This is a genomic window from Caballeronia sp. GAFFF2, assembly GCF_023631485.1.
Lineage (GTDB): Bacteria > Pseudomonadota > Gammaproteobacteria > Burkholderiales > Burkholderiaceae > Caballeronia.
Window position 1 is genome coordinate 169670 of the sequence record NZ_JALQDA010000030.1, and the last position, 57671, is coordinate 227340.

The window sequence follows — 57671 nt, forward strand, 5'->3', positions numbered from 1 at the left end:
GTATGGCGTGTAATCGACGGCGTGATGCAGCATGGCGTTGGTCAGGCGCACGGGGTCGTCGGGATGCTCGTCCCAGATCACGAGATCGGCATCCGAACCGATCGCGATGGTGCCTTTGCGCGGATGCAGCCCGTAGGTCTTCGCGGGGTTGGTCGCGGTGAGTTCGACGAAGCGGTTGATCGAGATGCGCCCGGTCATCACGCCTTCGGAATAGAGCAGCGGCAGTCTCGTTTCAATGCCCGGAATGCCATTCGGAATATACGGAAACGCGACTTCTTCGCCGCCCGGCTTCTTGCCCGTGGGACTTTCGAAGGAGAAGGGTGCGTGGTCGGACGAGAACACGGTGAACGTGCCGTCCGCGAGCGCACTCCAGATCGCTTCCTGACTATCGCTGTCGCGCGGCGGCGGACTGCACACACAGCGCGCGCCTTCGTAGCCGTCGTCCATGCCGAGGTCCTCGGCCGTGAGAAACAGATATTGCGGGCAGGTCTCGGACAGCACCTTGAGGCCGCGGCTTCGCGCCCATTGAATCTGCTCGACCGCGTCGCGCGCGGAGACATGCACGAGCAGCATTGGCACGTTGACGAGTTCGGCCAGGCTGATGGCGCGATGCGTGGCTTCGCGCTCCACGAGCATGGGACGCGAGGCGGCGTGATAGCGCGGCGCGGTGAGACCCGCGTCGAGCAGGCTTTCGGTGAGCCACGCAATGCACTCGCTGTTTTCCGCGTGGATCATCGCCATGGCGCCGTGTGCGCGGGCCAGCGCGAGCAGCCGCAGAATCTGGCCGTCGTCGAGCTTCATGTCGTCGTAGGTCATGTAGATCTTGAACGACGTGTAGCCCTCCGCGATGAGCTGCGGCAACTCATTCGCCATGACGTCCGGCGTCGGGTCCGAGACGATCAGGTGAAAGCCGTAGTCGATGCTCGCCCGTCCTTCCGCGCGCCGGTGATAGTCGTCTACGGCCGCGCGCAGCGTTTGCCCTTTTTGCTGCGCCGCGAACGGGATGATCGTCGTGGTGCCGCCGCAGGCCGCCGAGCGCGTGCCGGACTCGAAGTCGTCGGTCATGCGGGCGGGCGGCGCGATGGGCTGATCCAGATGGCAATGCGCGTCGATGCCGCCGGGCGTGGTGATGCGGCCTTGCGCGTCCACTTCACGCTTGCCCGCGCCGAGCGACAAACCCATCTGCACGATGCGGCCGTCCTTCACACCTATGTCGGAGAGGAACGTATCGCTTGCGGTGGCAACTTGGGCGTTGCGAATCACGAGGTCGAATTCTGCGTCCATGCATGCTCCGGTGTAGCGGGCGTTGTTGACATGTTCAAGTAAACTACACCGAAAAATATCGTGTCAAAAATACTTTTGTTGTTAACAACGTTGTTGACTAGATTCCTAGCCGATCAGCGGCAACGCGCGCCGGGACGTTCAACGGTCCGGGCGCGCGTGGTTTTGTGAGGAAGGAAGGGTTTGAAGCGGAGGGCGTTGAGTCTTACCGATCAAAGCGGACTAAATGCCGCGAGTTCCCCGACGTAACGCTTGGCCAGCGGCCGTGCGAATTCCCCGCGCTTGGCGGTATTGAGCTTCAACGTGACGAGCGCCTCGCACCACTTGAGCGCGGCCGTCACACCGTCGATGACGGGCACGCCCAGCGTGTCCTGCAACTCCGCGCACAGATCGGCCATGCCCGCGCAGCCCAGCACGATCGCCTCGCTGCCGTCTTCGTCGAGTGCGCGCCGGCATTCTTCGAGGATCGTGGCGCGCGCGGCCGAACCGGGCGTTTCGAGTTCGAGCACGGCGAGTTCGGTCGCGCGCACGTTGCGGCAAAAGCGCTCCATGCCGTAGCGCTGCGCGAGATGCCAGGCAAGTCCGCGCGTGCGTCCGAGCGTCGTCACCACGGAAAAGCCCGGCGCAAGCACGCTCGCGGCATGCATCGCCGCTTCCGCGATGCCTATTACCGGTCCGCGCGCGAGTTCGCGTGCGGCGTAGAGGCCGGGGTCGCCGAAGCAGGCGATCACGTACGCGTCGCAGCCTTCTTGCTCGCCGCGCGCCACTTCCATGAGGAGGCCGGGCGTGGCGAGCGCATCGTCGTAATGGCCTTCGATCGAAGGCGGGCCCATTGTCGGACTGACCGCCACGACTTCCGTGCCGGGCGAAGCGACCGCGCGCGCGCAGCGGGCCATCGCGTCGGTCATGCCTTGCGTCGTGTTGGGATTGATGAGCTTGATGCGCATGACTTCCTTTCGTTCGATTCGTGGTCTGAACTCAAGCGCCGCCCAAAAGCCGGGTCAGCGCGAGCGCGACGGTCTTCGTCGCAATACGCATGTCTTCGAGCTTGACGTGCTCGTCCGCGCGATGTCCGTTCGCTTCCAGCAGCGTGCGCGGCCCCGCGCCATAGATCACGGTCGGCACGCCCGCTTCGCAATAAAGGCGCGCGTCGGTATAGAGCGGCACGCCTTCGGCCGGTATGTCGATGCCCATGATCGTGAGCGCCGCGTCCTGCAACGCGTGCGTGAGACGTTCCGCGCCCGGCAGCGTGCGCATGGGCGTCGCGGCCAGCACTTCGCGCGTGGTGATGGTGATGCCCGGCAGTTCGCGCGCCGCATCGCGCACGACGCTTTCCAGGCGTTCACGCGCGCGCGCCGGATTTTCCTCGGGCACGATGCGCCGGTCGAGCCGCAGTTTCACGCGGTCGGGCACGACATTGGTGTTGATGCCGCCTTCGATCAGCCCGACGACGAGCGTCGGATGCTCGATACCGGGCGTGGCCGAGCGAATCTCCTGCAACTCGCGCCGATGCGCATACAGCGCGTTCAGCACGACGGTCGCGGCTTCGAGCGCGTCGTGTCCGGTATCGGGCCGCGCCGCATGCGCCGACTTGCCGCTCACCGTGACTTCCAGATGCAGGCAGCCGTTGTGCGCAACCGTGATGGCGTAGCTGAAGCCCGCGCAGATGGCGTAATCCGGCTTGACGATGCCTTCGGCAAGCAACCATCCCGGCCCGAGCAGACCGCCGGTTTCCTCGTCGTAGGTGAGATGCAGCTCGATCGTGCCTTTGAGGTCAACGCCGCTTTCGACCAGCGCCTTCAACGCGAACGCATACGTGGCGAAATCCGACTTCGATACCGCCGCGCCGCGCCCGTACAACGCGCCCTCGCGAATCTGCGCGCCGTACGGGTCGCTCGACCATCCCTCGCCGGGCGGTACCACATCGCCATGCGCGTTGAGCGCGATGACAGGTCCAACGCCAAAGCGTTGCCGCACGACGAGATTCGTGACGCTCTGCATGCCCGCCGCCTCGACGAGCGTTTGCGGCACCGCGTGACGTTCGACTTCGAAGCCGAGCGCTTCGAGCAGCCCGGCAGTCATGTGCGCGTGCTGCGCGCAGTCGCCGGGCGGATTGTCGGAAGGCTTGCGCACGAGCGCCGCGAGAAATTCCACTTGCGCTTCGAAGCGCGTATCGATCGATTGTAAAAGCGCCTGCACGTTTGGTCTCCGCATCAGATGCGCGACGACGGCGCGTAAAACGGCTCGCGCGGCGTCTCGCTTTCGCCGGTCAGATAGCCATCATAGAACGCCTTGACGTGCGGGAACACGGCGCGCCCCAATTCGCGGCGCGCGGTCTCTTCCAGGCTGCGCGGCTGCGAGAGCGTACGCGCGATGTCTTCGAGCACCGCATCGCGATCCATACGCGTGAAGCGGCCTTCGCGATACACCACTTCGCCACCGATCATCACGGCATCGACGGCATTGGTCTTGGCGCGCATCATCAACGCGTCGAGCATGGGAATGTCGTCGTCCTGATACGGCCACGTCGCGGTCTTGTAGTTCATCAGCACGAGATCGGCGAGACGCCCCTCTTCGAGCCTGCCGATACGCGCGCCGAACGGCGTCGTACGCGCGCCGTCCTCGCTTGCCATCTTGAGAATCTGCGGGCATGTCGGCACGTCGTCGTCCATGCCCGGCGTGCGGTGAACGTTGAGCGCAAGACGCATCTCCTGAAGCATGTCGCGATCTTCGTTGATGCCCGCTTCGTCGAGCCCCATGCCGACCGTCACGCCATGCCGCGCAAACGCGTTAAGCGGCGCGACGCCGCTGCGCAGCCGGAAGTTCGAACTGCAGTTATGGCAGATGCAGGTGCCCGTATGCGCGATGGTCTCGATGTCCGCCTCGGTGAGCCAGACACCGTGGCCGAGCGTGAGCGAAGGACCGAGCAGGCCCAGATCGTTCAGATGGCCGACTGCCGTCTTGCCCGAGCGACGCCGCGCATATTCCTTTTGATACGCGGTTTCGACCAGATGCATGTGCATGGGCACGCCGTGCCGTGCCGACTTCTCCTTGAGCGCGAGCAGCGTGTCGTCGCTGCACCAGTGAAGGTTGGCCGGCGCGAGCTGAATGGCCGTTAGCGCATGGCCTTCGTTCTCGCGCGTGAGGGTATCGAAGAGTTGCAGGTAATCCGCGAGCGGAATGCGAAAACGCCGCAGATGCGCCCGCAGCTTATCGCCGGTTTCGGACGGCAGGCGGTTGCAAAAGTCGTCGTCGGCTTCGTAGACGAGCAGGTTCTGATCGCGCACCGCGAAGCTGTACGACGCGCGCATGCCGAGATCGCGATAAGCATCGAGCACGCGCGACGCGGCCTGATGGATGGCATCGAGCGGACCGGGACGCCAGCCGTGAATATGCTGCACGGTCGTGATGCCCGAGGCGATCATCTCGAAGGCGGAGTAGAGCGTGTCCAGATACAAGTCGATATCGCGTGCCCCCATGCGGCTCGCGAACCAAAGTTCGAGCGCATGGTCCGGCGAGCCGAGTTGCACCGGCGTGAGCCCGACATGATGGTGGCTGTTGACGAAGCCCGGCATCAGCACCGTGTCGGGCGAACCAAGGCGCAGCGCGTGCGGATACTTCTGCACCATCGCATCGCGCGGGCCGATCTCGACGATCACGCCATCGCGTTGATACAGCGCCGCGTCGCGCACCACCTCGGCCGCATGCCGGTCGGCCGCGCCTTTCACAATCCATCCTGCCACGATCAATGATTCGGACATCGCGTTCTCTGCTCTCTCGAAGTGAATGGGGAAAATTAGAACGACGGCGTGCCGTATAGATCGGTCCGCCGATGCGCGTAATAATTGAGCCGACGCCGCGTGCGCGCGATATCCGCGTGCACGAGCGTCGCGCTCACGATGCCTGCGCCGAGCGCGCCGGACCGTCGCGCGAGCACCGCTCCATCGGCCGCGATCACACACGATTCGCCGAAGTTGTCGATACGCGCGTCATCGAGAAACTCGTCGCCGGCCTTGTTCGCGCACAGCACGGCGAGGCCGTTTTCGCGGGCATGCGTGCGCATTTCGCCGACGAAGAAGTCCATGTCGTCGCCGCCGCTGCCCGCCACCGGCACGATCACGAGGTCCGCGCCTTGCGCCCGCAGCGCGCGCCAGCACTCGGGAAAACGCCGGTCGTAGCAAACCAGCACGCCCACGCGCCAGACACCGACGTTCACCACATGCAGACCCGAGCCGGGCGTGAAATGCGCGGGCTCGTCAAAGCCGGGCGGGGGATCGTCGCCGACGGGCAAGTGCAGCTTGCGGGCAACCGGGCTTGCATTCGCACGCAACGGTAAGCCTTTGGCATCGAAGCCAAGCACAGCGTTGTGATAGCAACCGCTCGCGGGATCGTGCTCGTAGAACGGCACGATGAGCGCGGCATCGCATTCCTTTGCGAGCGCGGCCCACTTATCGGCGAAAGCGCCTTGCGCGGGATTCGCCCATTCGCGATAACGTCCCGCAGGCGAGCCCGCGAAATACGGCACCGTCGCGAGTTCCGGCAGCGCGATGAGACGCGCGCCTTCGTTTGCGGCGCGGCGCACCGCATCGAAAGCGATGGCCGCGTTGTGCGCGAGATCGGTGGTGCAGGGCGGCGATTGAATCGCGGCTACGCGAAGCACGTCGTCGGTCACTTGATGCGCTCCTGCTCCGCGAACGCGCGGTCAACTTCGTCGCGCAACAGGTCGGTCAATCGATCGGCGAGCGCGTGAAAGGCCGGGCTGCGCGAATCGCGTGGACGCGGCATGTCGACGGGAATGATCGTCTTGATCCGCCCGGGCCGCGCCGTGAACACGACGATACGATCCGCGAGTGCGATGGCTTCGTCGATATGATGCGTGACGAAGACCATCGATACGCCCGCTTGCCGCCACACCTGAATCAGAAAGTCCTGCATGCGGGCGCGCGTTTGCACATCGAGTGCGGCGAAGGGTTCATCGAGCAGCAGGATTTCCGGCTTGAGCGCAAGCGCGCGCGCCACGGCCGCGCGCTGCCGCATGCCGCCCGACAACTGATCCGGCCGCTTGTCGATGGCTTCGGAAAGTCCCACGCGTTCTAGAATCTCCTGCGCGACCTGGCGGCGGCGATCCTTCGGCACATGCTGCATCTTCAAGCCGAACGTGACGTTCTCCCCAACCGTGAGCCATGGATAAAGCGACGCCTCCTGAAACACGAGCCCGCGATCCGTGCCCGGCGCATGCACTTCCGCGCCGCCGCACACAATGCGGCCTTCGGTCGCCTGTTCGAGTCCCGCCATGAGAAAGAGCAGCGTGCTCTTGCCGCATCCGCTCGGACCCAGAAAGACGACGAACTCGCCGCGCGCTACTTCGAGGTCGATGTCGCGTAAAGCCACGAACGGTTCGCCGTCCGTCTCCCACGTCTTGCCGACGCCCGTGCAGGTCACGAGCGGCGGCTGGCCGCGGCGCTTCGGTGCAACGTCGGCAAAGGCTTGTTCGGTCATGTCATTTCCTCAGGCCGCTTTCCGGCACCCAAAACAGCACTTTGCGCTGCACGATGCGCAACAGGTAATCGAACGCGAAACCGAGCACGCCGATCAGCGTCATCGTGAAGAACGAAAGGCTCGCGTTGAAGGTATTGCGCGAGAGCATCACCACTTGTCCGAGCCCGCTGCCCACGCCGGTCGCCTCCGCAATCAGCACGACCATCCACGCGCCGAACAGGTTCATGCGCAGCACCATGAAAAGCGACGGCAGAATCGCGGGCAGGATCACATGGCGAAACGTCTGCGCGCGCGTGGCGCCCATTACGGCGGCCACGTTCAGCTGCGTACGGCTCACGCTGTCTATTTGTCCGATGGTCGATACCGTCATCACGAAAAAGAGCGAGATGAAGACCATGAACACCGCTGGCCCATTGCCGATGCCGAACAGAAAGATCGCGACAGGCAGCCACGCAATGGGCGAGATCGGCGCAAGCAGCGTGATGGTGGGCAGCGTGAGATTGCCGAAGAGACGAAAGTAACGGATTGCCACGCCCATCGCCACCGCGCAAACGAAGCCGAGCGTGAGACCGGCGAGCACGCGCAAGGTAGTCGCGACGATGGTCATCGCCAGCGCGCCGAACGCCGTGCCGCTCGACTGCTCGCCGATCACATCGCTCGACAAAAAGTACTGCGCCTGCGAGCCGAAGTTGCGCAAAAAGATATGCGGCGGCGGCAGCAGGAGTGGATCGGCCCAGTGCAGCGCCCAGGCCGCTTCCCACACGGCGATGAAGCACGCAAGCGAAGCGATGCCCCACAGAAGCGGCACGATGCGCGCAAGGAGCGGCGCGCGCCGCGCCCGCGCGCGTCCATCGGCGGTCTTGTCGCTCGCGCGCTTCAGGCGGGAAGTGGCGTATCCCATGAGGCTGCTCATGCGGTCTTTCGCTGCAATTGCGCGTACAGGTCGCCGTTTTCCTTGATGACTTCGGTGAGCGGCCCCCAGTCGAACATGTCCTTGCCTGGCAGCTTCTTGATGTAGCGAAGCTCCTTCAGATTTTCCGCGCGGCCGAGGATGAACGCTTCGTTGCCACGCTGATCGATCATCGGCGGCTGCTTGGTGGCGGCGTCGAGCGTGGCGTCGTAGCTCGTCTTGAAGTATTTGCCGACGGTGTCCTTCACGGCGGTCGCGCGATCCTGTTCTTCCTGATGCTGCGCGACCATCATGGCCTTGATGAGCGACTTCACGGCATCGCGATTCTCGTGCAGCAACTTCTCGCGCACCGCGAGCACGCAGTCGGAATAGTTCGCGCCGTACACATCGACGCCATTGGAAAGCATGACCGAACCCGCGCGCGACTTCAGCGCCTGCGTGGCGTACGGCTCGATATGGCACATCGCATCGATATTGCCCGCGATGAACGCCTGCGCCAGTTCCGGCGACGTGCCGAAGTAGCGCACCTTGACGTCCTTGAAGCTCATGCCCGCTTTCTTCAGATAGTCGTAGGGCAGCATTTCGAGCGTATCGGCCTGGAACGTGCCGATGGTCTTGCCGCGCAACTGCTCCGCCGACGTGATGCCCGGCTGCGCGACGATCACGCAGCCCTGCACGCCCGATCCCGCGACGACCTTGATGGGCGCGCCCGCATCGTAGAGCGTCATGAAGTTGGTGTACGGCACGACGCTCACATCCACCACGCCCGCGCCGAAGAGCGCCGCGATGTCGGCGTTGGTCGGCGTGGTCACGAAATCGAGCGTCACGCCTTGCGCCAGATTGCGCTCCTTCACGAGAAAGAACGGGCAATTACAGAGGCCCGTGCCGTGCGTCGCCTTGAGCGTGAGACCGCCGGCCGCGCTGGCGTTGGTGAGCCATGCGCCGCCGAGCATCGCGCCGCCCGCCATGCAGGCACTGCGCGCAAGAAAGTCGCGCCGCTCGTGGCTGATTGCGCTAAGACGCAGCGATGCCGCGTTTTTATCGATGAATTTCCTGAACATCGTGATATCCCCGTCAAATTGAACAAAGGCGTTTCATTGGAAAATCGGTCCGGACTTGAGCAAGCCGTCGAGCAGATCGAGGGCGAAGATGTCGCTCAAGCGCGGCGTGATACGCATGCGTCCAAGCGCTTCGAGTGCCGATGCCCGCGCGAGCACGCTGGCGCGTAACGGCCGAATGTCGACATCGGATGGCTGACGCGCCATGCCCGCGAGCAACTCGTCATGCGAAAACTCGGGCCATCGATGCGCACTCGCGCGCAACGCGGCGTGCGGATCGCGCTCGATGAGCGCTTGCGCTTCGAGCATGCCGGCGAGCACTTCGCGCACGATGTCCGGCTGTGCCACGAGAAAACTTTCACGCGCGACAAGCAGTGTGTCGGGATAGTCGCCGCCCCATGCTTCTATGCCGTCGCAGAGCACATCGAAGCCTTGCGCCACGAAGCGCGAGATATACGGTTCCACCAGCGTCAACGCGGCAATGCGGCCGGCGAGCAGATCGCCGGCGGCGGCGGTCAGCGAGCCGAAGTGCACACATTCGACCTCGCTCATGCCGACGCCGTAAATGCGCAAGGCGTCGTAGAGCAGGGCCTCCATGGGGTCGTCGGCGAAGGTGCCCACGCGCTGGCCGCGCAGTGCCTCGACGGTCAAACCGCCTTGCCCGACCAGCGCCATGCCGAGCTTGCCGCTGCCGCCGACGATGCGCAGCGGATCGGGCAACGCGTGATCGACTAACGCTTGCGTGAAGCCCGTGGTGCCCAGTTGCGCCGCACCGGTACGCAACAGCGCGGCCGTCGATTTGAATTCGGCCAGCTCTGGTGCTTCGGCATGAAGTCCGCGCGCTTCGAGCAAGCCCGCGTCGATGGCGACGAAGAGCGGCAGATTGGAAAGCGCACCGCCGTGCGCCAGCAACAACTTTCGCATCGTGTTCCCAGTGGTCGGGTTCGTTCCGTGAGACGTCGTGCAGCGCTTAGAGGCATCGCCCGAGAGCTTTAGCGAAGACCGTGCCACTTTTGCATACGTAAGTTGACGTTATCCGCGACGGCCTTTGTTTACTAGCGATGCAGATTATTGACTACAAAATCAGCTGAGTTTGTATACGAGACTTACTGCGGTTTACTAGGACCATTTCGCACCATCGACGTGTAGCGCTGCACCTTCGCGATGCTTTTCGGCACCAACAATGCTGCTTTTTGCTTGGTTTGTTCTGCGCTTCACAGTGCTGATACATACAATCCCGATTTGAATCGTATGCAATCTAAGCGGATAATCGCGCCAGGAATACCGCAGGACTCAGGAAGACCTCATGCCCACAGACAAGAAACGAAGCGCATCGATTGAACTCGACGTCAAAGGGTCATTCGACGGCGTTCAACGCAACCCCATTTACGAACGGTTGATGAACGCCATCGCCGAACATCGCCTGCATCCGGGGACGAAGCTCGCGGAAGACCGGCTCGCCGCCATCTTCGGCGTGAGCCGCACGGTGGTGCGCGCGGTGCTGCAACAGCTTTCGCATGAACTGGTGGTGACTATCGTGCCGAACCGGGGCGCGTTTATCGCGAGCCCGACGGTGGAAGAAGCGCGCGAACTTTTCGAGGCGCGGCGGCAGATAGAACTGCCCGTAATCGAGAAGGTTTGCCGGTCCGCGACGAAGAAGGACATCGCGTCATTGAGGGCGCATGTCGCGCGCGAGGAAGATGCACGCAAGCGCAATGACCGGCGCACCGCTGTACGGCTCTCGGGGGAGTTTCATGTGTTGCTGGCGCAGCTTGGCGGCAACCGCTTCATCGAGCGCACCATGCGCGGCCTGCAGATGCTCACGTGTCTGACCATCCTGCTCTACAACGCGCCGACCTCGGAGGCGTGTCCGCACGACGAGCACGCGCGCCTGATCGATGCGCTCGAAGCCGGCAACGTCAAGCTGGCGCAAAAGCTCATGGTCGAGCATCTCGCGCACATCGAAGCTACCCTGCGCCTGCATACGGCGGAAGAAGAGGAGGACGATCTCGAAGCTATCCTGCTGCGTGGCGCGTAGCGTGCGATGTGCGATGCGTGAGGGGCGCGCGCTTTTGAACCGCGCGATACCGCACGCTCCACATTAATTTTCCGGCTTTAATGACTTCAGGGCGGCGCAGTATAGTGTGGCTGCAAGTGCCTCGCTTGCGGCGTCCTTCGAGACGCCCCACACGAATCATCACAGCAAAGGATGTCCGATGAGACTCCGCGTTGGCTACGATCTTGCCTATGAGTGTCCGCAGCCGACACCCATGATGCTGATGCTCAACACGCATTACTCGCATGCCAACGATGTGATCGTGGCGGACGTGCTTGCCACCAATCCGCCGGTGCCGATTACTCAGTATCGCGATGGTTTCGGTAATTTGTGCAGCCGGATCGTGGCGCCGCCGGGGCGTTTCGAACTGTCGACTTCCGCATTGCTCAATGTATCGGGCGAGTTCGAAACGCGTCCCATGGATGGCCGGCAACACGCGGTGGAAGAACTGCCCGACGAGTGCCTCGTCTTTCTCCTCGGCAGCCGGTACTGCGAAACCGATCTGCTATCGGAAGCCGCCTGGCAACTCTTCGGCAACTCCGCGCCGGGCGCGGCCCGCGTGCAGGCAATCTGCGACTTCGCGCATCATCACATCACGTTCGGCTATCACCATGCGCGCCCGACCAAGACGGCCTGGGAGGCTTACCAGGAGCGCGTGGGCGTGTGCCGCGACTTCGCGCATCTCGCGGTGACGCTGTGCCGCGCGCTGAATATTCCGGCACGTTACTGCACCGGCTATATCAGCGATGTCGGCTTGCCGCCGCCTTATGCGCCGATGGATTTCGCGGCGTGGTTCGAGGCCTATGTCGGCGGCACGTGGCAGGTCTTCGACCCGCGCAATAACGCGCCGCGCGTTGGCCGCGTGCTGATGGCGTACGGCCGCGACGCCGCCGATGTCGCGCTCAGCAACACGTTCGGGCTGACCACGCTCGTCAATTTTCATGTGGTTTGCGAGCCCGAGCAGGGCTATTAGAGGCGCGCCGCACGAATAGTCTGCATGGTCGGGAATGCTCAATGCTCGAATAGATGTATTAGCCATTAAAAAAGCGAGCACCATCATGCGCAAGCACCTGCCCCGTCTCCTTGTTGCGGACGACGATGCCGCCATTCGTGCGGCCTGCGCTTCAGCACTATCGCTCGAAGGCTACGATGTCCATACGGCCCAAAACGGTTGCGCCGCGCTGGCCGAGATTCGCCGCTGGCGCCCCGAGATTGCCCTGATCGATGTCGAAATGCCGCTCATGGACGGGCGCGAGGTTGCGCGTCAGTTGCGCCAGGCCGACGAGCACAAACTGACGCTCCTGATCGCCGTGACCGCGTTGTCTTCGATGGCGGAACGCGCGGCATCGATACGCGCCGGTTTCAATTACCACTTCACGAAGCCGCTCAGGTTGAGCGCGCTACTCGAAACGCTGGCGCTTCACGCCAGTTCGCTAAAAAGCGCCCGCTGATTCGAGCGCCGTCGTCAAACCGAATGGCGCGCCAGGTTGATGGTGAAGATACACCCGACGCCCGGTAGGTTCGCCACGCTCAACACGCCGCCATACGTCTCGACGATCTTTTTGGAAATCGACAAGCCCAGGCCCAAGCCGCTCTTGTCGGCGGACTGCTGCGTGAATGGTTCGAACATGGTGAGCGTGGAGTCGGGCGGAAGTCCCCCGCAATGGTCTTTCACGTCCATTAGAATGCGGCCGGCCACGGCATAAGCGTTGAGCGACACTTCGCTTTGCGGGCGCGTGAACTTGAACGCGTTTTGCAGCAGATTGCCAAGTGCCGAATAAAGCGCATCGCGGTCGGCGCTGACGGCAAGCGTGCTGTCGACGGGAGACACCGTGAATTTCACGCCTCGCACTTGCGCTGCCAGTTCAGCCGCGTGCGCTACCTCGGTAATGAAGTCGGCCAACGAAAACGTCGCCGCCGACGTCCCGCCGTCCGCCAATTCCTTGACGTCCGCAATGGAGCCGTCGATTAGCGTGCGCAGCGAAGCCAGGCCACGCTGAAGTACCGTTCCCGTGGCGCCCGTCAGGCTCAGACTTCCGGTTCTTGCGGCTTCGAAGGCCGTTGTCGCGATGGACAGTGCGTTTCTCAGTTCGTGTGCAAGTTCACCCGCCCGTTCCTGAGAGGCGCGCTGTTGTTCCTGATTTGTGCTTTGCGCGCGTTGATAACTGAATTCGGTGACAGCCTTCGCAATGGCGTTATCGAGACAGCGGTTTAACGTCCGATATTCATTGATCTGGAATGGCACATCGCGCTCGTGCGCCAAATCGGTAATGGCCTGACAAAGATCGCCGTAATCGTGCACGACCTGAGCGATCGTATAACCGAGCAAATGCAGCGCGTGACCATGCTGTCCGGCCGTTGCGCCCATCTCCGATTCCGTCATGATGCCGCCGGCCGCACCCGATACCGCGCGACTCGCGAGCGGATCGCTGCCTTGCTCGATGCGCAGCGTCTTGATCAATTGGTCGAGAAACATCGGCACGCCGTTTTCGAGCTGCGCATCGGAGGCTGCGCGCGTCGGGCGGCTCGCGACCTTGGCTCGACACCGCTCCACCAGCTCTGAGCGATTATTGGAGAGGAAGTTGTGCATCATGGCCTATGTCCTTGGCGCCACGCGCGTGACCGGCCGGCCATGTGGAGGAAGCAGCTATGCCAGTGAGAGTGAGAGTCAAAAGGCGCGATTGCTCGAACAAGACCGAGCGATCCGAGCCGAACCAAAGAGCGCCTTGCGCGCTCGCGCTGCAATGCTACGCAGCCGGTTCCCGAGAAAAAGTTATTTGATTCCGCGCGTCCAATGTTGCAAATCCGTGAGTGGATTTGCAGTGCGCTTTGCGAGATCGATAACCGCAGCCGGCATTTCGTCGGCCCCAGATCGTTTTAGTTCTATGCATGAAGATTCATTATCATGCAACTCGCACGCGAGCCGCGCACCACGTCCCTCGCATCCTTTAAATAAGCGGGAATCACCTGTTATCGGGCTCACAGCGTATTTATTAACGGCTTGCACGTTCAAACCCGCTGAATAACGTTTAACGCGCGATGCGCAAACCTTTGCGGTGCATGGCAGCGCAGATCGATCGGCTATTTGCCGCACGGTTATCCGTAAAACTTTGGTACCGCATGAGCGTGCTCTGTCACAATGTCGCGGATGAGGAGGGAAGCCGTGAATAGACCACTTTTACCGGCGGATTCGCGAGAGGCATTGGCGCGCGACATGGGCGCCGTGGCTGGAATCGGCGCGGTGCCGTCGATACTCAAGATGATCTGCGACGAAACCGGAATGGGTTTCGCGGCCGTCGCGCGCGTCACCGACTCGACCTGGACGGCGTGCGCCGTTCAGGACAACATCAATTTCGGACTGGTGCCGGGCGGACAACTCGAACTGCGCACTACGCTCTGCTCGGAATCGCGGGCCTCGCGTGCGCCGATCATCGTCGATCGGTTCAGCAGCGACACCACGTATCGCGATCATCACACACCCGCCATTTACGGTCTCGAAAGCTATATTTCCGTGCCTATCGTTTTGCCGGACGGCGAGTATTTCGGCAACCTCTGCGCAGTCGATCCGCGTCCGGCGAAGGTATCCGAGCCGCGCGTCGTGCGCATGTTCGAGGTGTTCGCGAATCTCATCGGCATGCAGCTCGCCAGCGAAAAGCGGCAATGGTCCACTGAAGCGCAACTGTTCGACGAGCGTGAGACGGCGCATCTTCGGGAGCAGTTCATCGCGGTATTGGGTCACGATTTGCGCAATCCGTTGAGCGCCGTGAGCGCGAATGGCGAATTGTTGAGCCGGCGCAAGAGCGAGCCGGATCTCGTCGGTATCGGCAATCGGCTCAAGGCCACGGCGGCGCGCATGGCGCGGCTGATCGACGACGTGCTCGATCTCGCGCGCGGCCGTCTCGGCTCGGGCATGTCGGTTAGCATCGTCGCGGTGGATGACATCGCGCCTTACCTGCGCGCGGTCGTCGACGAGCTTTGCGTGGCAAACCCGTCGCGCGCGGTGAATCGCGCCATACAGGTTGATTCCGCGGTCAGTTGCGATCTCGTTCGCATTCAGCAGTTGCTTTCCAACCTGCTCGGCAACGCGATGACTCACGGCGGCGCCGATACGCCCGTCACGGTGGAGATTGCGGTAGAGCGCGATCACCTCACGCTGTCGGTGACCAATGGCGGCGAGCCTATCGCGCCGGAGACGCTCTCAAAAGTGTTCGAGCCTTATTGGCGTCCCGCGACGAGCGCGCCGGGCGGCGGGCTCGGACTCGGGCTCTATATCTGCAAGCAGATCGTCTCGGCGCACGGCGGAACGCTCGGAGTGGAATCGAGCGCCGAGATCGGCACGAGGTTCACCGCGCGCATTCCGGTTTGCGCACGAGACGCTGGCTTCTAAACGGCTCAATGCGCCGCCGCAAGCTGGTTCGCGTCATCGCCCTGTTGCCAGCCGAGGCCAAGACTCTTTTGTAGCGACACGAAGTCTTTGAGCAATTCGCCCTGCGCCGCAACCACGTCCTGCTGCGCGGCGAACTGCGTGCGCTGGGCATCGAGCAGATCGATCAACGTCGACGCGCCGGCCTTGTAACGCTGACGCACGAGGATGGCGGCGCGCTCCGACGACGCATTGACCTCTTCGAGCCGCACTAGATGCTCGCGCTGATAGCCGTAGCGCGCGAGCGCCGAATTGGCGTCCTTGAGCGCGGCCAGCACGGTCTTTTCATAACGCGCCTCGGCTTCGTCGCGCGAAGCCTTCGCGGTATCCACGCTCGCCGCCGTGCGACCGAAGTCCAGCACGTTCCATTGCAGATACGGCACGCCGAGCCACGAGAAATTCTGCTTGCGCAGTAAATGTCCCGGGTCCGACGCCGTGAAGCCGATATCGCCGAGCAACGTCACCTTCGGAAAATAGTCCGCGACATGCTCGCCGATCTGCGCATTGCTCGATGCGAGGCGCCGTTCCGCCGCGCGGATGTCCGGACGCTGTTGCAGCATCGCCGATGGCTCGCCGATAGCCACCGAAGCTGGCAGGTCGGGCAAGGGCGCGGCCTCACCGAGTTGCGCGTCCAGCGCGCCGGGCGCGCGGCCCGTGAGCACGGCGAGTTGATCCAGTGAATCGGTGATCTGCACCTGCAACGGCACGAGCGTCGCGCGCGTGGTATCCACTTGCGTCGTGAGGCGCTCGACATCCACGTCGGCCGCCGTGCCGCGCGCGCGGCGCTGCTCGGTGAGCGTGAGCATTTGCTGCTGATATTCGGCGGTGCTGCGGCCGAGCGCGAGACGTCGTTGCTGGTCGCGCAAGCCGACGTAGGTGGACGCGACTTCCGCCGCGAGCGACACCTGCGTGTCGGCGAGATCCGCTTTGACAGCGTCGGCTTCGTCGGATGCCGCTTCGACCGCGCGACGCGTGCCGCCGAAGAGATCGAGTTCCCACGAGGCGTCGAAGCCGGCGGTGTAGAAGTCGAGCGGACCACGCCCGCTGGATGTCGCCGTGCCCTGATCCGAACCTCCCGCATTGGATGCCGCGAAGCTGCCGAGATCGGGCGAGCGCATACGCAACGCCGCCGCCGATGCCGACGCCTTCGGCATGCCGTTGGCCTCTTGCCCGCGCAATTGCGAGCGCGCTTGCCGCAGTTTCGCCTGCGCGATTTTCACATCGGGATTGCTGGAAAGCGCTGCATCGACAAGATCGTTCAGTTTCGGGTCGTTCAGCGCGAGCCACCACTTGGCGGGTGCATGCGAGACGTCGACGCCCTGCTGCGGCGTACGCACGAACGTCCCGCTTTTGAGCGATTCCGTTGCGATATCCGGCGCGCCACGGTAATCCGGGCCCACCGTGCACGCGGAGCAAATGAGCGCAAGCACGAACGGCACGGCGCGCCGGCTGCGGAAGGAAATGAGAGACATCGTTGAATCAGTCATGACATTAGTGGCCGGCGGATGGCGTTTCGCCAGTCTGATGACGCGGCGTTTTGAGCAGAAGGGCGAGCGGCACGCAGGCCAGCAACGCGATCGCGAGGATGAAGAAGGTTTCGGAGTAGGTCATGACGATGGCTTGCTGGCCGATCTGCACGGACAATTGCCCGAGCGCCTGCATCTTGGCGTGCGCCATGTCGCCGCCTTGCGCGAAGAATCCCGCCGCGTTGGCCGCGAGCCGGTCCTGGCCGAGCACCGAATTGGCCGTGAGCGTCTCGCGGATGGCCTCGCCGTGAAAGTCGTTGCGCCGGTCGATGACCGTCCCGATGATCGCGAGCCCGACCGATCCGCCGAGGTTGCGCGCCATGTTGTAGAGGCCCGCGGCATCGCCGGATTCCTCGCGCGAGACCGCGGCCATGGAGGCTTGATTGAGCGGCATCATTGCGAGCATCTGGCCGAAGCCGCGCAAAATTTGCGAGGCGTAGAAGTCGTGTCCGACGCTTTGCGCCGTCAGCGATATGTCGAGCAGACAGCTCGCCGCGAAGAACAACAAGCCGGTGATGACGAGCACGCGGAAGTCGAACTTGCCGAGCAGACGCGGCAACACGGGCATGATGAGAAACGCCGGCACGCCTGACACCAGCATGATCGAGCCGGATTGCAACGCGTTGTATCCCGCGACGATGCTCAGGAACTGCGGCAGCAGAAACGACACGCAGTAAAGCCCCGCGCCGACCGCGAAGACAATGAGAATCACGCTTGCATAGCGCGGATTGCGCAACAGAGACAGCCGCACGATAGGCCGCTTTGCGAAGACTTGCGACAGCGCGATCAGCAAAAAGCCGAATGCGGTGACGCACGTGAGCAAGACGATCTCAGTCGACTCGAACCACTGATTGCGCTGACCTTCTTCGAGCACGACGGTAAGCGAACTCAGCCCGATGGCGAGTCCCGCGATGCCGAGCCAGTCCGCCTTGAAAAAGGCGTCCCACTGCGGCTTTTCCTGCGGCAGACCGGTGATCAGCAACGCTATCAGCGCGACGCCCACGGGGATGTTGAGAAAGAAGCACCACGACCATGAAATGTTCTCCGCGAGCCAGCCGCCGAGCACGGGACCGAGCAGCGGCCCGAGCAGCACGATCAGCCCGAAGATGGTCATGCCCACGGGCATCTGCTCGCGCGGCAGCCGCGTGCGGATGATGGTCTGCGCCGTGGGGATCATCGCGCCGCCGGTGAAGCCTTGGCCGATGCGGCCGGCGATCATCATGGGCAACGAGTGCGAGAAGCCGCACATCACCGAGAACAAGGTGAAGAGCGTTGCGTTGCTCAGGAGGAAGTTGCGCAGGCCGAAGACGCGCGTGAGCCACGCCGCGAGCGGAATCATCACGATTTCGGACATCAGATAGCCCGTCGAGATCCACGTGCCTTCGGTGCCTGTCGCGCCGATTTCCCCCTGAATTTGCGGCAACGCCGAGTTGGTGATGGAGATGTCGAGCGTGGCCATCAGCGCGCCGAGCGCGCCTGCCGTGACGGCGATCCAGTCGCCGGCGCTCGCGCGCGCGGCACGGGCCTCAGTCATGACTGTTCTCTTCGGCGATATGGCGGCTGTCTTCGGTGGCGGAGCGCGTGTCGACATCGACGGTGACGGACAGACCCGGCAACAGCACCTTGCGCGTTTGCGGACCCGTATCCACGCGAATACGCACCGGCACGCGCTGCACGATCTTCGTGAAGTTGCCGGTGGCATTTTCCGGCGGCAAGAGCGCGAACTGCGCGCCAGTGCCCGGCGAGAAACTCTCGACCACGCCATGCAGATCGGCGCCCTTGATGGCGTCGACATGCAGCGTGGCCGGCTGGCCTACGCGCATGCGGCCCACTTGAGTTTCCTTGAAGTTCGCTTCGAGATAGAGCGCTTCGACCGGGACGATGGTCATGAGCCGCGTGCCCGGCTGCACATACTGACCGACGCGCACGCTGCGGTCGCCTACGCGCCCCGCGAGCGGGCTATAAAGCGTGGTGTCGTGCACGTCGAGGCTGGACTGATCCAGTTGCGCCTGTGCGGCTTCCATCTGTGCCTTCGCCTGCACGATTTGCGCTTCGGTCGCACCGATCTGCGTGCTGGCCGAACGCGCCGCCGCGAGATTCGCGGCGAGCGTGGCGCGCGCCTGATCGCGCGTGCTGACGAGATTGGCAAGACGTTCGGCGGTTTCCGCGCCGCTCGCGGCAAGTGGCTCGTAGCGGCGCACGTCGGCTTCGGCTTGCCGCAAACTCACGCGCGATACCTCCGCTTGCGCCTTCGCCTGTTCTGCGTTGGCCTGCTGCTGTTTGACTTCGGCCTCGGCACGGAGGATGTCGGCGGCGCGGGCGTCGAGCGTAGCCTTGGCCTGATCGAGTTGCGCCTGATACTGCCGCGTGTCCAACCGCGCGACCGGCGCGCCGGCGGCGACCGTCTGATTGTCCGCGACGAGCACTTCGGTGACGTAGCCGCTCACCTTCGGCGCGACGGTCACGCTGTCGGCCTTGAGATAGGCGTCGTCCGTGGTTTCGATAAAGCGGCCGACCGTCCACCAGCGCACGCCCCATGCGATGCCGACCACCACCGCGACGATACCGACGACGATAAGCACGCCCTTGCGCGAAGGCTTGCGCGTGGTGGTGTCGTTGATCTTGCCGCTATCGGCGGGCGCTTCTGCTGCCATGTTTCTCTCCAACGTTTAACGCGACCGCGAGATAATTACGCGTGTAAGGCACGCAATCGGGGCCGCTGATACTAGACGATATCGTCTAGTATGACGCAAACTAGACGGACGCGTCCAGTTTCATCATGGAGAGGATTGACAATGAAGAAGCCATCGTCGCCACGGGAAGAAGCCACGACAGCGAGCGATCGCGGCAGCAGCGCGCGTGCGCCATTGCAGGCGCGTGGCCGCGCGCGCATCGAGACGGTGCTCGATGCGGCGGCTGAACTGATCGTCGAAAAGGGGCTGACGGGCGTGACCATGCACGGCGTTGCGCGGCAGGCACGCACGCCGATCGGCTCGATGTATCACTTCTTTCCGGACCGCGACAGTCTCTTGAACGCGCTGTGGGACCGCCACATGGCGGCGACCGACGAGATCGAAGCCGAGCTGGTCGGACTCGACACGGATTACTGGCGCGGTATTTCTGCGGAAGCGGTGATCGACCGCTTCATGACGCCGTATATCACGTACCTTGAGCAGCATCCCGACTGCCTGATTCTCATGTCGATCATGCCGCACGACGACGATCACAAGAACAAGCGCAAGGCGGGCACGTTACGCAAGGTCCTCGACGCACGCATTCCTGGCGTGAAAGCGTCCGAGCGCGCGTTGTATGTGGACATGCTGCATGCGCTCGCGACGGGCGCGCTTGCCATCAAGCTGCGTCCCGCCATGGGCGATGTGCAGCTTGCCGGCCGTTATCTGCGTGAAGTGAGGCGCGCTTTGTCGGCGTATCTCGCGGCGGTGGAGGCGTCGATTGCGGGGTGAGGTCGTTCGTTATTCGTCGATGTTGTCTTCGCGGGAGTAGATGGGCGCGACGAAGAGCTGAACGAAACGCCGGAAGCCTTGCGATTGAGGAGGGCGTCGTCGAGTGCGGCCGGCGGCCGATGGGATGGCATACACGAGTTGGATTAAGGTTTGTGAACCGACACTAAGCACCTCGAAACGCAAATTTTCGCGCATCTTTAGCGCATTTTACGCACCTCAATCGCCCACTCTAGCACCCAAACAGGGAACTTCGATCAATAACTAAAGTTCAATAACCTCCGGCCGTTAGCGCGTGATATCGGTCCGGCTCACATCGAGTGCCGGCGCGCCAACCATTGCACGAGGTTCACTTGATCCCGCTGAGTCGCGCGAAGCGAAGCGCTCCATGAAGCGCAATCCTTTCTTCCGGCTGCTCGCGCGCCTGCGGGTCGGGCACAAGCTGCTGCTCATCTATCTGCTCGACCTGAGCGCGGTGATCTACATCAGCGGCATCCTGATCCACGAAAAGTATCTCGCCATCGATTTCTCGAACAAGGAGATCGTCGGCAACGCCTACGTGCATGTGGTGAAAGACGCGCTCGTCGAAGTCGCATTCGCGGGCGCGGGGCAACGTCTGCCATCGGGTGCATGGCGCAAGTCCATCGACGATCTCGCGAACGCGGAAGCGCAATACGGCGAGCACATGAAGAGCGCCGAGCTCAACGGGACCTTGCGCGAAGCGCTCGACGCGCTCTCTCACGAAACGCCGCCCAAGCCCGCGACGACCAGCGCCGCGCTCGATGCCTGCCGCGAACTCATCACACGCATCGGCAATCAATCGAACCTTATTCTCGATCCCGACCTCGACAGCTACTACGCAATGTCGCAATCGATTCTGCGCTATCCGGCGCTGATCGATGCAGTCGATGGCATCGGCAAACATCTGCACGAAGGGCTCGATCCGGCACGCTCGCGCGAGGAAGTACGCACGCGCTATCTCGTGCTCGAAGGACAACTCGATGGCGTCATGCAAGGTCTGCGCTCCGACTTCGCTGAAGCAGGCGCCGCGAATCACGAACTCGATGCAGCGCTCACCCCTTCGTTTGCACGCATGCGTACCTCGGTCGAAGCGTTTCGTCACGCGGCGCGCATCGTCGTGGATGGCAACGCCGCGCCCGATCCCGCTGTCGTATCCATCGTCGATACCGCGCAGCAAGCGCTCGTCGCCAGCGCAAGCACGAGCTGGCGCGTGACAGGCACGCAACTCGACGAGCTGCTGCATGTGCGTGTACATATGCTGTTCTCACGCATGTGGCTGCATCTGGGCACCGCGCTCTTTCTCTTATGCGGCATTCTGGCGATGGTGTATTGCGTCGCGCAGCAGATTTCGTCGCCCTTGCGCAAGCTCGCGCGCGTGATGGATATCGTGCGGCGAACGGGCGACCATTCGCAACGTGCAAGCTGGCATAGTCAGGACGAAATCGGTCAACTGGTGCGTGGCTTCAACGAGATGCTTGCGCAACTCGACCACGAACGCGACGTGCAGAAGGAACTCGCGGCCACGACGCGCGCATCCGCCGCGCAATACGCACTCGTCGAAGCCACGCCCGTGCCGATGGTCGTCACCGCCGTTCCCGGCCACGAAGTGCTGCACGCGAATACGCCCGGCCTCTTCTGGCTCAACGGTTGCGCAACAGACCCGTGGGCCTTCGGTCTCGATTCATCGACGCGTGCACGCTTTTTCCAGCAACTGTCCGACCGCGAGGCTATCGACGAGTTCGAGGTTCACTGGAAAGCCACGGCGCAACCCACGTGGGCGATGCTCTCCGCGCGCCGCCTCAATTTCCAAGGCCGCGACGCCATTCTCACGGCCTTTACGCCGATCAACCAGATCAAGCTGATGGAGCAACGTCTTGAGCTTTGGGGCAGGGTGTTCGAGGCATCGTCGGAGGCGATCGTCATTCTCGATGCCGACGCGCGGCTCGTCACCGCGAATCCCTCGTTCTATCGTGCAACCGGATATCGCAGCGATGACGTGGTCGGCAAGCCGCCCGCGTTTATCGCGGCACACGACGCAAGCGATGAGCGCGGCATCATCGCGCGGCTTGCGAATCGAATCGAACGCAGCGGTACGTGGAACGGCGAAGCGCAGGTGCGACGCAGGCAAGGCGGCGATTATCCAGCGTGGCTCATGGTCAGCACCGTGCGCGACAAGCATAGCAGCGTGTCGCACTATATCTGCACGTTGATCGACATCACGGACCGCAAGAAGAGCGAGGCGCGTATCCAGTTTCTGGCGGAGCATGATGTGCTCACGGAACTGCCGAATCGCGCGTTGTTCGGCACGCGTCTCGAAGTGGCGATCGCGCAAGCGCAACGCACGCGGCAACGCGTAGCGGTGCTGTTCATCGATCTCGACCGCTTCAAGAATATCAACGATTCGCTGGGTCATCATATCGGCGATGGTCTGTTGCGTTCGGTGTCGCGGCGTCTCCTCAAGGCCGTGCGCAGCAACGATACGGTCAGCCGTCTTGGCGGCGACGAGTTCACCGTCATTCTCAACGGCGTGACCAACGCAGCCGATGTGCTGCGTACCGTCGAAGAGCGTTTCTTCGCGCTCTTGCGTGAGCCGCATGAAGTGAGCGGCGTGACGTTGCAGGTGTCGTGCAGCGTGGGCGTCGCGCTGTATCCGGAAGATGGCGCGGACATCGACACGCTCATGCAAAACGCCGACTCCGCGATGTATCAGGCCAAAGCGGCGGGGCGCAATCTCGTGAAGTTCTTTTCGGCCGACATGGCAGAGCACGTGCGCTATCGGCTCTCGCTCGAAGCATGTCTGCGTACCGCGATAGAACGCAACGAATTGCGCATTGCGTGGCAGCCTTGTCTCGATGCGCGCACCGGCATGCTGACGAGCGTCGAAGGCCTGTTACGCTGGGATAGTCCGACGCTTGGCTCCGTCATGCCTTCGCAGTTCATTCCCGTGGCCGAAGAGACGCGGCTCATCATTCCGATGGGTGCGTGGGTCATCGACGAAGCATGTCGTCAAATTGCAACGTGGCGCGAGCGCGATGGTCTGGAAATAAGCGCTTCCGTGAATGTATCGGCGATTCAATTGCGCGATCCCGAACTCGTGGGCGTGCTCGCGCGCAGTCTCACGAAGTATCGCGTGTTGCCGCAGTTCCTCGAACTCGAGATCACCGAAACGGTGCTCATGGATAACGCCGAGAGCTACGTCGCGGCCATCCGCGCGATTCGTGCGCTCGGCGTGAAGCTCTCGCTCGATGACTTTGGCACCGGTTATTCGAGCCTCAGTTACCTCAATCGCTTTCCGCTTGACCGTCTCAAGATAGATCGAGCGTTCGTGCACGACATGCTCGATGCGCCAGCCGATCTCGCTATCGTGAAGGCGATCATCGATCTCGGGCACGAATTGGGCTTGCGTGTGGTTGCGGAAGGTGTGGAGAGCGAACATCAGGCGGATACGCTGCGCGGCATCGGTTGCGATGAACTGCAAGGCTTTCTCTTCTCGCAAGCATTGCCAGCGAACGAGTTGCTTGCATGGGCCAGCGCGCTGGACGCAACGCCTGTACTTTCGATGGAGCCCTGAAGGCGCGTCCGGGCGACTTGTCGTCGAGTTGGTAGACGGTTGACATGATGATCGACCATCGGAAGCCGGCGTATTGCCGGCCTCACTGTCAGGCGGTGAGGAAGCTTCGCGAAAACTTCATCGCAACGTGATCCGCTATACACCTCCACCGCTTGATACAGCGATTCCATAAAGCCGCGAACGTGCCATTCATCTACCGAACTCCAAGCCCCGCGAGCAACGCGCCATCGATCTTGTGATCCGAGCCGCTGATGAAAAGCGCGCGATCCGACACGAGGAACGCGACCAGTTCGGCCACTTCTTCGGGTTCGCCGATCCGCCCGAGCGGATGCGCTGCGCCGAATCGCGCGAAGGCTTCCTCGACGTTCGCGTCCGGTCCGTCGAAGGTTCGCGCGGCGAGTTCGAGAATCGGCGTGCGTACCGATGCGGGGCTCACCGACGTGACGCGAATCTTGTCGGGTGCGAAGTCGATTGCCATCGCTCGCGTCATTGCATGGATCGCGCCTTTAGATGCCACGTAGGCCGCAACGCCTGCCTGACAACTAAAGCCCTGAACGCTCGATATATTGACGATCGCGCCACCGCCGCGCTTGCGCATTTCGGGCACGCCGAAGTGCGCGGTCAAATGAATCGAGCCTACGTTCACGTTCATGCAGCGCGCAAACGTCTCGTGCGATGTCTCGACGAGATCGCCATAAGGATGAATGGCCGCCGAATTGACGATGATATCGAGCCCGCCAAATAGTTCGACCGTCTCGCGCATCGCCGCTTCGACTTGCGCCGGGTCCGACACATCCGCCTTGAGCACGGTCACTTTCAGCCCCGCATCCTCGGCGCGTCGACGCAAGGCGGCGTTCAACGTTTCATCGATGCCCAACGCCGCGACGTGCGCGCCTCCCGCAGCCATTCGCAAGACGACAGACGCACCTATTCCCGATGTTCCCGTGACGAGGGCGATTTTGTTGTCGAGATCATGGCTCATTGCGTGGACTCCGTCGTCGTTATCAAGGTCGCGCGTATCGCGCACCAAAGATCTTACGTTAGAGCGTGGTCCCATCGAGCGTCAGCTTGTCGTTCGGGAGCGATTCGTGCATCCACGGCACGCGTAGCGAATGGATGGAAAGCACGTAGAGCATCGCATGCTCGTCGTACGAATAATCAAAATCAAACATACGAGGCGTCAATGGCTGCACAAAGCCCAAGGAGAAGAGACGAATGCGACTTCGTACGATGGGGAATGACACCCTCAGCACGATACATCTGAAGGAACGAGCGCGAAGCGGAACGAAGATTCGAGCGCTTGTCTTCGTCACGCTGACGTGTTGGCTCAATGCCGCATTCCCGGCGGCGCAGGAAAAAACGCAAACGCAAACGCACACACACGCGCATAAGCGCGCGCAGAAGCATGCGCGTCATAGCCAGGCAAACGTGAATGCGACAGCAAAAGCGGCAGCCGCGGAACCCGTGAATCTCGACCGCTCCGGCAAGGAACGCAAGGGCAAGGCTTCGTATTACGGCCGAAACTTCTACAAGAAGAAAATGGCCGACGGTACGCCGATGAATCCGCAATCCAATTCGGCGGCAAGCAAGACGCTTCCGCTCGGTACGAAAGCGCGCGTGACGAATCTGGAGAACGGCAATAGCGACGTAGTCGAGATCAGGGATCGCGGTCCTTACGTGAAAGACCGGATCGTGGATGTATCGCCGAAAACCGCCGATAAGCTCGGCTTGAAGGAAAACGGCACCGCGCCCGTCGAAGTCAAACCCGTGGAAGTTCCACAGGCCGATGGTACGGTGAAGCCGGGCGCAGGCGCGACTTCCTCTAACTGAACCGGCGCGCGATTATCGGCGTAACGAAGATCGCGCGCGCGGCATCAAAAGTCCGCAGTCACCGACATCAGCAACGTACGCGGTTTTCCCATTGTCAGATAGGCGCCCGTCGTCGACGACCAGTACGATTTGTTCGTCACGTTTTCAACCGTGGCGCGCAGCGTCGTTACGTGCTTGAACACGGTCGTCGTATAGCGCGCGCCGAGATCGAAGCGGTCCCACGCGGGTATCGATAAATGGTTGGCCGCGTCCAGATACTGATTGCTCGTGTGGATCCACGCCGCGTTGAACGTCAGGCCGGGCACCCAAGGCAGATCGTATTCGCCGCCCAAATTGAAGAGATAACTCGGCACACCAATGGGCCGATAACCATCGGTTGCGCCGCCGTTCGTGTCGAGTTGCTTCGCGTTCAGCAACGTCGCGCCCGCGAGCACGCGCACGCCCTTGAGCGGTTCGCCATACACCGACATTTCGATTCCGCGATGCCGTTGCGTTCCGTTCGTGGCGAAGATGTTGTTCGTGCTGTCCGTGTACGCCGTGGGCTGCTCGATCTGGAACAGCGCGAGCTCCGCGCCAAACCGATTCGTGTCGTACTTCGTGCCCACTTCGTATTGCTTCGTGCGGTTCGGCGAGAGCGTCTGCCCGACATTGGCGGCACCGAACGGCGCCGTCTGTCCTGCCGCGAGCGACTCGGCGCGATTCGCGAAGAGAGAGATCGTGTTGGTCGGCTTCACGACGAGACCGAAGATCGGCGTGTTGATCGACTGATCATAGGTGTTCGAGATCGCGTCCGTGCCGACCGTATAGTTGTTCTGATGCAGTTGCTGATGACGCGCGCCGATGGTGAAGAGCACGCGGTCGTTGAGAAAGCCGAGCGTATCGGATACTGCGAAACTGCGCGTGAGGATGCGGTCCGCGAGACCCGGATCGGAGAAACTGCCCGCGACGAAGCTCGTCGCCGCCGGTTCCGGCACGACGCCGCCGCCATAGAGCGTCGTCGGGAAGGGCCCGCTGAAGGCGAATGCCTCGCGGTCTTCGACGCTCGTGATGGCAAAACCCGCCGAGACGAGATGCGAGACCGGACCCGTCACGAAGCGGCCGCGCACGCCGGCTTCGCCGGACAGCGCGTCGGTGGTGCGCAATACGTCGCCGCGCGTGCTCGTGGTGCCCGTGAGCGCGTTGAAGGTCGGTGACGAATACGTGCCGTCCTCGTGTGTGCGCCGGATGCCGCCACTGGCGTATGCGGTCCATCCAGGCAAGAAGTCGTATTCCGCGCGCGCGATGCCTACCGTGTCTTCCAGCGTGCTATGCGTCCACGGCTGCGCGAAGTTGTGCGTGGCGGACAGCGGCTCGGGCACCACGTCGCCCGTGACGGAAACCGTCGAGCGGCCCTGGTCGATGTTCTTGCGCTGGTAAAGGAAATCGCCATACAGCCTCAGCTTGTCGCCGCGCCAGTCGAGCGAAACGGCGGTGGTCTGGTTATGGCGGAACTCGTCGTCGATGCTGGTTTCGCCGCCGTCTATCGAGCCATTCACGCGAACGCCGAATTGTCCTTCGCTGCCGAAGCGCCGGCCCACGTCGACGTGCGTGCCGATCTGACCGGACGCGCTGCCATCGACGGTGACGCGCGTGAGAGGTTTATCGTCGGCGCGCTTGAGTTCGAGATTGATGCCGCCGCCGATTGCCGAGCCAGTCGGCGACGCGCCGTTCAGGAACGCGTTGGCGCCTTTGAATACGTCGACGCGTTCCAATACATCAGGCGAGACGAGCTGACGCGGCGTGATGCCGTATAGGCCGTTGAGCGAGATGTCGTCGCCGTTGAGCTGGAAGCCGCGAATCACAAATACTTCAGAGAAGTTGCCGAAGCCATATGCGGGACGAACGGCGGGATCGTGCGCCAGCAGATCGCCGATGGTGCGCGCTTGCGAATCCTCGATCGCTTTCGCCGTATAACTCGTCATGCTGAACGGAACATCGATGAGCTTCTGACTGCCCAGCACGCCGAACTGGGCGCCGCGCGCAACCTGTCCGCCCGCGTATGCGGGTTCGAAATCGCCGGGAAGCGTTTCGGCGACGCCGCGCACGTTTACGGCGGGCAGCGCGGTGTCTGCATTGGCCGGCGATGCCTGCGGCTCTGTTTGCGCTCGTGCGGTGATACTCAAAGAGGCGGGCAACACGGCGCAGACAAAAAGTCGAAGAACCGCCGCATAAACTTTGCGAACGCGCGGGCGCGACAGAGCAGTTGCTGACATAGCGAAGAAAATCCGAAGGAGAACCGCTGTTAGAGGTGCTATGCGTTGCCACGTGTGGTGCCGAGAAGATGCGATGCGGTCGTCGCGAAAGGACGGATGCATGCGTGCTGCGATTCTAGTGAAATGCGAACGATTCGCATATACGTTTTTTCAAGCGCGTCGAGCGGTGTTGCAGGTCGACAACCGAAAGCGTTTGCGTCGATCGATCGGCAGATAGACGGTGTTTCAATCAACAGAGGATTGCTTCAGTCGCTCCATGCGCCATGCGACGAGCGCCTCGGCATTGCATGCAAGCTTCGTCATGCGCAGGCCGCACGTCCATGCGAGACGCGAGAGAACGAAGGCATCCGCGTATGTCGTCAGACCGGCAAGGGGCACGCCGAGCGATGCATCCGGAAGCAAGCGTTCGTGCCATAGCAAGCCGGCATCGTTTCGCCATGCAACGACGCGCGCACCGTTCAAGCTCGCGCGATGCGCAAACGCGCGGCTATCCGAGCAACGTTCATCGCATACGACGAGGAGACGCATGCGTGCCGCCTTCGTATCGCCGATGCTTTCGATGGCCCACGCATACGCCGCCGCCAGGGATGCGCCAGTCAAGAATTCGCGGCGGGCGCGTCTCATCGAGCATCCTTCGACCAAGCGGCAGGCCAGATACCCTGCTTGCCGGGCGACAGAATGCCATTCGGATCGAGCGCGGTTTTCAGCGTGTTCGTGAGCCGCATCAACGCGTGGTCGTTGAAGTCGTATTGCGAAGCCGCAAGGTCCATATACGCGAGATGCGTGCGATATTGGCCATAGCCGGCCTGGACCGCATCCTCGATCAGCGTGCGCACCAGCGTGCCCGCAGCGTTTGTTCGAGCGCTGTCGTCGCGGTCGAAAATGGCCGCGAAGATGTGATGCATGTGTCGCCGTTCCGCCGTGAAGCCGCCGTAGTAATCGAAGCCGAACTGCGCGGCGCGCTCACGCACCATCATGTATTGCTTGGTTGCATCGGCGCCGGTTGGCGGGCATATCGGCGAGAAGTCGACATGCGCGCCCGAACCGCCGCGCCAGTTCAGCATGTTGAACGCATCGAGTCCGGGAATGCCGACCTGACTGCGATCGCCGCCGCCTGTCGGTTCATCGGATGCGTCGCGATAGGGCATGTCGAAGAGGCGTGCATCGGCAATCGATGCAAAGCGCCGATGGATGATGTCGCGCCGCACGTTGACCAGTTCGCGCGGTCCATAAAGACAGAAGCGCAGGTTCCAGCGGCCGATGTCGATGTCGCGCGCCATTGCGTCGATGGCCGCTTCGGGCATCGCACCGGGGCCGTCGTACCACCGCTTGCGTGTCGATACGCCCGCCGCCCAGCGCACCGCGCTTTCGATGACAGCGCTGCTCTGTATCGTGTCGTCCAGCTTCAATGGCCGCAGCGTTTCGACGATCCGTTCGAGGTCGGTATCGCGTTTGAAGGCATAGCGCGCGATCATGTAGCCCTCGGGCTCGGGCATGAGCCACACGCCGAGCTTGGTCACGATGCCCAGATTCGACTGCGCGAACATGGCGTCATAAGAAGGACCGAAACCGGGCTTGAACACTTGCCAGTCGCGGCTCGCGTTCATGGCGCCCATGCCGGTGCGCACGACATCGCCGTTTGCAAGCACTACTTCCATGCCGCATTGCATCGCGGCGTGGTCGCCATACGGCGTCGTGCCGTAACCGCGCTCGAGCGTGTTGCCGATGACGCTGCCCCAGCCCGCCGCCGGCGGATCGAGCCATAAACGCGTACCACGCGCCTTCAATTCACGATACAGGTCGTAGTAACTCACGCCGGGTTCGACGAGCGCATAAGCCAGCTTTTCGTCGATCTCGAGTATGCGGTTCATGCGTTGCAGATCGAGCACGACGCTGCCCGCAAGCCTTGGCGCCGCGCCGCCGTAAGCGAAGTTGCGTCCCGTCGATACGCTCCACAGCGGCACTTTGAATCGGTTCGCCACTTGCAGGACCGCGCGGATCTGCTCCACGCTCGATGGCATGACGACCGCTGACGCTTGCCACATGCGGGCATCGCCGGGAGCGAAAGGATCGAGATAAGCAGGCTGCGCCTCATTGAACGAAAGCACGGCGGCGCGGCCAACTATGTCGATGAACGCAGTCAGCGCGCTTTTAAAGTCGCGCGGAGGCGGCGTCGCCACCGCGCGGGTCAATAGCCGCCGCTGCTGCCGCTGCTCGATGACGTGCCCGACGAGCTTGCACCGGCGCCGTCGGTCTGACAGCCAGCGAGGGATAGGGCGAGCACGGCAAGCAATAGCGAAAACGCACGAACGAGTTTCATGGGTCACTCCAGGTCGAATAGCTACGAGGCGGCCGCAAGACACGGCATCCTCCATCTAAACGAACCGGGCGCGCGGAATATTCCCTTGGTTCTGCTCTCGCTTATTCGAGTACGGTGTTAGGCGTCGCGCTGAACGACATGAAGCGGGCGATGGACCATTGACCGTCCGGTTGCCGCTGGAAAATGTCCATGCCTGCTTCTTCGGTCACGCTCTCTTTGTCACCCATGCGGGCGGTGAGCGTCCAGAACAATCGCACGATGGCGATATCGCCGGAAACGATGATCTCGCGAATGTCTGGGCTGTCGTATTGCAAGCTTAGTTCGGCCTTTGCAAACAGCACCGCGAGCTTCTTGCAGATCGTGTCGCGATTGCCATCGAGCGCTTCCGGGACGGTCGAGACCAGGTCGGGCGCGAAGATATCGCAGACGCCTTTGGCATCGCGCGCGTTGAAAGCCTTTGACCATGCTTGCAGCCTTTGCGCGATCGCGGCCTTGTCGGCGTTTGCATCGGCGTGAGCAGGCGTCGTCACGACAATACTCGCGAGCATTGCACCGGTCGTCAGCACTCTCTTGATCATGAAAACGCTCCAAGTCGACAAGACCAGATGGTGATTCTAAGTGAGATGCATGGTGTCGAGCGGCATCCGCGGTGCTCTGCTTTCCTCCCTTACGTCCACGATTCGCGCTGTCCGGCGCTTTGCCAAGGCATCGAATTCGATCCCGGCGTGATCGAGTGCCGATCATGTTGAGCGAATTATCAATCCAGACGATCCCACCTAAGATGCTCTTTCGTCACTAAACCCAAGGAGCATCGCCATGAACATCGAAACACGCGGAGCGAGGATTCACGTCAAGGAACAAGGAAGCAGCGAGCCGGCACTCGTGTTTCTCCACTACTGGGGCGGGTCGTTGCGGACATGGGACGGCGTTGTCGGCGCATTGGCGAACGCTCGACACACCATCGCGCTCGATCATCGTGGATGGGGCGAATCGAGCGCGACCGAGCAAGCCTACGCAATAGCCGATCTTGCAAACGACGCAGCAGACGTCGTCGAAGCACTGCACTTGCATCGCTACATCCTGATCGGCCATTCGATGGGCGGCAAGGTCGCGCAATTGCTCGCATCGCGCAGGCCTCGCGGATTGCAGGGCGTCGTGCTTATCGCGCCCTCGCCGCCCTCGCCGATGCAGCTTCCCGATGCCCAGCGAGCCGCGATGGCCGCAGCCTACGACTCGCGCGAATCGGTCGAATGGGTCATGGACAACGTGCTCACCGCAAGTCCGCTTGCGCCCGAGTTGCGCGAGCAAGTGATTGCCGACAGCTTGCGTGGCGCGCCGCAAGCCAAGGCGGCGTGGCCGAACGCCGCCATGCTCGAAGACATCACGAATGAAGTCGGGTCGATCAGTGTTCCCGTCACGGTGATCTCAGGCGAGCTCGACCAGGTGGACCGCGTCGAGACCTTGCGGAAGGAACTGTTGCCTCGCATAGCGGATGCGCGCCTTCATGTCTTGCCCAGCATCGGGCACTTATCGCCACTTGAAGCGCCAGCAGCCGTCGCTGCGCTTATCGAAAAGTTCATCGACGAACTGCAAGCGCGTTGAACGGAATCAGCGTGACGTGCGGTCCCAAGGCGGCTCGTCGCCGAACGCGGCAACCAGACTATCGAGCAGAAGCCGCACTTTCAGCGGCATATGTCGTGCGCTCGGATAAACCGCCTGAATCGCCAACTCCGGCGTCCGATAGTCCGGCAGCAGCGCGACGAGATTCCCCCGCGCGATGTGTTCGCCGAACACGAAGGTCGGCCCATACGCGATACCCGCGCCCGCAAGCGCCGCAGCCAGCAGCATCTGCGTGTTGTTCGCGGCCATGCGGCATGGCCCGTCGATGACCTGCGCGCGGCCTTTCGTATCGGCGAGCGTCCAGTCTCCCACCGACACCGCTTCGCTGAACGCGAGTCGCGGCGCTTGCCGCAAGTCGTCGGGGTTACGCGGCGTGCCGTGTCGTTCGACATAGCCGGGCGACGCGCAGATGACCATTCGACACGGCGCGAGCCTGCGCGCGACGAGGCCGGAGTCGTTGAGGCGACCGATACGTATCGCCACGTCCACGCCGGCTTCGAGCAGATCGACATAGCGGTCGTTCAACGACACTTCTATCGTGACATGCGGATGCTGCTCAAGATATGCAGCGAGGACATCGCCGAGATGCATCGCTCCGAACGTGACGGGCGCCGCGATTCGCAACACGCCACGCGGCGTGTCCTGTGCGTCGCTCGCCTCGCGATTGGCCTCTTCGTAGGCTTCGAGGATGCGTTTGCATCGCTCGTAATAGTGTTGGCCGACCTCGGTCAGACTCAGCTTGCGCGTCGTGCGATGCAGAAGCCGCGCGTTCAGTTCCGCTTCGATTGCGCTCACGTACTTGCCGGCCATCGCGGGCGATAACCCGAAACGTCGCGCGGCAGCGGCGAAACTGCCGCCATCGACGGTCGCGACGAATACTTCGATGCCGGTCAGGCGGTCCATGCGTTCCTCGGCTTTCGTGGCGGGATTGACCTGGTGCCGCGTGATCTTCTCACGCTTCGCTTAACGTCTAACCTTACTCGACAACGAGACCTCGCGGGGTGTAGGGCTCATTCGCTTCGTCGGCACCGGAAAAGTCGGCGCAATGTTCCACATAATGCGCGAGACGCCCGGCGATTGCCGTGCTGTCGTCCTCCGCCGCGAGTCTTTCCAGCGCATACGCACGCATCGATTCCGATAACCGGTAGCGCACGACGGGGCCGTCATATTCGACGATCAACAGCGATTTCGCGGCGAGTTCGCTCGCGGCGTCGATCACGGTTGCGAGCGCGAGTCCGTCATCGCATGCGACAGCGCACAGGGCTTCGAACGAAAACGAGTCTTCGAAAACGGCCATCCTGCGCAGCAAGGTCTTCTCCTGCGCGGCGAGCGGCCCGTAGCTCCAGTCGAAATTCGCACGCAACGTCTGATGACGCGGCAGCGCGGTGCGGTATCCACCAGCGAGCATGGACATACGGTCGTCCAGCCGCCGATGAATATCTTCGAGGCCGAGCGCGGCAAGACGCGCCGTCGCCAGTTCGATGGCAAGCGGATTGCCGTCGAGCCGCCGGCATATCGTCCCTATGCGGCCGATCTGCGCGCTGTCGTCGCCGAGATTGCGCTGCACGGCGCGGCCACGGCGGAGAAAGAGCCGCACGGAAGCATGTTCGAGCGTTTGCGCATCCGTCGATCCGGCGCGCGGCACGTCGAGCGGATCGACGCGATAGAGCGTCTCGGACATGATGCGCAATGGCTCGCGGCTCGTAACCAGAACGCGGATGCCGTCATTGGCGGCGGCGAGCGCATCGACTATTTGCGCGGCATGCGCGATCACATGCTCGGCATTGTCGATGAACACGAGCCCACGCTCGGGCAGCGACGAGAAGTCGAGCGGCTCGTGTTCCGCCAAACCGCATGCGCGCGCGATGGCTTCTTGCAGCGAGCGCGGGTGGTCGAGTCGCGCGAGATCGGCGAAGAAGATCGGCTCTGCGCGCGCCGCTGTCCATTGACGCGCCGCTTCGAGCGCGAGCGCCGATTTGCCGATGCCGCCTGCGCCCACGAGCGTGAGCACTTGCGTCGCGGCGAGCATCGTGGAAATACGGGCAAGCGCGTCTTCTCGTCCGATGAGTTCCGGTCGAGCGAAACGCGCCTCGGCATGCGGACACGAAGGTCTGACAGTTCGCCTTGTCAGTCTGTACCCACGGCCCGGCACGGTCACGATAATGTCGCGATCGCTGCCCAGGTTTTTACGCAGGCTGGATAAGTGAACCTGGATATTGTTTTCTTCGACGACGGTGCGCGGCCAGACTGCGCTCATCAATTCGTCCTTGGTGACGAGGCGCCCTTCCGCTTTAGCCAGCACGACGAGAATATCGAATGCGCGCGAGCCCACGGACATGATCTCGCCTTGACGGTGCAAGGTACGTGCTTCGAGGTCGATCCGTATGCCGCCCAGATCGATAATGCCGCTGTGCGATCCGGGTAAGGGCAACTCGGCAATGGCGTTCATGGTGTCGTTCCGTTTGCGATGGATGTCCGATCACATAACCGATCCTATGCTTCCCAGCCTTTGCGCCCGATGAGAAAATCATTAAGCTTAGTTAACTCCGCGCCTTCATTAGTAATTCGGGAATACCTTGCCATTTTCCGCGCGCACGTTAACTTAATTTAATAATGACCGGATTTATGCGCGGACCATGCGGGCGCATAATGCACGGCGGGAAGCCCTGTACTCGAAAATCAGAGTGCGCTTCGAGCCTGTTACGAGCCATAAAATGAAAATCCTGGTCATCGAAGACAACGAGCAAGTCGCCGGATTCTTGCGCAAGGGTTTGGCCGAAATGGGCCATGTCATCGATTGCGCGGACAATGGCCGCGACGGCATGTTTCTCGCGGCCGGCGAGACCTACGATTCGATCATCTTGGACCGCATGCTGCCGGGCGGTATCGACGGCCTCGGCATCATCTCGGCGTTGCGCGCGACCGGCAACAAGGTGCCTATCCTCATTCTGAGCGCGCTTGGCGAAGTGGATGAACGCATTCGCGGCCTCAAGGCCGGCGGTGACGATTACGTCGTCAAACCCTTTGCGCTGGGCGAAGTCGCGGCGAGGCTCGACGCATTGACGCGACGCTCGCAAGAAAACCTCGTGGACACGGCGTTGAAGGTAGGCGATCTGAGCATAGACCTGCTTTCGCGCAAGGTCGTGCGCGCGGGCAAGGCTATCGTGCTCAAGCCGCGCGAATTCAAGCTGCTCGAATATCTCATGCGCCACGCGGAACAAGTCGTGACGCGCACCATGCTGCTGGAAAATATCTGGGAATATCACTTCGATCCGCAGACCAACGTGATCGATGTGCACGTGAGCAAGCTGCGTCAGAAGATCGATACCGGCTTCGACAAGTCGCTGCTCCTGACCGTCCGCAATGCCGGCTATATGCTGACCGCAGAAGCGTAGCGGGAGGGCGCGAGCATGCTGGAACTGCGGAACTTCGAGCGGCGAACCCTGTGCGATGACGGCGAGTTCGTCCTGTCGCGGCTGTGGCGTCGCGAAGACGCGCAGACCTGGCTTGCCGTGGCGCTGCCTGTGGCGCACGTGGCGCAAGTCGTGGAGAGTCAGGCGCGGCTCACGCGTGCGTTCGAACTGCGCGCGCTACTCGACAGCCCGGTTCTCACGCGGCCGCATGCGCTGGTGGAGTTGCGTGGCGCGGCCACGCTTCTGCTCGAAGATCGCGGCGGTGTTTCGCTTGCATCGATATCTGCGGGAACGCTCGGCGTGCATGAGAGCTTGCGCATCGCGGTGAATCTTGCAGCGGCGCTCAAGGTGCTGCATGCGCGTGGCGTCATGCACAAGGACTTGCGACCGGCCAACATACTCGTCGATGTAGCGAGCGGCGAAGTGGCGCTCACGGGTTTCGGACGCGCATCGAGAGCAACGCGCGAACGTCCCGCAACGGAACTCGCGCCCGTGACCATGGACGCGCTCGCTTACCTTTCGCCTGAGCAAACGGGGCTCACGAATCGCGGTGTGGATTCGCGCTGTGACTTGTATTCGCTCGGCGTCGTGTTCTACGAGATGCTCGCGGGCAAGCTGCCGTATCGCGCCGCGTCGCCCGCCGAATGGCTGCATTGTCATATCGCGCGTCAGCCGATTCCGCTTGCCGAACAAGCGCCTCACGTGCCGCGACAGTTGGCCGCCATCGTCGCGCGGCTCCTCGCGAAAGCCGCCGAGGAACGCTATCAGACCGCGCTCGGGCTCGAACACGATTTGCGGCGCTGTCTCGATTCATGGCAACGCAGCGAGCGTATCGAAGCGTTCACGCCGGGCGAGCACGACACGCCCGAACATTTGCTCATTCCCGAACGCCTTTACGGACGCGAAGTCGAAAGCGCGGCGCTCGCGAACGCATTTCAGCGCGTGGCGCAGCAAGGTCGCTCGGAATTCGTGCTGGTGTCGGGCTACTCGGGTATCGGCAAATCGGCGCTCGTTGGCGACCTGCAAAAGAGGCTCGTGGCCGGTAACGGGCGCTTCGCATCAGGCAAGTTCGATCAATACAAGCGCGACATTCCCTACGCCACCCTCGCGCAATCTTTTCAGCAATTGATCCGCCAACTGCTCGACGATAAAGCCTTCGACCTGCCGTCATGGCAGGCGCGTCTTGCCGATGCGCTTGGCGCGCATGCGCAACTCATCGTCGATCTCGTGCCGGAACTGGAACGTGTGATCGGTCCGCAACCCGCTGTGCCAGCGCTCGGGCCACGCGAGGCGCATGTGCGTCTGCAAGCGGTGCTCGCGCGTTTCGTCGGCACGTTCTGTGGTCCAGGCGAGACGCTCGTGCTCTTTCTCGACGATCTCCAATGGCTCGATTCCGGCACGAGCAGTTGGATCGAATATATGGCGGCGTCCGCGGATACGCGTCACGTGCTCTTCATCGGCGCGTATCGGGACAACGAAGTGGGTCCCACGCACACGCTCTCACGCGTGCTCGCGACGGTGCGCGAAACCAGCACGCCGCTGCATCTCATTCTGCTGGCGCCTCTTGCGCCCGGCGATGTATCGAATCTGCTGACCGACACGCTGCATGCCGACGCCGCCGAAGCAGAACCGCTCGCCAGCCTGCTATTCGACAAGACCGGTGGCAATCCCTTTTTCGTGGTGCAGTTCCTGCGCATTCTCGAAGAGGAACGGCTGTTGCATTTCGACCGCGATACACGCGTCTGGCGCTGGGACATCGACCGCATTCGTGCGGCGCGTTTTGCGGAAAGCGTCGTCGATCTGATGGTGGAGCGCATTGCGCGCGCGCCGCAAGCGACGCAAGACATGCTGAAGTGGTTCGCGTGTCTCGGCAACGCGGCAACGGATGCGACGCTCGCGCAAGTGTGTGCCGATGCCGTAGGCGACATCGACGCCGCGCTCGGCAATGCGGTCGAAGCAGGTCTCGTGTATAGGCGCGAGAACGGTTATGCATTCGTTCACGACCGCGTGCAGGAAGCAGCCTACGCGATGATTCCGCCGGGCGAGCGCGCGCTCGCGCACTTGCGAATCGCGCGAATGTTCGATGCGACCGAAGCGCATGACGCCGAGGCCGACATCTTCGAGATCGTCAACCAGTACGATCGCGCGGTCGCATTGGTCGATAACGCGGCGGAACGCGAGCGAATCGTCGAGCTCAATTTGCAGGCGGGCAAGCGCGCGAAGGCTTCGTCGGCGTTCGGTTCCGCCTTGACGTACTTCTCGACGGGAAGCGATCTTCTCGATACCGCTCGATGGCACGACGACTATGCGCGCAAGTTCGCGCTGGAAAGCAACCGCGCCGAGTGCGAGTTCCTGACAGGCGATACCCAAGCCGCGTGCAAGCGATTGACCGAACTCGCCGAGCGGGCAAGCACGCTGCCGGATCGCGCCATTGTCACGTTCCTGCGCGTCACGCTCTACACCGCGCTCGATCAGATGCAGCTTGCCGTGCAAACGTGTCTGGAGTATTTGCGGCACGTCGGTATCGAGTGGCAGCCGCATCCGGGACGCGCCGCCGCGCGCCTCGAATACGACGCGCTGCTTCGGCAGATCGGCTCGAAGCCGATCGAACGCCTGATCGACCTGCCCTTGCTCGAAGCGTCCGATCTCGCCGCCACGCTCGATGTGCTCACGGCCGTGCTGCCGCCCGCGTTCTTCAGCGACGAAGACCTCGTCTGCCTGGTGCTGTGCCGCATGGCGAATCTGAGCGTGGCGCACGGCAACAGCGATGCATCGTCGCTCGGCTATGCCTATCTCGGCATGGTGACGGGTCCTATCTTCGGCGACTATCAGGCTGGGTTCGGCTTTGGGCGCCTGGGACTTGCGCTCGTCGACGAACGCGCGCTAGACCGCTTCAAGGCGCGCGTCTACATGTGCTTCGCCTATCACGTCACGCCGTGGACGCGGCACATTCGCACGAATCTGCCCTTGTTGCGCCGCGCGTTCAATGCCGCGACGGAGAGCGGCGATCTGACCTATACGGGCTTCAGCAGTTGCACGTTGATCACGAGTCTGCTGGCTGCGGGCGAACCGCTTGCAGACGTGGAGCGCGAGGCACAAGAGCGGCTGTCGGTCGTGAAGAGCGCGAAGTTCGGGCTTATCGTCGATATCATTACTTCGCAGTTGCGGCTGATCGGTCACTTGCGTGGCGACAGCGTGCTTCTCGCGGGATTCGACGAAGCCGAGTTCGAGCGCCGCCTCGAAGCCGATGCCAGTCTCGCGATTGCCGCATGCTGGTACTGGATTCGCAAGCAGCAATGGCTCCATTTCGCCGATGACATAGCGGGCGCCGCCGCTGCGGGCGATAAAGCCAGGCCGCTCTTGTGGACCTCCGCCGGCCACTTCGAAATGGCCGAATACTATTTTCATGCGGCGCTGGTGCTTGCACGCATGCACGATCCGCGCAAACACGATGTGTCGTCAACACTTGCGGAGTATCACGGCAAGTTGCAGGTCTGGGCCTATCACGGTCCGGCGAATTTCGGCTGCCGGGCGGCGCTCGTGGAAGGCGAAGTCGCGCGCATCGAGAACCGGCCGTTCGACGCGATGCGTCATTACGAAGACGCTATCGCGCTCGCACGCGAACATCGCTTTGTGCAGATCGAAGCGCTGGCCCATGAAACGGCCGCGCGCTTTTACATCGAACGCGAATTCACGACTATCGCTCATGTCTATCTGGGCCATGCACGGCGCGCGTATCTGCGCTGGGGCGCGATGGCGAAGGTTCACGCGCTGGAGCGGCTTTATCCGGAACTCGTCGAAAGCCCTGCCGAAAGCCTGACGGCAAGGAATGTCGTGGCGGAACGCTTCGATGTGGAAACCGTCGTGCAGGCGTCGCAAGCAATCTCAGGCGAGATCGTGCTCGAACGGCTCTTGCGCACGCTCATGACCATCGTGCTCGAACATGCGGGCGCGCGTCGCGCGGTGCTCGTCTTGCCGCGCGAAGAGAAACTGTGGATCGAGGCGCAGGCCGTATCTGGCAGGGACGGTGTGCAGGTCCGCATGGAAAGCGCTCCGATGACGCCGCGTGAATTGCCGGTATCCATCGTGCACTTCGCCATGCGCATGCGGGAGCGCGTGCATATCGACGACGCCACGTTGCCCAATGAATTCTCCGCCGACGAGTATCTGCGTTCGAGCGGCGCGCGCTCGGTGCTCGTCGTGCCCATCATCAAGCAGGCCAAGCTCAAGGGCGTGCTGTATCTCGAGAACGATCTCGCGCCCGGCGTGTTCACGGCAGCGCGTATCACGGTGCTGACACTGCTTGCGTCGCAGGCGGCTATTTCGCTCGAGAACGCATCGCTCGAACAGAAGGAGGCCATGCTCGAAGAGAAGGAAGCGTTGCTTCACGAAGTGCATCATCGCGTGAAGAACAATCTGCAACTCATCAGCAGCCTGCTCAATCTGCAGGCTTCGCGTGTAGAAGACAAGGCGGTAGCCGAACTTTTCGCCGAAAGCCGCAACCGTGTGCGATCGATGGCGATGGTGCACGAAAACCTTTATCGTGCTGGCAATTTCGCTCGCATCATGATGGCGCCGCACGTGAGGAACCTGTGCAAGCATCTCGCGCAGGCTTACGACATGCGGCGCCTCGGCGTGGACATGGACGTGGTCGTCGACGATATCCAGCTCGACATGAATCGCGCGGTGTCGTGCGGGCTCATCATCAACGAGCTCGTTTCCAATGCGCTCAAACATGCGTTTCCGGAGGGACGCGGCGGACTGTTGCGTATCGAGCTTCGTATCACGGACAAGGACCGTTGCCGCCTCGTGATCGCCGACGATGGCGTGGGACTGTCGCCCGCGTTTTCGCTCAATCAGGCCGACACGCTCGGGCTGCAACTCGTGCATGATCTCGCGCATCAATTGCACGGCAATGTCGATGTGAACCGCGCAGGCGGCACGGTCTTCACCATAGCCTTCGAAGCCGAAGCAAGCTGACCTCAACGAACGATGGCACCTGCACGCATCCTGATTGTGGAAGACGACCGAGTGGTCGCCCGCGATATCGCCCAGCAAATGATCCGCAACGGTCATACGGTGGTCGGCTCGACCGCGCGCGGCGAAGATGCGCTCCTGCTGGCGAAGGAAGTGCGTCCCGATCTCGTGCTCATGGATGTGCGGCTCGAAGGCGAGCTCGACGGTATCGACGCGGCGCGGCTTCTGCGCGAGCAATTCAGGCTGCCAGTCGTGTTCCTGACCGCTTATGCCGACGAGGAAACCGTGCAGCGCGCCACCACGGCCGAGCCGTTCGGTTATGTGCTCAAGCCATTCGACGACACGCAATTGCGCACCGTGGTCGAAATGGCGCTCTACAAATACGCGGCCGAGCGGCGCATGCGCGAAAGCGACGAGCGCTATGCGGTGACGCTGTCGAGTATCGGCGATGGCGTGATCGCAACGGACCCGGAAGGGCGCATCGACTTCATGAACGCGGTGGCCGAACGGTTGACGGGCTGGCCACGCAATGAAGCACGCGGCCGCTTGCTGGGCGAGGTCTTTTGCGTCGTCGATGAAATCACGCGCGAGCCGGTGTCGTCGTTCTTGCGCGCGGATGAAGACATCGGCTTGCCGAGCCGCAATCTGCTGATCGCGCGTCACGGCCAGGAAGTGCCGGTGGAAGCGAGCGGTTCGCCTATCGTCGATGAACGCGGCGAAGGGCTCGGCATCGTGTTCGTGTTCCGCGATGTCACGCAACGGCGGCGCGCGGAAGAAGCGGAGATTTTGCGTGAGACCAATGCACGATTCGAAGCGGCGATGTGCGGATCGAATGTCGGCGTATGGGAAATCGACATGCCCGACGGCGATTTCCGCCACGGCAAGGCACGCTTCTCGAACATCTGGGAATGGCTCGGCTATGGCGGCAAGGAGCCATTGCTCGACTACGAGTCGTACATGAGCGTGGTGCACCCGCAGGAACGGGCCGCGACCGAAGCGGCCGTCGAGCGTTATCTCGAACATGCGAATGGCGTGTTCGAGATGGAGAACCGCCTCTTGCATAGCGATGGCAGCGATCGCAAGGTGCTGGTACGCGGCATGGCAAGGCGCGATGCGAGCGGCAAGCCCGTGCGCTTCGTCGGGAGTCTAGTGGACATCACCGAGCTCAAGCACGCCGAGAACGAACTACGCGCGAGCGAGGAACGCTTTCGCGGCACCTTCGAGAACGCGGCCGTGGGTATTGCGCATTGCGACCTCGAAGGCCGCTTTTTGCGCGTGAATCAGCGTGCTTGCGAGATCGTCGGATACGAACGCGATGCGTTGCTCGGCAAGCGCCTGCGCGATGTCACCGACGACGACTTCGTGACCGGAAGCCTGCAACGCTATTTCATGTTGACCGAGGGCGGCGTTTCGCATTACTCGGAAGAGAAACCGCTCGTGAGACGCGACGGTCAGCGCGTGTGGGTCAATTTATCGGTGGCGCTGCAATACGACTCTTCCGGGCACACGAGTCACACCATCGCCATCATTCAGGACATCTCGGCGCGCAAGGCACTGGAAGATGCGGTGCGCGTGGCGCGCGACGCCGCCGAAGCGGCCAACAAGGCGAAGGATCAGTTTCTCGCGAATATCAGCCACGAATTGCGCACGCCGCTCAACGGCATTCTCGGCTATGCGCAAATCCTGCGACGCGATGAAACGTTGAGCCGCAGACAGTTGTCTAGTCTTGGCGTGATCGAACAGAGTGGCGAGCATCTTCTCATGCTCATCAACGATTTGCTGGACTTCGCGCGCATCGGTGCGGGCAAGCTCGAAATGCAGGTGCGCGATGTGCCACTCGGTCCGTTTCTCGATGTCATCGCGGAGATCGTCGGCGTGCGCGCCCAGCAAAAGGGCCTGCAACTCCACTATCATGCGGCGCCGAATCTGCCGCGCGCGATCAGCGTCGATGAAAAGCGCTTGCGTCAGGTGTTGCTCAATCTGCTCGTCAATGCAGTGAAGTTCACGGATCAGGGCGAAGTCAGTCTCGCGGTTTCGGAAATATGGCCCGGACGTCTGCGCTTCGAAGTGAAGGACACGGGAATAGGTATCAGCCCCGACCGGCTCGATGTGATCTTTCAGCCCTTCGAGCAGGCGGGCGAACTCACGCGTCGGAGCGGCGGCGCGGGACTCGGTCTTGCCATCAGCCGGCAACTCGTGCGCATGATGGGAAGCGATATCCACGTCGCGAGTTCGCTTGGCCGAGGCAGCGCGTTCTGGTTCGAACTCGACGCGCCCGGCGCCACGGCGCAACCCGTGCCCGCGATTCTGCCGGTGGGTGTCACGCGCTATGAAGGCCGCGAGCGTCACATACTCGTGCTCGACGATGTCGCGGCCAATCGCATCCTGCTCGTCGATACCTTGCAACGTAGCGGCTTTCGCGTATCACAAGGAGAGAATGGCCGCGAGGGACTTGCGATGGCGAGCGAGGACCGGCCCGATCTGATCGTCGTCGATACGCTCATGCCGGTGATGGGTGGCATCGAGATGCTGGAGCGTCTGCGCGCGCTGGAAGCGTTGCGCGACGTGCCAGTGATCGCCGTATCGGCCGATGCATCGCGCGGCAATGCGCAGACCAATCTCGCGGCGGGCGCCAATGTGTTCATCGAAAAGCCGCTGAATCTGCATGTGCTGCTCAAGGAGATCACCGGCCTTCTGGCGTTGCAATGGGCGCCGCGTACGGGAAGACATGCTCGGGCCGATGAAGCGCTCGTCGTGCCGCCGCCCGAGGAAATGGCGCTGCTGCATCGCTTTGCGCTGCTCGGTTCGATGCGCGACATCATTGAGCGGGCCGAGCATCTGACGGTACTCGACAAGCGCTATGAAATTTTCGCAACGCGTCTGCGATGTCTTGCCGCCGGGTACGAATCGCAAGCGCTGTTGTCCCTGATCGAAGAACATCTGGACCCAAGCTCGTGAGTACGCAAGACTTACCCGATACCGCCACGCCAGTCGTTCTCGTTGTCGACGATACCGCAACGAATCTCGGCCTCGTGGTCGATGCGCTCGAAGGAAACAACCTGCGCGTGACCGTTGCGCGCGATGGCCGCGAGGCGCTGGGCCGCGCCGAACTGGTGCAGCCCGATCTGATTCTGCTCGACGTGATGATGCCCGGTCTCGACGGTTTTGAGACCTGCCGTCAGCTCAAGGCCAACCCGAACACGCGCGACATTCCGGTCATCTTCATGACCTCGCTCACGCAGACCGAGGACAAGATCACGGGCTTCAGCGCTGGCGCCGTGGACTTCGTCACCAAGCCACTGCACATGGAGGAAGTCGCCGCGAGAGTGCATACGCATCTCAAGTTGCGGGCTTTGCAGAAGTTGCAGCGCGAGCAGAATGTGCGGCTCCAGGAAGAGGTCAACACGCGCAAGCAGGCGCAGGAAGCGCTGATCGAAGTCATCAACGGCGTGCGCAACGTGTCGAATGCAATCGCCCATGATTTGCGTACGCCGCTTGCCGAACTGCGTTCGCGTCTCGAAGTGCTGATGATCGGCTTGCGCAAGGAAGGGAATGAAGCCACGCTCGCGCAACTGGAGCCCGCGCTTGCGGATGTCGATCGCGTGATCGGCATCTTCAATGCGCTCTTGCGGCTCGCCGAAATCGATGCGGGCGTGCGTCGCTCGGGTTTCGAGTCCAGCGATTTGCTCGCCATTGTCTCGGATGCAGTCGAGTTCTATCAGCCCGTGGCGGAACTGCGTGGCGTGACGCTTTCCATGACGCAGGCGGACGAACTGTACGCTGTGGTCGATCCCTTGCTGCTGGCGCAGGCTATCGGCAATCTGATCGATAACGCTATCAAGTTCGCGCGTGAAAATGGCGAGGTCGAAGTGTCGCTCCTGGCGCGCGATGACGGCATAGAGTTATCCGTATCCGACGATGGCCCCGGTATTCCCGACGCGGAAAAGCACAAGGTCACCGAGCGGTTCTATCGCGGCGACGCGAGCCGTGGCACGCCCGGTGTAGGACTTGGGCTCGCGCTCGTCAAGGCGGTGGCGACGTTGCATCACGGCAAACTCGAATTCGCCGATAAGCATCCGGGATTAAGTGCGGTACTGACTATTCGGTCGGCTGACATGCTCGCTTCGTAGCAAGCATGTCACGTGCAGCATCAGCTTTGCAAGAACGCCAGTAGATCCGCATTCACGCGATCGGCTTCCGTCGTGCACATGCCGTGCGGCGCGCCAGCATAAACCTTTAGCGTCGCGTTCTTCACGATCTCCGCCGTGCGTCGTCCCGACGCTTCTATCGGCACGATTTGATCGTCGTCGCCATGCAAAACGAGCGTGGGAATGTCGATTTTCTTCAGATCATCGGTGTAGTTCACTTCCGAGAATTGCTTGATGCACTCGTACTGGCCTTTGATCGAACCCATCATGCCCTGCCGCCAGAACTCGTCGATGTTGCCTTGTACGACCTTCGCGCCGTCACGGTTGTAGCCCAGAAACGGTACGGCCAGATCCTTGAAGAATTGCGAGCGATTCGAAGCCGTATTGTCGCGGATGCCGTCGAACACCGACATCGGCAAGCCGAGCGGATTACTCTCGGACTTGAGCATCATCGGCGGCACGGCTCCGATCAGCACGGCCTTCGAGACGCGCGCGCTGCCATGACGTCCGATGTAATGCGCAACCTCGCCGCCGCCCGTCGAATGGCCGACGAGCATGGCGTCCTTCAGATCGAGCGCGTCGAGCACGGCGGCGAGATCGTCCGCATACGTGTCCATGTCGTTGCCTTCCGAAGTCTGGTCGGAGCGGCCATGACCGCGACGGTCATGCGCAATGACGCGGTATCCCTTCTGCGCCAGATACAGCATTTGCGGGTCCCATGCATCCGCGCAAAGCGGCCAGCCATGCGAGAAGACCACCGGCTTGCCGCTGCCCCAGTCCTTATAAAAAATATTCGTGCCGTCCTTGGTCTTTACGGTGCTCATGGCGTGTCCTTTAGCGATGTTGGTCGAGCGCGTGCGCTAAGAATCATTCCTTGAGCGCGACGCGTGGACCGAATCTTAGCCGCGTGGAAGACGCCTGAACTTGAGAAAAGATTAATTGTTCTTAAGGCGGTTTAATCGCGGTGCATGCTCCTGCCAGCGAAAGGCCAAGTCCTGAAATTCATTTCCTGAAAATCCCACGCGCTAAAAATCGAAGTGCATTTTCTTAGCGAATATTCGTTAAGAACAATTAAGGGATTTTTCAAGGACTCGGCGAAGACGCGTGGCTATCATCCATCTCAATCCTTCCAGCCGCTCACCCGAGCACGGCATGTTCGTCCTGACTGCCGCATCTTTTCCAACGGAGCCTGCAAATGCCGCAAGAACTATTGACCCCGGATACCTGCGCGGTTGCGCTGATCGACTATCAGCCGCAGATGTTTTTTGGCACGACCTCGCATGAACGCACCACCATCCTGCATAACGTGCAGGCTATCGCCAAGGCGGCGAAGTTGTTCAAGGTGCCGACCATTCTCACTACCGTTGCCGCCAAAACCTTTAGCGGCGACATGGTGCCCGAAGTGCAAGGCGTGTTTCCGGAGCAGCAGCCGGTCGACCGTACCTCGATGAACTCGTGGGAAGACGCGGGCTTTCGCCGAGCAATCGAAGCGACGGGCCGCAAGAAGATCGTGCTCGCGGGTCTTTGGACGGAAGTGTGCGTGACGTTTCCGACCGTGCAGATGATCGCGGAAGGCTATCAAATCTACGTCCCGACCGATGCCTGTGGCGACATCACGCACGAAGCGCACGAACGCGCCGTGCAGCGAATCATCCAGGCCGGCGCGGTGCCAATGACGTCGCTTCAGTTCATGTTCGAACTGCAACGCGACTGGGGCCGCACCGAGACTTACGAAGGTTGCATGGACATTCTCAAGTCGCATAGCGCGTATGGCATCGGCGTGCGTTATGCGAAATCGATTCTCGGGGAACACGCAAGCGAAGCGGGTTGATTCAGCTCGCAGTCGTATCGAAAAGGCTGGCGCGAAGTTCATCGCGCCGGCTTCCAGCAAGCGCCGCGTCGCGGCACGCCTCACACGAGAACGCCCATGAATTCAAGCACGAGCTCAGGCACGGGTTCAGGCACGCCCGCGCGCGCCGATACCGTATTCTTCAACGGCAAGATTGCCACGCAGGACGACAAGCGTTCGTTCGCGGATGCACTCGCCGTTGCCGATGGAAAGGTCATCGAAGCAGGATCGCGTGAAGTCGTGATGCGTCATGCGAACGACGCGACGCGCCTCATCGATCTCAACGGGCGCACCGTGATTCCCGGCCTCAACGATTCGCATCTGCATGTCATACGCGGCGGCCTCAACTTCAACATGGAGTTGCGTTGGGATGGCGTTCCGTCGCTTGCGGACGCGCTCGACATGCTGAGGAAGCAGGTTGCACGCACGCCCGCCCCGCAATGGGTGCGCGTGGTCGGCGGCTGGAACGAATTTCAGTTTGCGGAGCGCCGTGGTCCGACGCTCGAAGAGATCAACGCGATTGCACCGGACACGCCGGTGTTCATCCTGCATCTGTATGACAGCGCATTGCTCAACGCGGCGGCCTTGCGCGCGGTCGGCTATACGAAGGAAACAGCCGATCCGCCCGGCGGCGAAATTCAGCGCGACAAGCGCGGCAATCCGACCGGCATGCTGATCGCGCGGCCCAACGCGGGCCTTCTTTACGCGACGCTCGCCAAGGGTCCGAAGCTGCCGCCCGACGAGCAGCGCAATTCCACGCGCCACTTCATGCGCGAGTTGAATCGTCTTGGCGTGACGAGCGCGATCGATGCAGGCGGCGGATATCAGGCTTATCCCGACGATTACGCTGTCATCATGGACTTGGCGAAGCACAACGAATTGACCGTGCGTATTGCGTACAACCTCTTCACGCAGAACGCAAAGAAGGAGATTGAAGACTTCGCGAAGTGGGTGAAGATGACGAAGCCCGGCGAAGGCGACGACTTCCTGCGCGTGAACGGCGCAGGCGAAATGCTGGTGTTCTCGGCGGCTGATTTCGAAGACTTTCTGGAACCGCGCCCCGACCTGCCCGACACGCTCGAAACCGAACTCGAAGCGGTAGTGCGTCTGCTCGTTGCAAACCGCTGGCCGTTCCGTCTGCATGCCACCTATAACGAATCGATCGAACGCTTCCTCAATGTGTTCGAACGTGTGAATGCCGACATTCCCTTCGATGGCTTGCGCTGGTTTTTCGATCATTGCGAGACCATCACGCAGAAAAATATCGACCGTGTAAAGGCGCTTGGCGGCGGTATCGCAATCCAGCATCGCATGGCGTATCAAGGCGAGTACTTCATCGCACGATACGGCGAGGAAGCCGTGAAGCGCACGCCGCCTATCCGCCACATGCTCGATGCCGGTCTGCCCGTGGGCGCGGGCACCGATGCCACGCGCGTGGCGAGCTTCAACCCGTTCGTCTCGCTTTATTGGATGGTGTCGGGCAAGACGGTCGGCGGCACGGCCATGTACAACGGCGCGAACAAACTCGACCGCATGGAAGCGTTGCGCCGTTATACCGTTGGCAGCGCGTGGTTTTCAAGCGAGGACGATCGCAAGGGCGCGCTCGTCGCGGGGCAGTTCGCGGACTTCGCGGTGCTATCGGAAGACTTCTTCACCGTCGATGAAAGCCGCATCAAGTTTCTCGATTCGGTCATGACCGTGGTGGGCGGCAAGGTCGTCTATGCGAGCGACGAGTTCACCCCATACGGTCCCCCGGACTTGCCGGTGAGTCCGTCATGGTCGCCGGTTGCGGAGTTCGGCGGTTATAGCCGTTACAAGCCGACCGCGGTTGCCTGCGTGGACGGTTGCGTGAATCTTTGCAACGTGCATGCGCATGCGCACGGTTTCGCGTGGCGCAAGAACGTACCTGTCAGCGACTCGAACGGCTTCTGGGGCGCGCTGGGATGCAGTTGTTTCGCGTTTTGAACAAGGGCGACTGACGCGATGCCGACCCTGACCGACGGCCTGCTCTTCGGCATCGCGATACTCGTCGTAGACTTCCTCGCGTGGCGCTTCATGGACCGAAGAAGCGAGCCTATGCGGCTTGCGTTTCGTGCGTCCATGTTCGCGTTATCGACGTGGGTGTTGTTCGCGCACGGCATGAATCCGCTCTTTGCGGCGCCCTGGCCCAACGAACCGCTGCGGCATCTGCTTGCGCAAGTGCTGGAGTTGATGTGGTGGCTGCAAGGCGCGCGGCTCGTCACGATCATGCTCGACCGCATCGTGCTGCCCGAGGCGTGGCACAAGGAGCGGCTCTTTCAGGACGTGCTCGGTGCGCTCGTCTATCTGGCTGCCGCGGTCGCGGCCGTCGCGTTCGTGTTGCAGCTGCCCGTGCGCGGGTTGCTGGCGACCTCGGGCGCGGTGGCCATTGTCATCGGACTTGCAATTCAGAGCACGCTCAACGATGTGTTCTCGGGCATCGTGCTCAACGCCACGCAGCCGTTTCGTCTGGGCGACTGGATCACTATCGGCGATGCCGAAGGCAAGGTCGTCGAGAGCAACTGGCGCGCGACAAGCCTGCTCAACGGGCAGGGCAATATCGTCGTGATCCCGAACAGCGTCGCGGCGCGCACGAACATCGTTAATTCGAATCAGCCGTTCGATACGAACGGCATCAGCGTCGTGCTCTCGGTGGATCCATCGGTGCGTCCCGCTGTCGTGCTCGATGCGCTCGGCGATGCCGCAGCGAGTTGCATCGACGTTATCGGCCGTCCCGCGCCGGTCGTAAGTGTGCGGCGCGCGACTGAAGACGCCATCGAATACGAGATTCTTTGTTATGTCGATTCGCTCGACAAGAAAGTTTCGGTGCGCAGCGATCTCTTCGATCTGGCGCATCGGCATCTAGGTTCGCGTGCGGTCGTGTTGCGTCCGTTGTCGGCGCCACGGCAGACGACGCAAGCCATCGACGAGAAGCTCGTGTTGTTGCGCGACGTGACCATCTTTCATACGCTCGATGCGGACGAACTGAACGAGCTCTCCAAACGCCTCACACGTCATGTTTTCGAAGTGGGCGAAACGGTGTTTGCAGCGGGCAGCGACGAAGGTCAGGCGTTGCACATCATTGCGCGTGGCGTGGCAAGCGTGACGGTGCCGAAAGCATCGCACGATCTCGAAGTGCGAAGACTTGCACCCGGCGATTCCATCGGTCAATCCGGCATTCTCGCGGGCGTGCAAAGCGATGTGACCGTGCGTGCGACGACGCGCGTCGTCGTGTACCGGCTCGACAAGGAGGCGCTCACGCCCATCCTCGCGCGACGTCCCGAGGTCACGAGCGAGATGTGCAGGCTGCTTTCCGAGCATCGGGCGAGCGACCAGATGTTGCGCGCGGCGCCTGCCGGGCAGGCATCGGAACATAGCAGTCTTTTCGGATGGATTCGCGAGAGCGTGAAGCGTTTTCATCAATTGACCTTTTGAGATCTTAAGGTTTTTTAAGCTTTATCCAAGGCCAATTATCAATCGGCTTGCTAGGCTTTCCCTTAAGGGAGAGACAGCGTTTCTTCTTTAGGAAAGGATGGAACAGAGAACATGGGCTATGTCATTTCACTCGGTGTGGGCTTCGCGGTCGGCCTGCTCTATTGGCTCTTGCGCGTGCAGTCACCCGCGCCGCCTTTGATCGCGCTAGCGGGACTGCTCGGCATGGTACTCGGCGAACACGCAATACCGGTCGTGAAGTCGCAGTTCTTCGCGCAAACCGAAAGCGTGAACGTCGTATCGAAGGACAAGGCTGGCACGTCGCGTGAAGGCGGCTGAGGTTTCACCGGAGAAGTCCCTTGAAAGAGCATGAAGAGACGGTGCTCGCGTTCATAGCGGGATACGTGGATACGCTGGGATTCGTCGCGTTGTTCGGCCTCTTCACGGCGCATGTGACGGGCAACTTCGTGCTGATCGGCGCGGAGGTCGCGGGCGTGGGGCAAGGCGTGCTGCTCAAGCTGCTGGCGTTTCCGGCGTTCATCGTCGGCGTGGGATCGGCGAGCGTGGCGGCAAAGATCATGAAGGCACGTGGCGACGCCTACATCGCCGCAGCATTGCATCTGTGGCAAGCGTTGCTGTTGTTCGCGTTCTTCGGCACAGGACTGCTCGCGTTGCCTATCGATGACGCTTCATCGGGCATGGTGCTGCTCTGCGGCGTGTTGGGCGCCACCGCAATGGGCGTGCAGAACGCGCGCCCGAAAGTCTTGCAGAAGCCCGGGCTGCCCAACACAGTGATGACCGGCAATGTCACGCAGATCGTGCTCGATCTGGTCGATCTCGCGCATCGCGGTTCGCATCATGCAGAAGGGCCGCAAGTGCTCACGCGTTTGCGCGCCACGCTCACGGCCATGCTTGCCTTTGCCATCGGCGCGGTGGGCGGCGCGCTCGCCTTCGTGCATCTCTCGTTCTACGGACTGATCTTGCCCATCGCGCTGCTTCTGTTGCTCGCATGGCCGCCGCGCGTTGCCCGGGCGGCGTGACTTACGGTTCGCTCACTTCAAACATCAATGAGTATCGACATGATCAAGCTCGTTCGCTCAAGCGCCATCGCGGCGGCATTTCTCATCGGCATTGCGCCTCTCGCATCGTTCGCGGATGCCGGTCCGCATGACGCTACCGCCGCGTCCGCCATCAAGGGTCGAGTCGCGGTCGGTCCGCAATACGATACGACCCACGTCTACGTCGCATCCGCCGATGTCAATACCTTCGTGCAGAGCTTTCTCGCGACCTTCGGCGGCAAGGCATCGCAGAAGGCGGTTTTCACCGTGACGCCCACGCCGAGCAAGACGGCTTCGCAATACGTGCAGACGCCCGTGGGCATGCTGTCCGTGTTCGGCTTCGAAACGCCCGTGCCTTATCCGTTCGGCAACGAGCGCACGGGCTATCTCGTGACCGATATCGACGACGCCGTGAAGGCCGCGCGCGCGGCGGGCGCGGACGTGATCGTCGAACCGTTCGACGACCCCATCGGCAAGGACGCGATCATCCAGTGGCCGGGCGGCCTCGTCATGCAGCTCTACTGGCACACCAAGGCGCCGAACTACGCGCCGCTGCAAAGCGTGCCCGACAACCGCGTTTATGTCTCGCGTTACGAAGCGAATAACTTCGTGCGCCGCTGGCTGCGCTTTTCTCACGGCAAGGTGGTCTCGGACAATGCGCGTGCCGATGCGGGCGTGATCGGCAAACCGGGCGAGACGTTCCGGCAGATTCGCATCGACTCGAACTTTGGGCGCATGGTCGTCTTCGTAACCGATGGCAAGCTGCCGTTTCCGTTCGGCAAGGAAACGACCGGCTATGGCGTCGATGACCTCGCCGCGACCCTGCAACGTGCGCAAGCGGCAGGCGCGAAGGTGCTGGTCCCGGCTTATGCGAGCGCAAGCTACAAGACGGCGATGGTCGAGTTCCCGGGCGGATATATCGCCGAAATCCACGATGGCCGCTGATCGTTCCAGACGCTGCCGTGCGCTGCGTTCGCTGCGTATGTTCTTGATCGGCACGGGGATCGCGGCGGCGCTGCCCGTATCGGCGGCGGATACGGCGCTCGGCAGCGCAGGCGACGATACCAACGCCAGCGCCGCGCCAGGGGCATCGTGCGCTCGCCCGGCGATCAAGTTCAATCGCTGGCAGGAAGACTGGTCCGTGCTCGGTCTGCCTTGCGTGCCGAAACGCCCGCTCGACGCGCTCAAGTACATTCCGCTGTTCGGCAATCCGGACGCGTATGTGTCGCTCGGAGCGGTGCTGCGAGAACGCGTCGAGATGAACGACGCGCCGCTCTTCGGCTTAGGCTCCGGCCGCGACGATACCTACGTGCTGCAACGTCTCGAAGTCCACGCCGATGTGCATCTCAGCCCCTATGTGCAAGTGTTCACGCAACTGGAAGACGCGCGTCCGTATGGCAAGGACAACGTGACCTCTGTCGACAAGAATCCGCTCGATCTGCGTCAGGCGTTCATTACGTTCACGCATCCGCTCGCGGGCGGGCTCGTCAAGTTTCGCGCGGGGCGGCAGGAGATGGCGTTCGACTTGCAGCGCTTCGTATCGGTGCGCGACGGCCCGAATGTGCGGCAGGCTTTCGACGGTTTCTGGGGCGACTACGAGACCGGTCCGTGGCGCTGGATCGCCTATGCAACGCAGCCGGTGCAGTATCGCTTCAACACGGATTTCGACGATGTCTCCAATCGTCATCTCACCTTCAGCGGCGCGCGCGTCGAACGTCAGGGCGTGGGGCCGGGTGATCTGTCCGCGTATTACTCGCGCTATAACCGCAGCAATGCGCGCTTTCTCGATGCCAGCGGCGACGAGCATCGCGATGTCTTCGACATGCGATACGCGGGCAATGTCTCGCATATCGACTGGGACGTGGAAGGCATGTATCAAAGCGGTCATGTCGGCGAGAAGACGATCAGCGCATGGGCCGTGGGCTCGCTCGCCGGTTACACGTTGGCGGCGGCGCCCTGGACCCCGCGTCTGGGCATTCAGATCGATGCCGCCTCGGGCGACCGTCATCCGGGCGATGGGCGCGTCGGCACGTTCAATCCGCTCTTTCCGAACGGCTATTACTTCACGCTCGCGGGCTACACGGGATACACCAACCTGATTCATATCAAGCCGTCGCTCACGCTCAAGCCCAACAGCAAGCTCTCGCTGCTCGCGGGCGTCGGCTTGCAATGGCGTGAGACCACCGCGGACGCCGTCTATGGACAAGGCTCGGCGGTCGTGCCGGGAACAGCCGGGCGCGGCTCGCGCTGGACCGGCTTTTATACGCAAGTGCGCGCGGACTATAACGTCGCGGCGAATCTCGTGGCCTCGGTCGAGGCCGTGCATTTTCAAGTCGGCTCGTCCTTGCGCGATCTCGGCGCGAGCAATGCCGACTACGTGGGCGCCGAACTCAAGTTCGGCTGGTAAAGCATTCGATGGAGCCTGAGTCATGAGCGATTCCGATCTACCGAGGCCGTTCGGGCGTGCCGCGACGCCATCCGAACTCGAAGTGCCTTTTTCCTCGCTTGAATTTCGTCAGCACCAGATGTTTCCGCGTCTCTCGGATACCGAGATCGAAAGCGTGCGGCGTTTCGCGCGGCCCATGTCGTTCAAAAAAGGCGACATGATCTTCGAAACGGGCAAGGTGGCGCTCGGTCTTTTCGTGTTGCTGAAGGGGCGCGTGCGCATCTCTTCGAGCGACAGCTTCGGGCGCTCCACGCTCGTCACCGAACACGACGACGGGCATTTCATGGCCGAGATGGCGCAACTCTCGGGCAAGCCCGCGCTGATCGACGGCGTCGCGCTCACCGACGCCGAAACGCTCGTCATCGAACCCGACAAGCTGCGCGCGCTGATCGTCGCCGACGCGCAACTCGGCGAGCACATCATGCGTGCGCTGATCCTGCGGCGGCTCGGATTGATCGAGCAGGGGCTCGGGCCGATCATCGTCGGCAATGGAGACGATGCGCGGCTGATCCGTCTGCAAGGCTTCCTGCGCCGCAACGCGCACCCGGCAACCGTGGTCGATGCCCGCACCGATCCCGAAGCGGTGACGCTGCTCTCCGGCATGACGACCGGTCCGGACGACTTCCCGCTCGTCTTCTGCCCGAACGGCTACGTGTTGCGCGCGCCGGACGAGGCGCAACTCGCGTCGTGCCTGGGACTCGTGCCGGCGTTCGAGCCTTCGCATATCTACGATGTCGCTATCGTCGGCGCGGGACCGGCCGGGCTCGCGGCGTCGGTGTATGCGGCCACCGAAGGGCTTTCGGTGGCCGTGTTCGATCAGCGCGCGCCGGGCGGTCAGGCGGGCGCGAGCGCGCGGATCGAAAACTATCTCGGCTTTCCCACCGGCATCTCGGGCCAGGCGTTGGCGGCCCGCGCGTTTCAGCAGGCGCTCAAGTTCGGCGCGCACCTCGCCATTCCGGGCAAGGTGACGTGCGTCACGCCCGAGAACGACGTCTTCGTCGTCACGCTCACCGATGGCCAGCGCGTGAGCGCACGCACGATCGTGGCGGCGAGCGGCGCGGCGTATCGCAAGCCGGACGTCGAGGACTTCGACCGCTTCGAAGGGCGCGGCACGTACTACTGGGCGTCGACCATCGAGGCGCGGCTCGTCAAGGGGCAGGACATCGTGTTGATCGGCGGCGGCAATTCGGCCGGTCAGGCGATCGTCTTTCTTGCCAACTTCGCGCGCAGCGTGCGGGTGCTCGTGCGCGGCGAAAGCCTGAGCGCGAGCATGTCGCGGTATCTGATCGACCGCATTGCTTCCCTGCCGAACGTGATGCTCTGCACGCGCTGCACGTTGAGCGGCCTCGAAGGCGACGAGGCGGGCCTCACGCACGTTCGCGTCCATCATGCGGACGAGGCGCGTGACGAGGCCATCGCGACGCGGCATCTGTTCCTCTTCATCGGCGCGGACCCGGAGACGCGCTGGCTCGCGGCGAGCGGCGTCGCGCTCGACAACCGCGGCTTCGTGATGACGGGATCGGGTCGCACGGAACACGGCACGCGGCTGCGCTTCGCGCTGGAGACGAGCGTGCCGGGCATCTTCGCGGTTGGCGACGTGCGCTCGGAATCGGCCAAGCGCGTGGCTTCCGCGGTCGGCGACGGCGCGGCGGTGGTCAGTCAGATTCATGCGTACCTGAGCTTGTCGGTCACCGCCGATTAATAACATTTAAGGACGATTAGCGCGTCTGCCGATTTATGCGTGGCTATGCTTCGTGAGAACCGGTGCGTGCAAGGGAAACGCTCATGTCGAAGTGGAGAAGTCTCGGATGCCTCGTGCTTTGCGTCAGCGCCTTCATGACGACGGACGCGGCATTCGCCCGCGCGCCGATGGTCGGCACGCAAGGGCCGGGCTTTTATCGCCTGATGCTCGGGCAATTCGAAGTCACGGCGCTGTCCGACGGCACGCATCCTTTTCCCATCGATACGGTGGTGGAGGGTGTATCGAAGAAGGAAATCGCCGAGGACTTGCAGCGCGATTTCCTCGATGCGCCGGTTCAAGGCTCGATCAACGCGTTCCTCGTCAACACGGGCGCGAAGCTGATTTTGATCGACTCCGGCGCGGGCGTGTTGTACGGCGCGTGCTGCGGCCGGATGACGGCGAACCTGCGGGCGGCGGGGTATCGGCCGGAAGACGTAGATGAGATTCTGCTCACGCATCTGCATAAGGATCACGTGGGCGGCGTCATCGTCGATGGCGCGATGGCGTTTTCAAACGCCGTGCTGCGCGTGAACCGGACCGAGGCGGACTACTGGCTCGATGCCGCGAACAAGCCGAAGGCGCCTGCGTTCCTCTCGACTTTCTTCGATGCCGCGAGCGCATCCGTCGCGCCTTACGTGGCGGCGGGCCGTTTCGTGCCGTTCTCGGGCGATGTCGAACTCGAACCCGGCATTCGCGCCATCGCGACGCCGGGTCATACGCCGGGACACACGACGTATCGCATCGAAAGCGGCGGCAAGACGATGCTCGCGTGGGGCGACGTGATCCACGTGGCAAGCATTCAGTTGCGCAATCCGCAGGCGTCCGTCGAGTACGACACCGATGCACCGGCCGCGCGCCGTTCGCGTCGCGCCGCGCTCGATCTCGTGGCGCGCGAGGGCGATCTCGTGGCGGCGGCGCACATCGCGTTTCCGGGTTTGGGACATGTGAGAAAGGAGGGCGCCCGCTACGAGTGGGTGCCCGTCAACTACGAAGGCGATCCGGGCCATTGACGCGCCCGGCGCCTGACCACGCGGAGATGCGCGATGCCAGAAGCCCTCGTAGCAGAACGTAGAACCCTGCCGCCGCGCGCCGCAAGAGGGGCGGAGGTGATCGCGAATCTCACGCGCGGCGCGGTCTGGACGCATGTGATCGATGCGCTGCAAGGCGGCAACGACATGGCGCATCGTGCGGCGCTGGAAGCTTTGAAGCGCATGCACGGACGCGAGACGCAGCCGTTTGCGGACCATGCGCGCATCGAGGTGCTGGAGCGGCTGTCGTCGAGAACCATCGCGATTCTCTGGCAGGACGCGACGCGTTGCCGCTACGCGGATCAGGTCTGGGTGCGTTGCCAGGCGCGCAAGATTGGCCGTTGCGCGCTCACGGGCGCGGGGATCGTGCGTGGCGATATCGTCTACAAGCCGCAACGGCGCAGCGCTTCGTTGGGCAATGCACGCGCCATGATCTTGGCTTCCGCGTTGCCCGACTAGGTTCGACGCTGCGCCGCATGTGCAAAACGCATGTGCAAAATTATTGAACGATAATCCCGGTTTTTTCCAAACATGGGAGAAGGCGGGTGCTCTATGCTTCGGGGGCACTTTCCGGGCGCCAGAATTTTGGGTGCGGCGCCGGGGCTACGTTCAAACCTTCATATGCTGGACCATTGCGCATGATTCGCATCGGACCGCTTCAGGTGGATCTCGAGCGTCGGCAATTGCTGCTCGATGACGAACCTGTTCGACTCGGAAGCCGTGCGTTCGATATTCTCGCCGTGCTCGTGGCCGCCGACGGCGCGCTCGTCTCGAAGAACGACCTGCTCGCGGCGGTATGGCCGGATACGCTCGTCGAAGAGAACAATCTGCAGGTGCACATGTCGGCGCTGCGCAAGGTGCTGGGCGCGAACCGCGTGCTGATCCAGACCGTCTCGGGACGCGGTTACCGGCTCGTCAGGACGAGGCAACCGGCCGATGCGCCCACGAGCGTCGCCAACGCCGGCGTTGCACACAACCTGCCTTCGAATACGTCTCCGCTCGTCGGACGCGATACCGCCATCGCCGATATCCTGCTCGCGCTCGAAGCGGCGCGGCATGTGACGCTGATCGGCGCGGGCGGGATCGGCAAGACGCGCCTTGCGATCGAAGCCGGACGGCGTTCGCTCGACCGCTTCCCCGACGGCGTGTATCTCGTTTCGCTTTCGCCCGCGCAAGATTTGCCAAGCGTGCTGGCGGCGTTCACCGGCACGCTCGGCATCAATCCGGCGGCGGGGTCGCGCTCGCTTGCCGTCATCGCGCAGGAATTGCGCGAGCGCCGCATGCTCGTCCTGCTCGATAACTGCGAACACGTTCTCACGCCTGCGGCGAGTCTCGCCGATGCGCTTTGCACGGTGAGCGATTCCATTCGCGTGCTGGCCACGAGCCGCGAACCGCTCAAGGTGGTGAGCGAGCATCTTTACTGGGTCGCGCCACTCAGCGTGCCCGCGCCAAGCGCCTCGGGCGTCGACATAAAGCGATGCAGCGCCGTGCAACTGTTTCTGGCTCGCGCGCGCGCCATCGACCTGCGCTTTTCGTGCGATGAACGCAGTATGGAACTCATCGGCACCGTTTGCCGGCGGCTGGACGGCATACCGCTCGCCATCGAACTGGCTGCATCGCGCGCCACGATACTCGGTGTCGAAACGCTTGCGGCGCATCTCGATGACCGCTTTCGCATGCTCACCGGCGGCAATCGCACGGCGCTGCCACGGCATCAGACCTTGCGCGCGACG

At 62.3% G+C, this 57671-nt stretch carries 46 protein-coding genes (2 of these 46 running past the window's edge); 23 read left to right on the forward strand and 23 right to left on the reverse strand.

Annotated features, from left to right (window positions below; all coding sequences use genetic code 11):
* From hydA to NCT04_RS23060, 9 genes are all read right to left on the reverse strand, one after another.
* Positions 1-1284 carry the 5' portion of a dihydropyrimidinase gene (hydA, locus tag NCT04_RS23020; protein WP_244831174.1) on the reverse strand. It extends 162 nt beyond the left edge of the window, so only the first 1284 of its 1446 coding nucleotides appear in the window; the start codon lies at positions 1282-1284; the stop codon falls past the left edge of the window.
* A gap of 209 nt (positions 1285-1493) precedes the next feature.
* The gene (locus NCT04_RS23025) at positions 1494-2228 is read right to left on the reverse strand and encodes an aspartate/glutamate racemase family protein (RefSeq protein ID WP_244831175.1); all 735 of its coding nucleotides are present in this window, start codon (positions 2226-2228) and stop codon (positions 1494-1496) included.
* 31 nt (positions 2229-2259) lie between these two features.
* Positions 2260-3495: an ArgE/DapE family deacylase gene (locus tag NCT04_RS23030; RefSeq protein WP_502800694.1), complete on the reverse strand. Its 1236-nt coding sequence runs from the start codon at positions 3493-3495 to the stop codon at positions 2260-2262.
* Entirely contained in the window at positions 3495-5042 is a 1548-nt protein-coding gene (locus NCT04_RS23035) for an amidohydrolase family protein (RefSeq protein WP_250467866.1), read from the reverse strand. Before NCT04_RS23035 ends, NCT04_RS23030 begins: the two co-directional genes overlap by 1 nt.
* A 35-nt stretch (positions 5043-5077) precedes the next feature.
* Positions 5078-5953: a carbon-nitrogen hydrolase family protein gene (locus NCT04_RS23040; protein WP_250467867.1), complete on the reverse strand. Its 876-nt coding sequence runs from the start codon at positions 5951-5953 to the stop codon at positions 5078-5080.
* Positions 5950-6780, reverse strand: coding sequence for an ABC transporter ATP-binding protein (locus NCT04_RS23045; protein WP_244831179.1), 831 nt, complete (start codon positions 6778-6780; stop codon positions 5950-5952). The genes NCT04_RS23040 and NCT04_RS23045 overlap by 4 nt, the downstream gene beginning before the upstream one ends.
* Position 6781: 1 nt before the next feature.
* Positions 6782-7693: an ABC transporter permease gene (locus tag NCT04_RS23050; RefSeq protein WP_250467868.1), complete on the reverse strand. Its 912-nt coding sequence runs from the start codon at positions 7691-7693 to the stop codon at positions 6782-6784.
* Positions 7690-8751, reverse strand: coding sequence for an ABC transporter substrate-binding protein (locus NCT04_RS23055; RefSeq protein ID WP_244831181.1), 1062 nt, complete (start codon positions 8749-8751; stop codon positions 7690-7692). The genes NCT04_RS23050 and NCT04_RS23055 overlap by 4 nt, the downstream gene beginning before the upstream one ends.
* Before the next feature lie 33 nt (positions 8752-8784).
* Positions 8785-9672, reverse strand: coding sequence for an ABC transporter substrate-binding protein (locus tag NCT04_RS23060; protein ID WP_250467869.1), 888 nt, complete (start codon positions 9670-9672; stop codon positions 8785-8787).
* 382 nt (positions 9673-10054) lie between these two features.
* Between NCT04_RS23060 and NCT04_RS23065 the strand changes: the two genes are divergently transcribed.
* The 3 genes from NCT04_RS23065 (at position 10055) to NCT04_RS23075 (ending at position 12255) form a co-directional block, all read left to right on the forward strand.
* Positions 10055-10786, forward strand: coding sequence for a GntR family transcriptional regulator (locus NCT04_RS23065; RefSeq protein ID WP_250467870.1), 732 nt, complete (start codon positions 10055-10057; stop codon positions 10784-10786).
* Positions 10787-10964: 178 nt separating this feature from the next.
* Complete coding sequence (locus tag NCT04_RS23070) at positions 10965-11777, forward strand: transglutaminase-like domain-containing protein (protein WP_250467871.1); 813 nt, start codon at positions 10965-10967, stop codon at positions 11775-11777.
* Between the two features lie 85 nt (positions 11778-11862).
* Positions 11863-12255, forward strand: coding sequence for a response regulator (locus NCT04_RS23075; protein WP_250467872.1), 393 nt, complete (start codon positions 11863-11865; stop codon positions 12253-12255).
* Between the two features lie 14 nt (positions 12256-12269).
* Here the strand turns inward: NCT04_RS23075 and NCT04_RS23080 are convergent, their stop codons facing one another.
* Positions 12270-13397 (reverse strand): sensor histidine kinase, encoded by a 1128-nt coding sequence (locus NCT04_RS23080; protein ID WP_250467873.1) that lies wholly within the window; start codon positions 13395-13397, stop codon positions 12270-12272.
* A 570-nt stretch (positions 13398-13967) separates the two neighbouring features.
* On the opposite strand from NCT04_RS23080, the gene NCT04_RS23085 reads away from it, so the two are divergent.
* Positions 13968-15191 (forward strand): GAF domain-containing sensor histidine kinase, encoded by a 1224-nt coding sequence (locus tag NCT04_RS23085; RefSeq protein WP_250467874.1) that lies wholly within the window; start codon positions 13968-13970, stop codon positions 15189-15191.
* Between the two features lie 5 nt (positions 15192-15196).
* Here NCT04_RS23085 and NCT04_RS23090 read toward each other — a convergent pair whose 3' ends face one another.
* Genes NCT04_RS23090 through NCT04_RS23100 form a run of 3 tightly spaced genes read right to left on the reverse strand, consistent with a single transcriptional unit; the run spans position 15197 to position 19407 of the window.
* Positions 15197-16699 (reverse strand): efflux transporter outer membrane subunit, encoded by a 1503-nt coding sequence (locus NCT04_RS23090; RefSeq protein ID WP_250467875.1) that lies wholly within the window; start codon positions 16697-16699, stop codon positions 15197-15199.
* 19 nt (positions 16700-16718) lie between these two features.
* Positions 16719-18287 carry an MDR family MFS transporter gene (locus NCT04_RS23095; RefSeq protein WP_250467876.1) on the reverse strand — a complete coding sequence of 523 codons (1569 nt, stop codon included), beginning with the start codon at positions 18285-18287 and terminating at the stop codon, positions 16719-16721.
* Entirely contained in the window at positions 18280-19407 is a 1128-nt protein-coding gene (locus NCT04_RS23100) for an HlyD family secretion protein (protein ID WP_250467877.1), read from the reverse strand. The genes NCT04_RS23095 and NCT04_RS23100 overlap by 8 nt, the downstream gene beginning before the upstream one ends.
* A gap of 141 nt (positions 19408-19548) precedes the next feature.
* Between NCT04_RS23100 and NCT04_RS23105 the strand changes: the two genes are divergently transcribed.
* Both NCT04_RS23105 and NCT04_RS23110 read left to right on the forward strand, forming a co-directional pair.
* Entirely contained in the window at positions 19549-20217 is a 669-nt protein-coding gene (locus NCT04_RS23105) for a TetR/AcrR family transcriptional regulator (protein WP_244831191.1), read from the forward strand.
* 385 nt (positions 20218-20602) lie between these two features.
* Complete coding sequence (locus tag NCT04_RS23110) at positions 20603-23806, forward strand: bifunctional diguanylate cyclase/phosphodiesterase (protein WP_250467878.1); 3204 nt, start codon at positions 20603-20605, stop codon at positions 23804-23806.
* A gap of 193 nt (positions 23807-23999) precedes the next feature.
* Here the strand turns inward: NCT04_RS23110 and NCT04_RS23115 are convergent, their stop codons facing one another.
* Positions 24000-24788, reverse strand: a complete 789-nt coding sequence (locus NCT04_RS23115) for an SDR family NAD(P)-dependent oxidoreductase (RefSeq protein ID WP_250467879.1) — start codon at positions 24786-24788, stop codon at positions 24000-24002.
* Positions 24789-24846: 58 nt separating this feature from the next.
* Positions 24847-24978: a hypothetical protein gene (locus NCT04_RS34480; RefSeq protein WP_255784979.1), complete on the reverse strand. Its 132-nt coding sequence runs from the start codon at positions 24976-24978 to the stop codon at positions 24847-24849.
* A 43-nt stretch (positions 24979-25021) separates the two neighbouring features.
* On the opposite strand from NCT04_RS34480, the gene NCT04_RS23120 reads away from it, so the two are divergent.
* Positions 25022-25636, forward strand: a complete 615-nt coding sequence (locus tag NCT04_RS23120; RefSeq protein WP_250467880.1) for a septal ring lytic transglycosylase RlpA family protein — start codon at positions 25022-25024, stop codon at positions 25634-25636.
* Between the two features lie 44 nt (positions 25637-25680).
* Here NCT04_RS23120 and NCT04_RS23125 read toward each other — a convergent pair whose 3' ends face one another.
* From NCT04_RS23125 to NCT04_RS23140, 5 genes are all read right to left on the reverse strand, one after another.
* A complete protein-coding gene (locus tag NCT04_RS23125; RefSeq protein WP_250467881.1) occupies positions 25681-27888 on the reverse strand; it encodes a TonB-dependent receptor in 2208 nt (735 codons plus the stop codon).
* A gap of 225 nt (positions 27889-28113) precedes the next feature.
* Positions 28114-28512: a hypothetical protein gene (locus tag NCT04_RS23130; protein ID WP_250467882.1), complete on the reverse strand. Its 399-nt coding sequence runs from the start codon at positions 28510-28512 to the stop codon at positions 28114-28116.
* A complete protein-coding gene (locus NCT04_RS23135) occupies positions 28509-30068 on the reverse strand; it encodes an FAD-binding oxidoreductase (protein ID WP_502800695.1) in 1560 nt (519 codons plus the stop codon). Before NCT04_RS23135 ends, NCT04_RS23130 begins: the two co-directional genes overlap by 4 nt.
* A gap of 8 nt (positions 30069-30076) precedes the next feature.
* Entirely contained in the window at positions 30077-30208 is a 132-nt protein-coding gene (locus tag NCT04_RS34485) for a hypothetical protein (RefSeq protein ID WP_255784980.1), read from the reverse strand.
* A gap of 101 nt (positions 30209-30309) precedes the next feature.
* On the reverse strand, positions 30310-30786 hold the full coding sequence (locus NCT04_RS23140) for a YybH family protein (RefSeq protein WP_250467883.1): 477 nt from the start codon (positions 30784-30786) through the stop codon (positions 30310-30312).
* A 238-nt stretch (positions 30787-31024) separates the two neighbouring features.
* On the opposite strand from NCT04_RS23140, the gene NCT04_RS23145 reads away from it, so the two are divergent.
* Positions 31025-31810 carry an alpha/beta fold hydrolase gene (locus tag NCT04_RS23145; RefSeq protein ID WP_250467884.1) on the forward strand — a complete coding sequence of 262 codons (786 nt, stop codon included), beginning with the start codon at positions 31025-31027 and terminating at the stop codon, positions 31808-31810.
* Positions 31811-31816: 6 nt separating this feature from the next.
* On the opposite strand, the gene NCT04_RS23150 is transcribed toward NCT04_RS23145, so the two are convergent.
* Positions 31817-32731 carry a LysR family transcriptional regulator gene (locus NCT04_RS23150; protein ID WP_250467885.1) on the reverse strand — a complete coding sequence of 305 codons (915 nt, stop codon included), beginning with the start codon at positions 32729-32731 and terminating at the stop codon, positions 31817-31819.
* A 73-nt stretch (positions 32732-32804) separates the two neighbouring features.
* Complete coding sequence (locus NCT04_RS23155) at positions 32805-34277, reverse strand: ATP-binding protein (RefSeq protein ID WP_250467886.1); 1473 nt, start codon at positions 34275-34277, stop codon at positions 32805-32807.
* Positions 34278-34542: 265 nt separating this feature from the next.
* On the opposite strand from NCT04_RS23155, the gene NCT04_RS23160 reads away from it, so the two are divergent.
* The 4 genes from NCT04_RS23160 to NCT04_RS23175 are packed head-to-tail and all read left to right on the forward strand — an operon-like array spanning position 34543 to position 44348.
* Complete coding sequence (locus NCT04_RS23160; protein WP_244831202.1) at positions 34543-35223, forward strand: response regulator transcription factor; 681 nt, start codon at positions 34543-34545, stop codon at positions 35221-35223.
* A 15-nt stretch (positions 35224-35238) separates the two neighbouring features.
* Positions 35239-40221, forward strand: a complete 4983-nt coding sequence (locus NCT04_RS23165; protein ID WP_250467887.1) for an AAA family ATPase — start codon at positions 35239-35241, stop codon at positions 40219-40221.
* Positions 40222-40233: 12 nt separating this feature from the next.
* Positions 40234-43176 (forward strand): hybrid sensor histidine kinase/response regulator, encoded by a 2943-nt coding sequence (locus NCT04_RS23170; RefSeq protein ID WP_250467888.1) that lies wholly within the window; start codon positions 40234-40236, stop codon positions 43174-43176.
* The gene (locus NCT04_RS23175; RefSeq protein ID WP_244831205.1) at positions 43173-44348 is read left to right on the forward strand and encodes a hybrid sensor histidine kinase/response regulator; all 1176 of its coding nucleotides are present in this window, start codon (positions 43173-43175) and stop codon (positions 44346-44348) included. The genes NCT04_RS23170 and NCT04_RS23175 overlap by 4 nt, the downstream gene beginning before the upstream one ends.
* Positions 44349-44368: 20 nt before the next feature.
* On the opposite strand, the gene NCT04_RS23180 is transcribed toward NCT04_RS23175, so the two are convergent.
* Positions 44369-45190 (reverse strand): alpha/beta fold hydrolase, encoded by an 822-nt coding sequence (locus NCT04_RS23180; protein ID WP_250467889.1) that lies wholly within the window; start codon positions 45188-45190, stop codon positions 44369-44371.
* 371 nt (positions 45191-45561) lie between these two features.
* Here NCT04_RS23180 and NCT04_RS23185 point away from each other — a divergent pair, with 371 nt between their 5' ends.
* The 11 genes from NCT04_RS23185 to NCT04_RS23235 form a co-directional block, all read left to right on the forward strand.
* Complete coding sequence (locus tag NCT04_RS23185) at positions 45562-46197, forward strand: hydrolase (protein WP_244831207.1); 636 nt, start codon at positions 45562-45564, stop codon at positions 46195-46197.
* 96 nt (positions 46198-46293) lie between these two features.
* Complete coding sequence (locus NCT04_RS23190) at positions 46294-48180, forward strand: amidohydrolase (RefSeq protein WP_250467890.1); 1887 nt, start codon at positions 46294-46296, stop codon at positions 48178-48180.
* Positions 48181-48198: 18 nt separating this feature from the next.
* On the forward strand, positions 48199-49668 hold the full coding sequence (locus NCT04_RS23195) for a mechanosensitive ion channel family protein (protein WP_250467891.1): 1470 nt from the start codon (positions 48199-48201) through the stop codon (positions 49666-49668).
* Positions 49669-49779: 111 nt separating this feature from the next.
* Positions 49780-50004 (forward strand): DUF1427 family protein, encoded by a 225-nt coding sequence (locus NCT04_RS23200; RefSeq protein WP_244831210.1) that lies wholly within the window; start codon positions 49780-49782, stop codon positions 50002-50004.
* Between the two features lie 20 nt (positions 50005-50024).
* On the forward strand, positions 50025-50705 hold the full coding sequence (locus NCT04_RS23205) for a YoaK family protein (protein WP_250467892.1): 681 nt from the start codon (positions 50025-50027) through the stop codon (positions 50703-50705).
* 27 nt (positions 50706-50732) lie between these two features.
* The gene (locus tag NCT04_RS23210) at positions 50733-51668 is read left to right on the forward strand and encodes a VOC family protein (RefSeq protein WP_502800696.1); all 936 of its coding nucleotides are present in this window, start codon (positions 50733-50735) and stop codon (positions 51666-51668) included.
* Complete coding sequence (locus NCT04_RS23215) at positions 51592-53130, forward strand: alginate export family protein (RefSeq protein WP_502800697.1); 1539 nt, start codon at positions 51592-51594, stop codon at positions 53128-53130. Before NCT04_RS23210 ends, NCT04_RS23215 begins: the two co-directional genes overlap by 77 nt.
* Positions 53131-53152: 22 nt before the next feature.
* Positions 53153-54871 (forward strand): FAD-dependent oxidoreductase, encoded by a 1719-nt coding sequence (locus tag NCT04_RS23220; protein ID WP_250467895.1) that lies wholly within the window; start codon positions 53153-53155, stop codon positions 54869-54871.
* A gap of 83 nt (positions 54872-54954) precedes the next feature.
* On the forward strand, positions 54955-55920 hold the full coding sequence (locus NCT04_RS23225; RefSeq protein ID WP_502800698.1) for an MBL fold metallo-hydrolase: 966 nt from the start codon (positions 54955-54957) through the stop codon (positions 55918-55920).
* Between the two features lie 33 nt (positions 55921-55953).
* Positions 55954-56397, forward strand: coding sequence for a DUF3331 domain-containing protein (locus NCT04_RS23230; protein ID WP_250467896.1), 444 nt, complete (start codon positions 55954-55956; stop codon positions 56395-56397).
* 179 nt (positions 56398-56576) lie between these two features.
* A protein-coding gene (locus tag NCT04_RS23235) for an ATP-binding protein (RefSeq protein ID WP_250467897.1) crosses the window boundary here: on the forward strand, positions 56577-57671 show its start. The gene runs 1824 nt beyond the window's last position; only the first 1095 of its 2919 coding nucleotides appear in the window; the start codon lies at positions 56577-56579; the stop codon falls past the right edge of the window.

What these genes read in the sequence shown, in the direction of transcription:
- NCT04_RS23025 (WP_244831175.1), bottom strand. Translation starts at nt 2,228, where the DNA reads ATGCGCATCAAGCTCATCAATCCCAACACGACGCAAGGCATGACCGAC.
- NCT04_RS23030 (WP_502800694.1), bottom strand. Translation starts at nt 3,495, where the DNA reads ATGCGGAGACCAAACGTGCAGGCGCTTTTACAATCGATCGATACGCGC.
- NCT04_RS23035 (WP_250467866.1), bottom strand. Translation starts at nt 5,042, where the DNA reads ATGTCCGAATCATTGATCGTGGCAGGATGGATTGTGAAAGGCGCGGCC.
- NCT04_RS23045 (WP_244831179.1), bottom strand. Translation starts at nt 6,780, where the DNA reads ATGACCGAACAAGCCTTTGCCGACGTTGCACCGAAGCGCCGCGGCCAG.
- NCT04_RS23050 (WP_250467868.1), bottom strand. Translation starts at nt 7,693, where the DNA reads ATGAGCAGCCTCATGGGATACGCCACTTCCCGCCTGAAGCGCGCGAGC.
- NCT04_RS23055 (WP_244831181.1), bottom strand. Translation starts at nt 8,751, where the DNA reads ATGTTCAGGAAATTCATCGATAAAAACGCGGCATCGCTGCGTCTTAGC.
- NCT04_RS23060 (WP_250467869.1), bottom strand. Translation starts at nt 9,672, where the DNA reads ATGCGAAAGTTGTTGCTGGCGCACGGCGGTGCGCTTTCCAATCTGCCG.
- NCT04_RS23065 (WP_250467870.1), top strand. Translation starts at nt 10,055, where the DNA reads ATGCCCACAGACAAGAAACGAAGCGCATCGATTGAACTCGACGTCAAA.
- NCT04_RS23070 (WP_250467871.1), top strand. Translation starts at nt 10,965, where the DNA reads ATGAGACTCCGCGTTGGCTACGATCTTGCCTATGAGTGTCCGCAGCCG.
- NCT04_RS23075 (WP_250467872.1), top strand. Translation starts at nt 11,863, where the DNA reads ATGCGCAAGCACCTGCCCCGTCTCCTTGTTGCGGACGACGATGCCGCC.
- NCT04_RS23080 (WP_250467873.1), bottom strand. Translation starts at nt 13,397, where the DNA reads ATGATGCACAACTTCCTCTCCAATAATCGCTCAGAGCTGGTGGAGCGG.
- NCT04_RS23090 (WP_250467875.1), bottom strand. Translation starts at nt 16,699, where the DNA reads ATGTCTCTCATTTCCTTCCGCAGCCGGCGCGCCGTGCCGTTCGTGCTT.
- NCT04_RS23095 (WP_250467876.1), bottom strand. Translation starts at nt 18,287, where the DNA reads ATGACTGAGGCCCGTGCCGCGCGCGCGAGCGCCGGCGACTGGATCGCC.
- NCT04_RS23100 (WP_250467877.1), bottom strand. Translation starts at nt 19,407, where the DNA reads ATGGCAGCAGAAGCGCCCGCCGATAGCGGCAAGATCAACGACACCACC.
- NCT04_RS23105 (WP_244831191.1), top strand. Translation starts at nt 19,549, where the DNA reads ATGAAGAAGCCATCGTCGCCACGGGAAGAAGCCACGACAGCGAGCGAT.
- NCT04_RS23110 (WP_250467878.1), top strand. Translation starts at nt 20,603, where the DNA reads ATGAAGCGCAATCCTTTCTTCCGGCTGCTCGCGCGCCTGCGGGTCGGG.
- NCT04_RS23115 (WP_250467879.1), bottom strand. Translation starts at nt 24,788, where the DNA reads ATGAGCCATGATCTCGACAACAAAATCGCCCTCGTCACGGGAACATCG.
- NCT04_RS34480 (WP_255784979.1), bottom strand. Translation starts at nt 24,978, where the DNA reads ATGTTTGATTTTGATTATTCGTACGACGAGCATGCGATGCTCTACGTG.
- NCT04_RS23120 (WP_250467880.1), top strand. Translation starts at nt 25,022, where the DNA reads ATGCGACTTCGTACGATGGGGAATGACACCCTCAGCACGATACATCTG.
- NCT04_RS23125 (WP_250467881.1), bottom strand. Translation starts at nt 27,888, where the DNA reads ATGTCAGCAACTGCTCTGTCGCGCCCGCGCGTTCGCAAAGTTTATGCG.
- NCT04_RS23130 (WP_250467882.1), bottom strand. Translation starts at nt 28,512, where the DNA reads ATGAGACGCGCCCGCCGCGAATTCTTGACTGGCGCATCCCTGGCGGCG.
- NCT04_RS34485 (WP_255784980.1), bottom strand. Translation starts at nt 30,208, where the DNA reads ATGAAACTCGTTCGTGCGTTTTCGCTATTGCTTGCCGTGCTCGCCCTA.
- NCT04_RS23140 (WP_250467883.1), bottom strand. Translation starts at nt 30,786, where the DNA reads ATGATCAAGAGAGTGCTGACGACCGGTGCAATGCTCGCGAGTATTGTC.
- NCT04_RS23145 (WP_250467884.1), top strand. Translation starts at nt 31,025, where the DNA reads ATGAACATCGAAACACGCGGAGCGAGGATTCACGTCAAGGAACAAGGA.
- NCT04_RS23150 (WP_250467885.1), bottom strand. Translation starts at nt 32,731, where the DNA reads ATGGACCGCCTGACCGGCATCGAAGTATTCGTCGCGACCGTCGATGGC.
- NCT04_RS23155 (WP_250467886.1), bottom strand. Translation starts at nt 34,277, where the DNA reads ATGAACGCCATTGCCGAGTTGCCCTTACCCGGATCGCACAGCGGCATT.
- NCT04_RS23160 (WP_244831202.1), top strand. Translation starts at nt 34,543, where the DNA reads ATGAAAATCCTGGTCATCGAAGACAACGAGCAAGTCGCCGGATTCTTG.
- NCT04_RS23165 (WP_250467887.1), top strand. Translation starts at nt 35,239, where the DNA reads ATGCTGGAACTGCGGAACTTCGAGCGGCGAACCCTGTGCGATGACGGC.
- NCT04_RS23170 (WP_250467888.1), top strand. Translation starts at nt 40,234, where the DNA reads ATGGCACCTGCACGCATCCTGATTGTGGAAGACGACCGAGTGGTCGCC.
- NCT04_RS23180 (WP_250467889.1), bottom strand. Translation starts at nt 45,190, where the DNA reads ATGAGCACCGTAAAGACCAAGGACGGCACGAATATTTTTTATAAGGAC.
- NCT04_RS23185 (WP_244831207.1), top strand. Translation starts at nt 45,562, where the DNA reads ATGCCGCAAGAACTATTGACCCCGGATACCTGCGCGGTTGCGCTGATC.
- NCT04_RS23190 (WP_250467890.1), top strand. Translation starts at nt 46,294, where the DNA reads ATGAATTCAAGCACGAGCTCAGGCACGGGTTCAGGCACGCCCGCGCGC.
- NCT04_RS23195 (WP_250467891.1), top strand. Translation starts at nt 48,199, where the DNA reads ATGCCGACCCTGACCGACGGCCTGCTCTTCGGCATCGCGATACTCGTC.
- NCT04_RS23200 (WP_244831210.1), top strand. Translation starts at nt 49,780, where the DNA reads ATGGGCTATGTCATTTCACTCGGTGTGGGCTTCGCGGTCGGCCTGCTC.
- NCT04_RS23210 (WP_502800696.1), top strand. Translation starts at nt 50,733, where the DNA reads ATGAGTATCGACATGATCAAGCTCGTTCGCTCAAGCGCCATCGCGGCG.
- NCT04_RS23215 (WP_502800697.1), top strand. Translation starts at nt 51,592, where the DNA reads ATGCGAGCGCAAGCTACAAGACGGCGATGGTCGAGTTCCCGGGCGGAT.
- NCT04_RS23220 (WP_250467895.1), top strand. Translation starts at nt 53,153, where the DNA reads ATGAGCGATTCCGATCTACCGAGGCCGTTCGGGCGTGCCGCGACGCCA.
- NCT04_RS23225 (WP_502800698.1), top strand. Translation starts at nt 54,955, where the DNA reads ATGTCGAAGTGGAGAAGTCTCGGATGCCTCGTGCTTTGCGTCAGCGCC.
- NCT04_RS23230 (WP_250467896.1), top strand. Translation starts at nt 55,954, where the DNA reads ATGCCAGAAGCCCTCGTAGCAGAACGTAGAACCCTGCCGCCGCGCGCC.